The following is a 40,502-nucleotide window of genomic DNA, read 5'->3' on the forward strand; positions in this document are numbered from 1 at the left end:
TCTCGGCGCGGTTCACGCCCTTGAACAGGACGCGCTCGCCGTTGACCAACAACTGCTCGTCGCGGATCTCGATCTCGCGGAACCCGGTGGTCTCGGAAGTGATGTGCGCCGTGCCGCCGGGCGCGGTCAGGGTGAGCACGACGGTGTGCAGGTTCGGCGTCTCGTCGGTCCACTTGGCGGGGTCGTGCACGGGCAGCTCGAACCGGGCGGTGCCCCCCCTGTCGGTGATCTCGACGTCCCGGGCGGCGGACGCGATCTCCTCGCCGCGGGCGTCTCGCAGGCTGAGCGCCAGGCGGTGTGCGCCGGTCGTGCCACCGGGCTTGCGCCCCACCTCGACGTCGGCGGACAGCACGGCGTCGGTGTAGGCGGCGTCCAGGTCGGTGCGCAGGGTGACGTCGCGGACGTGCGTGGCGGGCGCGGAGACCAGGTGGACCGAGCGGAAGATGCCCGAGTACCGCCACTGGTCCACGTCCTCCAGGTAGGAGCCGGCGCTCCAGCGGTGCACCTGCACGGCCACGCGGTTGCGGCCCGGCCGCAGCGCGTCGGTCACGTCGAACTCGGCCGGGGTGTAACCGCCCTGGTCGTAGCCGACGTAGGTGCCGTTGACCCACACGAAGTAGGCCGAGGTGACGCCCTCGAAGCGCAGCACGGTGGTGCGGTCGGCCCAGTCACGGGGGACGTCGAAGTCCTTGGCGTACGCACCGGTCGGGTTGACGTCGCGCGGCACCCGCGGCGGGTCGTCGGGCTGGATCTCGGTGGCGATGTTGCGGAAGATCGGGTGGTCGAGCCCGTCGGTCTGCCACGTGTGCGGCACGGTGACCCGCCGCCAGCCGGACGTGTCGTAGCCGTCGGCGTGGAAACCGGCCGGGACCTCCTCGGGCCGCTTGGCAATCGCGATCCGCCACTCGCCGTCCAGGGAACGCGTGTACGGCGTGCGCTCGTCACCCCGGACGGCCGAGGCCACGTCGGCGTGCGGGGGCAGGAACACGTGGGGCGGTTCCTGGTGCTCGGCGACCATGGCGGGGTTCTCCAAGTAGGTCGCGTACAGGTCGCCGGGGGGAGCCGCGGAAGCGGTGCCGGGGCTGACGCCGACGACAGCACCACCCAGAACCGACAACACCACTGCGAGAACGCGCGAGCGCGCCATGCCGAACCTCCCTCTCTTCTCCCGGCGCCGAGTGGCACCTCCACACGCACCGGATGTGGCCGCTGCGGTGCCCGGTCCCGCTCTGCGCGGGCAGGACCGGACACCGGTGTTCTGACGGAGTCGCGCTACCTCATGTTGGCCACGACGAAGGGCGCGTGGCCGTGCAGGTAGTTGCTCCAGCCCCCGGTGACGGGTGCGCCCGCCCTGAGCAGGTTGGTGGAGTCACTGCCGGTGTGGAGCTTCCAGGCGGTCCAGGAGACGCCGTTGGCGCGCATCCAGTCGATCCATGCCTGTGCCTCGGGCAGGCAGGTCCGGCCGTCGGTGCCACCGTCGGCGTGGCTGGCGCCCCACTCGGTGACGAACAGCGCGAGGCCGGCGCGGATCGCGGTGTTGCCCCTGTCGCGCAGCCAGGAGCCGTGACTGCACGAGTAGAAGTGCAGCGTGTACATGAGGTTGGTGCCCGACACCGGGCTGGCCGCGGCCTGGTCGACGCCCTGGGACCAGTTCGGCGTGCCGAGCACGATGATGTTGTCCGGGTCGGCGGCGCGGATCGCGGAGACCACGGCCTGGTGGTAGGGCTTGACGACGCCGGTCCAGCTGACCTGGAGGGGTTCGTTCCAGGGTTCCCAGATGACGTTGGGCAGGTGGCCGTAGCGGCGGGCCAGGTCGCTGAAGAACGCGACCGCCTGCGACCGCGAGTTCTGCGCCTCGTGGGCGTGGTAGTCCACGATCACGTAGACCCCGGCGGCGACGGCGTTGTTGATGATCGTCTCGACCTGACCGCGTGCCCTGCTCGGGTCGCTGAGGTAGGCCCCGGAGGGTTCGACGCCCATGGCGGCGCGGATGACCTGGAGGTTCCAGTTGTCCCGCATCCACCGCAGCGCCGAGAGGTTCTGGGAGTAGCCGGGGTTCTCCCAGTTGAGCCAGAAGCTGCTCACGCCGCGCAGCTGGACCCGCGCGCCGGTGCGGTCGCACATCGTGGTGCCGCAGACGCGCAGTTGCCCGTGGCGGGCGACGGGGGTGGTGCCCGCGGGTGGGGTCGTGGTGGTCGTGGTCGGGTTCGTCCCGGTGGTGGTCCAGCGCTGGTTGGACGCGCCGGTGCAGGTCCAGAGCACGATCAGGGTGCCGTTGGCGGTCCCGGCGCCGGTGGCGTCGAGGCACAACCCGGACTGCACGCCGCGGATCGTGCCGTCGGTGTTGACGTCCCACTGCTGGCCGGCGCTGCCGTTGCAGTCCCAGATGGTGACCGCGGTACCCGGGGTGGTGCCGCTGCCGGCGGCGTTGAGGCACTTGGCGCCGTACACCTGCAACTGGCGGGAGGAGGTGGTGTTGAAGGTCTGGTTCGCGCCGCCGGTGCAGTCACGCAGGGCGACCTGGGTGCCGTTGGTCTGGGAGGACCCCGGTACCTCGACGCAGCGGCCGGAGCCGACGCCCCTGATCGTGGTGGTGGCGGCCGAGGCCGTGCTGATGACGGTCAGGAAGGTGCCCACGAGCACCGGAACGGCCACGAGGACCGCCAGCAGTGGGCGGATGGGCTTGCGGCGCCGGCTCGCGTCGGTGAGGGCCGGTCGTGCTGGTTCCACTTCTTCTCCCTCGAGGATGAGCAGTCCGGGCCGGCAGGGCTTGGCCCGGTGTCGGTGTGTGAAGGCGGGACGCCGACCCGGCTCAGCGCCGGGACGACCGGTGTGAGAGCGACATGGGCACGCCCGTGTGTCGCAGGGCGCGCATGCGATCTCCTTGATCCACGCGGGGTGACGACAAGACGGCGGCGCACATAGTTAATCACACGATGAAACGAAGTCAATGGTGTGTTGTAGACACCGGATGCCGTCCGGTCGCGTCCGGCTCCTGGCGTTGCCGACCGCAGGCCGGTGCCAGTCCGAACGGTATCGTCGCGTCGTGACGAAGCCCGCCCGCGCTCGTGCCACGCCAACGTGGCCGGACCTGCCCGAAGCAGCCCGTGACGTGCTGCTGGAGGTGCTGATCCACGGGGCCATGCCCCGGGCCGAGATCGCCCCGCGGGTGCGCTTGTCGAGGGCGACCCTCACCCGTGCGGCCAGGGTGCTCGTCGGTCATGGGCTGCTTGTCGAGGGCGGCACCGAGCTGCGTTCCTCCACCGGTCGACCCTCGGAGATCCTGCACGTCCGCGGCGAGGCGCACCGTTTCCTGGGCGTGAAGCTCACCGCCGACCGCCTCTACGCCGTCGTCGCCGACCTGACCGCCACCGTGACCGAGGCGGTCGAGCAGCCGTTGCGCTCCACCGACCCCGCCGAGGTCGTCTCCCTGGTTACCGAGCTCGCGACCGACCGGCCGTGGTTGACCGGGATCGGTGTCACTCTCGGCGGTGTCGTCCGCGACGGCGTCGTCACCAACGCCGGGTTCCTGGGCTGGGAGGGCGTGCCGCTGGCGGAGGCGGTCATTCGAGCGACCGGGCTGCCCGTCGCGGTCGACAACGACGTCCAGGCGTTGACCTCGGCCGAGCACTGGTTCGGCGCGGGTGCGGGTGTGGAGTCGATGGTGGTGATCACCGTCGGCGCGGGCGTCGGCACCGGGTTGGTCATCGACGGCAAACTCGTCCAGGGCGCACACCGCCTGCCTCCTCGTTTCGCCCACCTCCTGGTCGATCCCCGGGGACCGCAGTGCGGCTACGGGCACCGGGGCTGTGCCTCCAGCTACCTGATGAGCCACGTCATCACCCGCCGGATCGACGGCTGCGCCACCCTCGAGGAGGCGGTCGAGAGAGCGCGGGCCGATGACCCCGATGCCCAGAAGGTCTTCGCCGAGGCCGGCTATGCGCTTGGTGTCCTCATCGGGCACGCGGCGAACTTCGTCGACCCGGCCAAGATCCTGCTCACGGGGGACGGTCTGCCCATCTACGAACTCGCTACCAGGCAGGTCCACGACGGCATCGAGGACACCTACGAGGACGATTCCGCTCTGATCGACCTGACCGTGCAACCGTTCGACTTCGGTGAATGGGCACGCGCCGCCGCTGTGCTCGCCATCAAGGCCGCGATCACCGGTGCCGTCTGATCCCACCGCCGGGGGAGCGGCCCGGTGCGGTGGACTACCGGACTCCGGCCGGGGTGGGCCGTCGCTGCTCGACCCCGGCCGGACGCCCGGTCCTGCGTGGACCGTCGATCAGATGGGCCTGACGTCTACCCAGAAGCGCGTGTCGTTGCTCAGGTTGGCCGAGTTGCTGTTGAGCTGGTCCCTGATCCAGTAGACGGCGGTCTTGTAGCCGTTGATGTCGCTGGTGTTGGGGTTGTTGATGCCGGTCTGGCCGTTGCGGTGGCCGCCGAACCAGGTGTTCATGCCGTAGGCGTTCTGGCTCTGGTGCAGGCAGGAGATGTCGGCGGAGAGGTTGCTGTTGAGCGCGGCGCCGTTGTTCCACTGGGCGGTGGTCTGCCCGCGGAAGCGGTCGCACTTGCTGCGCAGCATGTACCAGTTCTGCTTGAAGATGCCGAAGTTCGCGGCGTCGTCGCGCTTGTTGTCGCCGTAGGGGTAGTTGGTGTCCATGCGCTCGGTCTCCAGCATGGCCACCGCCAGGTCGAGCGAGTTCGCCCCGGCGTTGCGGACCTGCTGCTTGCGGCTGCCCAGGCCGCTGATGCTGTACGAGCCGCACCGCATGCCCGAAGGGCAGGCGGCCATGACGACGTCGTCGGGTGTCGAGCAGTAGTCGTCGTTCCCCCACCCGTCGCCGCCCGCATGGTGGTCGGCGCAGTAGGAGGGGGCGTCGAGGACGCTGTTCGCACCGGCCGGGACGGCGAACAGCGTCGCCCCGGCGAACGCCAGCATCGAGGCGACCATGATCGCGGACAGTCTCCGCATGTGCTCTCACTCCTTCGTGAGTCCACTGGTCAGACACGGGGCGGTGTCAGCAGGATGGGATCATTAACCGCTTAAGTCAAGTCCTCTATTCGAGGTACTTCGCTCCAGCTTTAGCTAGCTGTACCGCTTAAGTAGGCATCCTGAAACGTTCGAAGCCGGCAGTGCACGGACAACCGCGCGCGGTGTTCTGATCGCGATGAAATCAACTCTTGACCCAGGGGGGTGCCAGGCTCCATCCTGGGCTCGGACCGGCCCGGTCGAGGGGGTTGGAAGCGCCCCGGCGCTCGAGCGCGCCACCCGCGACGGGCGGTGTCCGTGCTGGGCGTGCCGCCACCCCGGAACGCGCTGCATCTCGGTGGCCGACTGCGCCTCCGGTTCGGCCTGACGACCTCATCCCTCGATGTTCGACTTCCGGCGCGGCGCTTTGGGAGCGCTCCCGGAGGTGTGGACGAAGGAGCAGTGGTGCTCATGACCTCAGTGAGAGTGCGAGCGTTCGCCGCCGTGGCAGCGATCAGCGCGTTGACCGGGGGCCTGGTGGTCGCCGGTGTGGCCTCTGCGGCCCCGGGCTGCAAGGTCGACTACGTGGTGCAGAACAAGTGGCAGGGCGGGTTCACCGGGAACGTCACGATCACCAACCTCGGTGACCCCGTCGACGGTTGGGCGTTGCGGTGGTCCTTCCCCGGCTCGGAGCGCTTCGGCCAAGGCTGGAATGCCACGTTCAGCGCCTCCGGGGCGAGCGTGACCGCGTCCAACGTGGACTGGAACCGCTCGATCCCGACCGGTGGCACGGCGTCGTTCGGGTTCAACGGCACCATGACCGGTGACGCGGTGGGCGTGCCTGCGACGTTCACGTTGAACGGGACGACCTGCACGGGCGGCACCGTCCCCACGACCACGTCCTCCACTTCGACATCCACCACCACGACGACCGGAGGCGGCACGCCCCAGTGTTCGACCAGTCCGGTGAACCCGAACGCGTCCGTGCAGGCGCGCAAGCTGTTGTGCTACGTCCAGTCGCAGTACGGCAACCACATCCTCTCCGGTCAGCAGGAGTCGACGTGGATCGGTGGTCCGGACCACGAGATCAACCACATCCGGAACAACACCGGGAAGTACCCGGCGATCCGGGCGTTGGACTTCGGTGACTCGAAGGACCTGGCTCCGCGTGCCATCGCGTGGTGGAACGCGGGCGGCATCCCGATGATCGGCTACCACATGGGCGCGCCGACCAAGCCGGACACGTACGAGGGCACCCAGATGCAGGTGTCGATCAACGCCGTGCTCACGCCGGGCACGGCCGAGTACCAGTCGTTCATGCAGCGGTTGGACCAGGCCGCCGCGATGTTGCAGCAGTTGGAGAACGCGAACGCGGCGGTGATCTGGCGGCCGTTCCACGAGGCGGGCGGCACGTGGTTCTGGTGGTCGAAGGAGGGCGGCGGCCAGTACAACCGGCTGTGGAACTTCATGTTCAACTACTTCACCCGCACCAAGGGCCTCGACAACCTCGTCTGGTTGCACGGGTACAACGGTCAGCCGCAGGCGTCGTTCTACCCCGGCAAGTCGGTGGTCGACATCGGCGGCGCGGACACCTACGCGGGCAACGGCAACTACGACCCGCTCAACGCGATGTACAACTCCGTGCGCAACATCGTCGGCTCCACGCTGCCGATCGCGCTCCACGAGAACGGGCCGATCCCGGACCCGGACCGGCTCCAGTCCACCGGCACCCGCTGGGTGCTGTTCGGCACCTGGCACGGCAACCACTTGACGGTCAGCAACTCTATCGCCCACCTCCAGAAGGTCTACAACCACAGCTATGTCGTCACCCGGGACGAACTGCCCAACCTCCGGTAGGAAGAACCGAAGCGGACGGGACGCGCAGTTCTGGGCGGTCACACCAGTGTGCGAATCACGGTTGGGGACCGCCGGCGGAGTTCGGCGGTCGCCCAACGTTTCGGCGTCGAGTCATCTGGCCGGTCTGGCTGTCGCCGGTCCAGACGGTCGTGATGAGCGGATCGCTTCGTCGGCTCAGTCACCGGGGCGTGTCGACCGTGGCGGTCTCGACGGTCCAGGCGCGGGCCTGATCGGTGAGGGTGATGCCGAGTCCGGGCCGGTCGGACAGGTGCATGCGGCCGTCGCGGGTTTCCAGGCGTTCGTTGAACAGGGGGTGGAGCCAGTCGAAGTGCTCGACCCAGGGTTCGCGGGGGTAGGCGGCGGCGAGGTGGACGTGGATCTCCATGGCGAAGTGGGGGGCGAGCTGGAGGTGGTGGTGGTCGGCGAGGGTGGCGAGGGTGAGGAACTGGGTGATGCCGCCGACGCGGGGCGCGTCGGGTTGCAGGACGTCCACGGCGCCGGCGCGGATCAGCTCGTAGTGCTCGGCGACGCTGGTGAGCATCTCGCCGGAGGCGACCGCCGTGGTCAGCGACCGCGCCAGCTCCGCGTGCCCCTCGACGTCGTAGGCGTCCAGCGGCTCCTCGATCCAGACCAGGTCGAACTCCTCCAGCGCGCGGCAGACCCGCATGGCGGTGGGCCGGTCCCACTGCTGGTTGGCGTCGACCATCAGCGGCACGCCGTCGCCGAGGTGCTCGCGGACGGCCGCGACGCGGCGCAGGTCCTCTGCCCGGTCCGGCAGGCCCACCTTGATCTTGATGCCGCCGACGCCGGACTCCAGCGTGCGGGTGGCGTTGTCCTTGATCCGCGGGACCGACTCGTGCAGGAAGCCGCCGGAGGTGTCGTAGCAGCGCACGGAGTCGCGGTGCGCGCCGAGCAGCTTGGCCAGCGGCAGGTTCGCGCGCTTGGCCTTGAGGTCCCACAGCGCGACGTCGAACGCGGCCAGCGCCTGGGTGGCGGCGCCGCTGCGGCCGACCGAGGCGCCCGCCCACACCAGCTTGGTCCACAACCGGCCGATGTCATTGGGGTCCTCGCCGATCAGGTCGGGCGCGACCTCGCGGGCGTGGGCGAACTGCGCGGGCCCGCCGGCTCGCTTGGAGTAGGAGAAGCCGACGCCCTCCAGCCCGGCCTCGGTGCGGATCTCGGCGAACAGCAGCGCGACCTCGGTCATGGGCCGCTGCCTGCCGGTGAACACCTTGGCGTCGCTGATCGGCGCTGGCAGCGGCAGGGTCACCGACGACAACGTCACCGAGCTGATCCGGTCCAGCACCGAGGTGGGTGTGGTGGTCGACATGAGGCTCCTGGGTGGGTCGCGGCTGGTTTGGTGATTTTGAGGTCGGGAACCGAGCTCAGGCGTGGGATGCGCCGAGATGCGGTCAGAGTCGGATGGTGCCGGTAATCGTGTCCTTGATGGCGAGTGCGGCCGCGGCGCGTGCCCATTCGTCGAAGTCGAACGGTTGGACGTCGAGATCGATCAGGGTCGGGTCGTCTTCGTAGGTGTTCTCGATTCCATCGTGGACTTGCTCGGAGGCGATCTCGTAGAGGGGGAGGCCGTCGCCGGTGAGCAGGATCTTGTCGGGGTCGAGGAAGTTGGCCGTGTGGCCGATGAGGACGCCGAGTGCATAGCCCGCTTCGGCGAAGATCCGGTTGGCGTCGGGATCGCCGGCTCGCGCGCGTTCGACTGCGTCGTCGTAGGTGGCGCAGTTCCGGAGTTGACGGAGTATGACGTGGCTCATCAGGTAGCTGGAGGCACAGCCGCGGTGGCCGTAACCGCACTGCGGTCCTCTGGGGTCGACGAGGAGGTGGGCGAATCTGCGGGGCAGGCCGTGTGCGCCTCGGACGAGTTTGCCGTCGATGATCAGCCCGGTGCCGACTCCAGCCCCGATGGTGATCACCACCATCGAGTCCACGCCCGCGCCTCCGCCGAACCAGTGCTCGGCGGAGGTCAATGCCTGAACATCGTTGTCGACGGTGACGGGCAGCCCGGTCGCTCGAGTGACCGGTGCCGCGAGAGGCACGTTCTTCCAGGCCGGGAACCCCGCGTCGACGACCACGCCGTCACGAACGACACCACCGAGCGTGACGCCGATCGCAGTCATCCCCGGCAGACCGGCCGCGACCTCGGCGACCTGGGTGGTGACCTGCTTGGGGTGGGTGGAGCGCAGTGGTAGCTCCATGACGTCGGTGACGACGGCGGTCAGGTCGGTGACGGCGGCGTAGAGGTGGTCGGCGGTGAGCTTCACACCCAGGAACCGGTGCGCCTCACCGCGGACGTGCAGCATTTCCGAGGGGCGTCCGGTGGGGGAGCGCAGTTCGGTGCCACCCTCGACCAGCAGTCCTTCATCTACCAGCGTTCTGGCGGCGCGGGTGAGGGTGGGCCGGGACAGGCGTAGGCGGGGTGCGATCTCAGCCCGAGGCATGGGCCCGTGGATCAGTACCTCCAGCAGCACGTCACGTGCGACTTCGGTCAAGTCCGGCCACCTCGGTGTGGCAAGAGTGCGGGTTGGTGGCGTCACGGTGCGACCGTATCTCCAGTAGTCATCCCGGTTGGTGCCTGATGACGTGCGGGCTTCCGTGGTGGCTCGTGCAACGCATGACCTGTCGATTTAGACCCGGGCGTCGTCGGCTTCGACGACCTGGCACTCGTGCAGTGGTCCCGTCCAGCGATGTGACGGCCACCAGGTTCCCGACCGAGCCGACTGCGGGACGGGAGCTGGAGCACGACCGGATCGAGTTGCCGACCACGCTGATGGTGCGGGGCAGTACGGTGTCGCCGCCGGGTGGCCACTCCTGACGGGACGTCCGACGGCGGGAACCGCGATTCCGGATCTCGGCGCCGCGTGTCCGTTGACGGGCGCCGACGCCGTCGCGCGGAGCGCCGGCGCTGAGGGCGCGGCCGCGGATCAGCGGTGCCGGGCACGGGCTCGACGATGAAGGCGCACGAGATCCTCCTTTGGCGTCGCGGTCGTCACCCTGGCTCGACCATGGTCGAGCCAGGGTGACGACCGCGTTGGCGATTCAGGAATGGAGCGACGACCCTCGCCTTCGACGTCGAGATCGCGATGCCGCCTGCGCCGGATGACGCTGGTCCATGTCAGGCGGGAGACCCAGTGGTGACGAGTGTGTGGTCTAGCGGAAGTTGGGCAGTTCGTCGCGGGTGATGACGTAGCTGCTGGCGTAGACCTTCTGGAGGTGGGCGATCGAGTTGTGCTGGGTCAGGAAGTGGGAGTTCCAGGTCATGAACCACAGCCACCGGGTGTTGGTCGACTGCAGGCGGTCGGGGTCGGGGATCGGGCCGTTCTCGTGCAGCGCCACCGGGACCTGTGAGCCGACGGCGTTGCGCGCGGCGTTGTACATCGCGTTCTGGGGGTCGTAGTTGCCGCTGCCGGCATAGGTGTCGGCGCCGCCGATGTCGACGTAGGCCCTGCCGGGGTAGAAGGCGCCGTTGGGGCTGCCGTTGGTGCCGAACATCCAGATCAGGTTGTTCAGGCCCTTGGTCCGGGTCAGGTGGTCGTACATGTAGCGCCAGAGCCGGACGTACTGGGCGCCGCCTTCCTTGCTCCACCAGAACCAGGTGCCGCCAGCCTCGTGGAAGGGCCGCCAGATCACCGCGGCACCGATGTCCTCCAGCCGCTGGAGGTTCGCGGCGGCGGCGTCCATGCGCTGGCGGAAGGAGTTGTTCTCGGCCGTGCCGGGGGTGAGCACGGCGTTGATGGACACGGCCATCTGGCTGCCCTCGTAGGTGTCGGGCTTCGTGGGTGCGCCCATGTGGTAGGCGACCTCGGGGATGCCGCCGGAGTTCCACCACGTGATGGCGCGACCGACGTAATCCGTCGTGGCCTGGTCCATGCCCCGCAGCGCCGGGAGCTTGCCGGTGTTGCGCTGGACGTGGTTCATCTCGTACTCGGGCCCACCGTTCCAGGTGGACTCCTCCTGACCGGCGAGGATGTGGTTGCCGTACTGCGAGTGCAGGTAGCACAGGACTTTGCGCACCGCGGTGTTGGAATTGGGATTGGCCGGGTTGACCGAGCAGACCGGGTCGGGGCCCGGCCCGGCGCCGGCGCGCCACTGCTGGTTGGTCTGGCCGTTGCAGTTCCAGGTGTTGACCAGGGTGCCGTTGGCCGTCGCGGCTCCGACGACGTCCAGGCAGAGCCCGGACTGCACCGCGGTCACCGAACCGTTGGCGTTGAGCCGGAACTTCTGGTTGGACTGCCCGGTGCACTCCCGGATCAACAGCCTCGCACCCGCGGTGATGGAGCCGTTCTCCACGTCCAGACAACGAGTGCCGCTGAAAGTGCGCAGGTCACCGGACGAAGTGAAGTCCCACGACTGGTTGGCCTGGCCGTTGCAGTCCCAGATCCCGACCGCAGAACCGGGAGTGCTGGTGTTGCCCACCACGTCCAAACACCTGTTGGACGCCACGCTGATCAGCGAAGCCGGTGCCGCGACCGCCGGCACGGCGCTCAACGCGGCCAGGCCGGGTGCCATGAGGGCGATCGCCAGCAGCGTTCGCCCGGTTCTTCCCTTGGGGCGCATCGGATCTCCTTTGATCCACGGTGACCGGCCACGGCCGGACACCGGTAGTCGACAGACGAAGGTGGAGGTGCCGCGCAGGCACGGCTGACGGCACCGCACACGCATCCGGTCACGACGAAAGCCCGACGCAGCCGACTCGCCACGCCGCTGCCTTCCGGGGTTCTCGACCGGCGAAGTCCTTGCGGGACGGCCGTAGGCGGGTGCGCCGGACCGATCCAGGGAGTGTTCCTCCGGAACGTAACGCAGCGAGCCGGTCCGGAACAAGAGGTTCTGCTCAACTTGAAACTAACTGTTCGGCGGCGGATGATCAGCCGGTGGTGGATCAGCGGGGTCAGGCTTTGGTCCAGCGCTGGGCGACGCCCCCGTTGCAGTCCCAGATGGCTACCGCGGCGCCGTTGGCGGTGCCGCCACCGACGACGTCGAGGCACTTGGTGTTGTAGACGCGTAGCTCCCCGGCTGACCTCGGTGTTGGTCAGGATCGCCCTGGTCGCGGCGCTCATCGTGCGCAGGTCGTTACCGGCCGGCAGTGGTGCGTTCACCAGGGCCCAGAGGCTGAAGTGGGCGCGGGACTCGGTGTCGGTCAGGCCGTGGCCGACCTCCGGCATGTCGGGGTCGTTCCAGGCTCCGGGGCGGGAGGCGTCGGCGTAGCGGGGCTGGGAGTCCAGGATCCCCATGACCGAGTTCCAGTTGCCCTCGATGTCACCGGTGGTGCGCCAGGAGTTGCCGGTCGCGGCGCCCCACTGGATGACGTTGTCGTCGCCCCAGTTGCAGATCGCGTAGAAGATCTGCCGGCTGGTGCGGGTCAGCGCGTCCCGCATGGCGGTGTGGCGGTCCTGGGCGGTGCGACCCAGGTGGTTGCGCCGGACTGGCCGATGCCGGCACGACCGGCACGGCGGTGGCGGCGAGCACCGCCGCCACCGCGGCGCGCAGCAATTTCTTCACGGGATCTCCTTGTCGGCTCCGACAGTGCCGTGACAGCGGTCCGCGCCGGTGCGCCACGGGACTCGCGCACCGGCTCGGACCGCCGCCGGCGGGCTCGGAGTGAGGTAAGCGCAACGTCACGACGAGGTCGCATTGAGGGGAGGTAGTTGAGAGTTCAGTTGATTTCAGACTGGTACTAACCCCTTGATTCGGCCGGAAGTGTTGCGATACGTTGCGCAAGCACCACGCCGGACAGCCGAGAGTCGCTGTACGACCGGTCATCGCCGTGCACGGAGTCGGACGCGATCGCTCCTCGTCCGTCTCCGGCTCCACTCCACCCACCGTGTCGACGACGACACGCGCACCCTGGAGGCTCACGTGGAGATCAACCGTCGCAAAGTCCTGGAGTTGGGGGCGACCGGAATCGGAGTGGCCGGCTTGTCCGCGCTGGGTGTGAGCGCGCTGGGTGTGCCCGCAGCCGTCGCCGCGCCCGCGGGTCCCGCCACCGAGACCCTGCTGCTGACCGGTTCCGACGCGGACAACACCGTCCCCTGGGACTTCCAGGTGACCGAAGGGCGCAACGCCGGGGTGTGGCGCACGATCCCGACACCGTCGAACTGGGAGTGCCACGGCTTCGGCACCTACCAGTGGGGCTGGAACCTCCGCCCCAACGAGAAAGGGCTCTACCGGCGTCGTTTCACCCCGTCCTCGACGTGGTCGGGCAGGCGGATCTTCGTGGTGTTCGAGGGCTCGATGACCGACACCGAGGTGCGGATCAACGGCACCCTGGCCGGTCCGGTCCACCAGGGCGGCTTCTACCGGTTCCGCTACGACGTCACGTCGTTGGTGCGTTTGGGGCAGGAGAACCTGCTGGAAGTGACGGTCAGCCGGGACTCGGCGAACAACTCGGTCAACGACGCCGAGCGCCGCGGCGACTACTGGAACTTCAGCGGCATCTACCGGCCGGTCTCGTTGCAGGCGTTCCCCGCCTCGCGGATCGACCGGGTCGCGATCGACGCCAAGCACACCGGCGCTTTCCGGATGGACGTGCACCTGGCCGGCGTGGGCGCGGCCGGCCGGGTGGTCGGCCAGCTCCGGCGGCTCGACGGCACCGCGGTCGGCGGCCCGTTCTCGGTCGCGGTCGGGTCGGGTGCGACGACGGCGACGCTGACGACCTCGGTGTCCTCGCCGCAGACGTGGACCGCGGAGGCTCCGAACCTGTACTTGGTCGACGTGCAGCTCACCACCGGTGACGGCACACCCCTGCACGGGACGACCGAGCGGTTCGGGTTCCGCACGATCGAGGTGCGCGCCGGGGACGGTGTGTACGTCAACGGGTCGAAGGTGATCCTGAAGGGCACGAACCGGCACACGTTCTGGCCGACCCTGGGTCGCGCGTCCAGCCCGCGCATGGCCCGGATGGACATCCTGCTGATGAAGGAGATGAACAACAACGCGGTGCGGATGTCGCACTACCCGCCGGACACGTTCTTCCTGGACCTGTGCGACGAGCTGGGCCTGTACGTGATCGACGAGTTGGCCGGCTGGCAGAAGCGCTACGACGAGAACGTGGGCGCCCCACTGGTGGCCTCGATGGTCACGCGGGACGTCAACCACCCGTCCATCATCATGTGGGCCAACGGCAACGAGGGCGGCTGGAACACCGCGCTGGACGACGACTACGCCCGCTACGACCCGCAGCGACGCCCGGTGATCCACCCGTGGGCCACGTTCGGCGGTCTCAACACCGACCACTACGAGACCTACGACAGCACCCGGAACATCCTCAACGGCTCGGCGATCCACCTGCCGACCGAGTTCCTGCACGCGTTGTACGACGGCGGGGCCGGAGCCGGCCTGAACGACTACTGGGCGCTGCTGGGCGCGGGCACTCGGCGAGCGGGTGGTTTCATCTGGGCGTTCGTGGACGAAGGGCTCCGCCGTGATGACCGGGGCGGCGCGATCGACACCACCGGCAACTCCGGCCCCGACGGCATCCTCGGCCCGTTCCGCGAGAAGGAAGCTTCCTTCTACACCATCCGCGACATCTGGTCCCCCGTGCAGCTCGGCAACCCCGGCTACTACACCACCACGTTCCCCACAGGCTTCGACGGCCGGGTCAACGTCGTCAACCGCTACGACCACACCAACCTGCAGGGCTGCCGGTTCAGCTGGCAGCTGCTCAGGCAGGCCGCGCCGGGCACGTCGAGCACCGCGCCGACCGTGATCGCGCAGGGTGCCGTCGCCGGTCCGAACACCGCGCCCGGAGCCACCGGCTCGGTCGCCCTCGGTCTACCCGGCACGTGGGCCGACGCCGACACGTTGCGAATCGACGTCCTGGACCCCACCGGCCGCACGATCGGCACCTGGAGCTGGCGGATCAAGAAGGCGGTCGACTTCGCGCGGCGCATCGTGATCCCCGCGTCGGGCACCACGTCCGTCACGGAGGACAGCACCAGCGTGACCATGACCGCGAACGGCACGGCGATCACCATCTCCAAGTCGTCCGGCAGGCTGTCCCGCGTCAACCGCAACGGGACGACCGTGTCGCTCACCAACGGCCCGGTCATGGCGGTGGGCTCGGCGGCTCTGATCGGCATCTCGCACTTCCGCGACGGCACCGGCCACGTCGTGCAGGCCACGTACAGCGGGGACCTGAACCAGGTGCGCTGGCGCCTGGACTCCAACGGGTGGCTGCGCCTGGAGTACCGCTACACCCGCACCGGGCCGCACGACTTCCTCGGCGTGAACCTCGACTACCCCGAGAACCGGGTGCTGGGCATGACGTGGCTGGGTGACGGGCCGTACCGGGTGTGGAAGAACCGGATGCGAGGCGTGCACCACGGCGTGTGGACCAAGGACTACAACCGCACCGCCACCGGCGCGAGCGCCTGGCAGTACCCGGAGTTCAAGGGCTACCACGCCCACACCTACTGGGCCGCCCTGCGCACCACCGAAGGCACCATCACCCTGGTGTCCGAGCAGGAGAACCTGTTCCTGCGCCTGTTCACCCCCGACGTCGGCTCCAGCCCGATGAGCGCCACCGCTCCGTTCCCCGGCGGTGGGATCTCCCTGCTCGACGCCATCCCGGCGATCGGCAACAAGTTCCACACGGCCGACACCCTCGGCCCGGAAGGACAACGGACCACGGCCACCGGCCAGTACAACCGGACCGTCCACTTCCGCTTCACCGCCTGACCCCGGCGCACCGGCCGGTCGGCAGGAACGCCACCACGCCTCTGCCGACCAGGCTGCAACTCGAAACCCCCTGTCGCTCGTCTTCACCCCTTCGCATTGATCAAAGGAGATCGAATGCGCACCCTACGACGCACGGGCAGAGCCCTGCTCGCCCTTGCGCTTTCCCTACCGGCGCTCACCCTCGTCGCAGGTCCGGCCACCGCCGCGCCCGCTCCGCTGGTCGGCGTGGCCTCGAACCGCTGCCTGGACGTGGTCGGTGCGTCGAACGCCGACGGCGCGCTGGTGGACATCTGGGACTGCAACGGCCAGTCGAACCAGGGCTGGGAGTTCACCGCGGCCGGTGAGCTGCGCGTCTTCTCCGGCGGCCGGTGCCTGAACGTGCCGAACGGCTCCACCGCGCCCGGTACCCGTCTGGCGATCTGGGCCTGCACCGGCGGCGCGAACCAGAAGTTCCGGCTGAACTCCAACGGCAGCATCACCGCCACCCAGTCCGGCCTGTGCCTGGACGTGGCCAACCAGGCCACCGCCAACGGCACCGCGGTCACCCTCTGGAACTGCAACGGCCAGACCAACCAGCAGTGGCGCACCGGCACGGGCCCCGGGCCGAGCCCGACGTGCTCGGTGAACCCGGTCAACCCGAACGCCACCGCGCAGGCCCGCAAGCTGCTGTGCTACGTCTACTCGCAGTACGGCAACCACATCCTGTCGGGTCAGCAGGAGTCGACCTGGATCGGCGGCCCGGACTACGAGATCAACCACATCCGCAACAACACCGGCAAGTACCCGGCGATCCGGGCGCTGGACTACGGCGACTCCAAGGACTACGCCTCGCGCGCCATCGCCTGGTGGAACGCGGGCGGCATCCCCATGGTCGGCTACCACATGGGCGCCCCCACGCATCCCGACACCTACGAGGGCACCCAGCAGACGGTGTCCATCAACGCGGTCCTGACGCCGGGCACGGCCCAGTACAACTCGTTCATCCAGCGGCTCGACGGCGCGGCGGCCTCGTTGCAGCAATTGGAGAACGCGGGCGCGGCAGTCATCTGGCGGCCGTTCCACGAGGCGGGCGGCACGTGGTTCTGGTGGAGCAAGGAGGGTGGCGCGCAGTACAACCGCCTCTGGAACTTCATGTACAACTACTTCACCAACACCAAGGGTCTGAACAACCTGATCTGGCTGCACGGCTACAACGGTCAGCCGCAGGCGTCGTTCTACCCCGGCAAGTCGGTGGTCGACATCGGCGGCGCGGACACCTACGCGGGCAACGGCAACTACGACCCGCTCAACGCGATGTACAACTCGGTGCGCAACATCGTCGGCTCGACCATTCCGATCGCGCTGCACGAGAACGGCCCCATCCCGGACCCGGACCGGCTCCAGTCCACCGGCACGCGGTGGGTGCTGTTCGGCACCTGGCACGGCAACCACCTGACCCAGGGCAACTCGATCAGCCACCTGCAGAAGGTCTACAACCACAGCTACGTCGTCACCCGAGACGAACTGCCCAACCTGAGGTAGCCCCACGACCGGCCGGCGTCGCCCGTGATCCCTACGGGCGACACCGGCCGGTCGTGCGACTCGTCGGCTCTGATCCGCTGTAGCACGGCCCGATGGACGTTGCTCATTGGCCGTCCGTCGAAGGGAAACGAATGTCGCGAAAGATGTCGGAGGTCTTCGTCCTCGCAGTGCTGTTGCTGGCCGGGTGTGGTGCACCCACCGCGGGCCCGGCCTCGACGTACACCTCGGTGCCGGACAAGCCCTCCTCCCCGGTGAAGCTGAACGTGCTGGACGTCGCCGGGAACCTCCAGTTGACGCAGGGCATGATCGACGAGTTCGTCACCGCGCACCCGGACGTGGTGAGCGAGGTGAACTACTCCAAGGCGACCGCGCCCGACATGCCGGGCAAGCTCAAGGCCGAGCAGAACGCGGGCCGGTCGCAGACCCACCTGGTGCTGACCGGGACGGACGGGCTGGCGGCGGTGATCGGCCAAGGACTGGCCGCTCCGCTGTTGCCCGACCACGAGGCGAGGTTCGTCGGGTTGAAGGACAACTACCTGCCGCCCGCTGCGGCGATGCAGGACCTGTCACAAGGGCAGGGGATCGTCGTCACCTACTACCCGGCGGGGCCGCTGCTGGAGTACGACGCGGCGAAGGTGCCGAACCCGCCGAACACCGCGGACGAGCTGTTGGCCTGGGCGAAGGCCAACCCCGGGAAGTTCCAGTACGCCGTGCCCGCGAACTCCGGTCCCGGCCGCACGTTGCTGATGGGCCTGCCCTACATCCTGGGCGACTCCGACCCGAAGGACCCGGAGAACGGCTGGGCGAAGACCTGGGCCTACCTCGCCGAACTCGGCCAGTACGTGGACGACTACCCGTCCGGCACGACCGAGACGATGAAGAACCTGGCCGACGGCAGCGCGAACCTGGTAGCCACCACCACCGGCTGGGACATCAACCCGCGGGTGCTGGGCACCGTGCCCGAGAGCGCGCGGGTCACCACTCCGGCGGGTTTCCACTGGGTGACCGACGCGCACTACGCGGTCGTACCCAAGGGCGTGTCGCAGGACGTCATGGCGGCGAACCTGGCCCTGATCAAGTCGATGCTGGACCCGAAGCAACAGGCCAAGGCCTACGACAAGGGCTACTTCTACCCCGGCCCGGCAAGTGAGGTTCACCCCGAACGGTGGACAGGGGCTTACGAGGTTCAGGTAGCTGCTCGGAGTGACGATTCGTAGTCGTCAGGACTGATCATCCCGAGCGCGGAGTGCCGCCGGACACTGCGCCCGGTGTCACCGACCGGTGTTCACGCAGCAGCCGCGGCAGGCGCCGTGCCAACGCGTGGAGCACTGCGCTACCGGCCGAGTCCGGTCGCGGGTGGGGAGGAGACCGGGTACAGCAGTCGTGACGCCACGCCGCACGATCGCGCCCCGGTGACGCGCGATCACAGCGGCCCAGTGCGGAGTTCGGGCACTCCTCAGGCCCTGCGGCGCGGGGTCGAGCGACCGGCTGACCGGATCTCCACCGATCGGTTGATGTCCTCCGCCGTCGCGCCTGACACCGTTGCGGACATGTGGCGATCACTGGGGGTACTGCTTGTCGTGTTGGGACTCGTGGCGGGGGCGGTACCGGCCGCCGCGACGGCGGGAAACGCGGTGCGGACCGAATCCGGTCCGGTGCGCGGCTCCACCACCGGCGACCTCCGTGTCCACCAGGGAATCCCGTTCGCCGCGCCGCCGGTCGATGAGCTGCGCTGGCACGCACCCGTGGCACCGCGGCCGTGGCGCGGGGTGCGGGACGCGACGCGGCCGGGCAACCGGTGCCCGCAGGCCGCGCTGCCCGGCAGGCCGGCGAGTGACGCCGAGGACTGCCTGTACCTCAACGTGACCGCGAGGAAGCAGGCGCGGAAGTCCCCGGTGCTCGTGTGGGTGCACGGCGGCGGGCTGCTCTCCGGCGCGGGCAGCGACTTCGACCCGGCCCGGCTCGCCGCGCGTGGCGACCTGGTCGTGGTGACCGTGAACTACCGGCTGGGCAACCTCGGCTTCATGAGCTTCCCCGGGCTCGCCGACGGTGGCGCGTTCGGCATCGAGGACCAGCAGGCCGCTCTGCGGTGGGTCAAGCGCAACATCGCCGCGTTCGGTGGCGACCCGCGCAACGTGACCGTCGCCGGCGAGTCGGGTGGCGCGCACTCGGTGTGCGCGTTGCTCGCGTCGCCCCGCTCGGCCGGGTTGTTCCAGCGCGCCATCGGGCAGAGCACACCGTGTGTGTCGGACGCGTTCGCGGGCGCGGAATTCCGGCCCCTGCTCGACGTGCCCTACTTCGTGCCGCACGAGTGGCAGCAGGGGCACGGGCAGAACGTCGCGGCCCGGTTCGGGTGCACGACGCTGGCGTGCCTGCGGGACGTGCCGGTGGCGGACCTGCTCACCGCGCCCGTGTTCCCCCTGCCCGCGTACGGCAACGCGGTGCTACCGGAGGACCCGGTCGTCGCCGTGCCCGCCGGGCGGTTCCAGCACGTGCCGTTCCTGGCCGGCGTCACCCGCGACGAAGGCACGCTGTTCGCGCCGTCGATGTTCCCGGACCTGACTGATGAGGGCTACCGGCAGGCGCTGTCCGTCCACTTCGGGCCGAAGGCGGACGCCGTGGCCGCGCGGTACCCGGTCGCCGAGCACGGGACACCGCTGCAGGCCATCGCCGCGCTCATGAGCGACCTGGACTGGGCCTGGGCCCAGCACGCCGCCGACCGGGCGTTCGCGGCCGAGGTGCCGGTGTACGCGTACGAGTTCCTCGACCGGACCGCCCCTGCGATCGTCGAGTTCCCCGCCGGGGTGGAGCCGCTCGCGTCGCACGCCGCCGAACTGAAGTTCCTGTTCGACTTCCCGTACGACGACCGGCCACTGACCTCCGCGCAGCGCGCGCTCGGCGACCGGATGATCGACTACTGGGCCCGTTTCGCGACGACCGGCGACCCTAACCGGCCGGGCCTCCCGCGGTGGCACCCGGTGGACTCGGCCGCGGCCACACCGTTCGTGCAGGGCCTCGACGTCGACCGGATCGGGCCGGTCGACCGTGCCGCCCTGCACAACTTCGAGTTCTGGGACGCGCTGGCGGCACAGCGGTAGGGGCGGTCACGGCGGTTCCGGGAGCTTCGGGTGTTTCTTCATCGGCAGCGGTTCCAGCAGGTCGCCGTGCTCCCCGACGCGGGACGGCACGGTCTTCGCCGCGGGCGTCAGGTGGTGGCGGGTGGGTGCGCCGGTGTGGCGTGCACCCGGTCCAGGAGGCCGGGGAGGACGTCGACCCATCTGGTCGAGCAACCTGTGCCGCTCGAGAAGTCATCGTTGCTGGTCAAGCGGCGTCTTTGTACTCGTTGATGAGCCCACCCAGGATGCGGGTGCGCAGCAGTCTGTGGGGGTCGAGGTCGTGCACTGCGGCGGGGTGTTGTTGGGCTTCGGGTGGTAGTTGGTCGCGAGCTTGGTGGGGTCGGTGTCGGTTGTAGTGGTCTTCGTAGGTCGTGAGGACCCGTTGCGCGTGGGCTTCTCCCGTGATGAGGATGTGGTCGAGGAGTTCGCGTCGGATGGTGTCGATGACCCGTTCGCAGTGGGCGTTCATCCGGGGCGCCTGCGGCGCGTTCTTGATCACGCGTATGTCGTCGGCCTGGAAGACGGCGTCGAACGCCTGGCCGTACTTGCCGTCGCGGTCGCGGAGCAGAAAGCGCAGGGGCTTCGTCCGGTGCCCGAGGTCGGCGGCGAGGTTCCTGGCCTGCTGCGTCGTCCATTCCCGTGTCGGGTGGGTGGTGACGCCGGTGATGCGCAGGCGCCTGGTGCGGTGTTCGAGGAACGCCAACGCGTAGAGGCGTTTGCCGAGCACGGTGTCGAGGTGGAGGAAGTCCGCCGCGATGATGCCGTCGGCCTGGGCGGTGAGGAACTCCCGCCAGGTCGGGCCGCGGCAGCGCGGCGCGGGGTCGACGCCCGCGGCGTGCAGGATCTGCCAGACCGTCGAAGGAGCGATTCGATGCCCGAGTCTGGCCAGTTCGCCTTGGATCCGTCGGTGTCCCCACCGTGGGTTCTCTTCGGCGAGCCGCAGTATGAGTGCTCTGATCGCAGCTCGGGTCGGTGGACGTCCGATTTGTCGACGTGCGGTGTAGTCCCACCGCCCAGCGATGAGTCTGCGGTGCCAGGCGAGCAGGGTGCCGGGCGTGACCGGGAAGACCTCCTGCCATCGCCGACGATCCACCAGCCCGGAGAGGGCGGCGAACCAGAACCGATCCGCGGGCTCGTAACGGACCGGGCCCGCGAGTTGCCGGCGAAGGACTGCGTTCTCGTGCCGCAGCACGAGCAGTTCGGCGTCCTTCGCCGCCTCGCTGCGCAGCAGCACCGACGGGACGGACAGCAGCTTCCGAGTCACCTCGTACAGCAGGGACAGGATCACTAGAGCATGCTCTCAGGCGAGTGTCATCCCTGGTCTACCAGCGACGACGACTTTTCGGGCGGCACAGGTTCGATCCGCGTTCCCTACTGGGGCAAGTGGCACGGCCTCGCGCCCGGTCGGCAGGTGGTCAACCGCTCCTACGTCCGCATCCGGGCACTTGGCGAACGCGCTGTCTCCATCCCCGAACTTGGCGGCTACCGCACGGACTCGGCTGCTCCACCACCCGCATCACCAGCCTGACCCGTGCCGTTCTCGCGCTCGACCTCGCCGCCAGCTGAGGTCGGGAAGAGCTCAGTGCTGTCATGGGTGCTGACAAGCTGGTCGAACGTGGTGGTGATCTGTTCCCAGTGGAAGGTGGCCAGGCCATCGGGTGATCGGGTTGTCACCTGGTCGGGGTCCATGAACACCGCTTGCATGGTGGTCAGCGTTGTCACGCCGGCGGTGTAGGCCGGGTGGTCGCGTAGCGGTTGTTTGACGCAGGGGACGACCAGGATCGGTACGTCGGTGGCGAGCAGTTCGTTGAGCAGGCCCAGGGCGAGGTTGTCGCTGATGCCGTGGGCCCACTTGTTGATGGTGTTGAAGGTGGCCGGGGCGACGAGCACGGCGTTGGCGCGGGGGAGCGGGTCGTGTTGTCCGGGGAGACCGGGGCGGGTCCTGATCGGTGCGCCTGTTCGGTCGGCCAGGTCGTCGAAGTCCCGCCACGAGGCGGCCGTGGGCGTGGCGATCACGCACACCCGCCAGCCGTCGACGTGGAGTGCGCTGATCAGCTGGTCGATGCCGAACAGGGGTGGTGCGGCTGTGACGATCAGGTAGACCGTGCGGGTGGTGTGGCTCATGTGAGAACACCGATCCGCTGTGCCAGGCTGCGCAGGCCGGGCGTCTTCCTGTGCTGCTCGCGTGCCATGAGTTCCCGCACGAGGGTGCGTCCGGGCTGGTGGGTGCGCAGCAACTGCGGGGCGACGCGTTCGGTCTCCAGCAAGTGGATCACCGCCAGGGGGTCCTCGCCGAGTTGCGCTTGCGCCCACGCGTTGTCCAGGTGGAACCGTCCCTGTCGACCGTGCAGGCCCGGCGGCAGGGAGGTGACGTCCACGTGCTCGGCTTCGGTGAGCACCCGGTGCGGATCGCCTGTCGTCACTGCTGCGGATACCCGGTGGATCCGGACGTTGGTCGGTCCGAACGCGCTGAAGCCGATGTTGCCGTCGCGTCCCAGCCGGGTCGCGAGTCGCCCGGCCTGCTCCAGTCGTTGGTGGGTCTCCCCGATGTCACCCCTGCGCGCGGCGACGACGGCGCCGATGAGCAACAGCGCACCACGCCACGTGCACCCGTGCGGATCGTCCGCGCGGATCCCCTCGGCAACCTCCATCGCGTGGTGCTCCGCTTCGTCGGCGGCGTCCAGGCGCAACAGGGCGCAGGTCAACTGATAAGCGGCGGAGGCCTGCCCGAAGACGTCGTCGGCGGCCTGGGCGGCGGTGCGGGCTCGTTCGGCGGCCTCGTAGGCGGCGATGCCGTCACCGATTTTCGTGGCCACCTTCGCCGCCACGACCGCGGCCTGGCACTGCAGGCTCAAGGCCTGGTGACGTCGACTGCCGCTGCTGTCGGCGACGATCGAGTCGACGGTCTCCAGCACGCCGGGCAGCGCGTCGACGACTTCGTCGTAGCGGGCGGCCTGATAGGTGCGGTGCAGCCTCTCCACGAGCGCTTGGGCGTAGCGCACAACCCCGGGACCGGAAGTCGCGGTGGACATTCCTCCGGGAAAAGGGCGTTGCTTTGCCGCAACGCCGCCGGGCCCTTCGACATACCCTTGCTCCGGGACTGGAAGAGACCGGCGACGCAGTTTTTCCTGTTCGTTCTTCCCCTGATCCCGCAGCGTGGTCAGCGCACCCCCGGCGCCCAGGGCGTGGTCGATGGCCCTGACGATCTCGGCCGAGGGGAGGTTGTGGTCGGCTCGTTCGGCGTGGGAGACGTATTGCCTGGTGTAGCCGATCTTCCTGGCCAGTTGTGGCTGGCTGAGGCCGGCTTTGGTGCGGAGGCGGCGGATCTCGTGGGCGAGTCGGGTGCCGGCCGGTTCCCTGTCGGGGTGTTCGTCGTCGCTCATGTCGCCTCCGACTGCGCTGGGGGCAAATAAGGGGCAAATGTCATGTGTCGGCGGTTTGCGTTGTTCCCTGATCGTACCCGGTCTGGTTCAAATGCGTGCGTGTCGATTCCGGTGGGGTGGCGAAAAGGGCGTGCGGTTGCTTGACGGCACGAGCGGACGGAGTCGCGGCCGGAGGTGGTGGAGTACCGGAGGTGCGGTCGCCCGACCGTGCCACGGATCCGAACGGAGAGGCGTCCGGTCCGCCGCTCGATGAAGTGTCCGGTCCCCACCGGCTTGTGAAGAACCGATGCCGAGTTTCGGCTGTGTACGGGAGGTTTGTGATCGGTGAGTACGAAAGAAGCGGCCGTCGAGGTCGGGGATGCCCGGATCAGCGATGCGTTCAGTCGGGAGTTGGGCGCGACGCTGCGTCAGATCCGCAAGGACTCGGAGGTGAGGTTCGGTGACCTGACCGAGGTGCTGGGGTGGTCGCCGGGGAAGCTGTCGAAGCTGGAGCGGGGCACGCGCGGCACCGGCGACAGGGACATCTTCCTGCTGCTGGGGCACCTCAAGGCGGACAAGTACCAGTGCGCCCGGGTGGAGGAGATCCTGGCGACTGCCGACCGCGGTGGGTTCGTGCGTCGTCACCGGCGCGGCGGTGTCGCGCCCTGCCTGCTCGTGCACGAGCAGACGGCCCAGGTGGTGACCGTCTATGAGCCGTTCACGGTGCCCGCCACGACCCAGACGTGGGAGTACGCCTTCGGGCTCACCGGAAGCGAGGAGTTGGCGGCACTGCGGGCGGAGCGCGCCGGGCAGGCCAGGGCGCGGGCGACCTCGTCCCTGCGGCAACGCTGGGTCTACTACCTCCACGAACTCGCCCTGCGCACGGTCGTGGGCGGCCCGGAGGTGATGCGCGACCAGCTGTTGGACCTGGTCCTGCTGTCCAATACCTACAACACCGTCGTCCGGATCGTTCCCCTGGCGGTTCCGGTGGATGACGATCTGCAACGACCGGGGGCGTTCATGGGCATGGGCTCGGGTGCCAAACCGGTGGTCGTCGTGGAAGGAGACACCGCCACCGCCTTCCACGACGACACCACGGTCCTGGACGCCTTCCACGCCAAGATGCGCAAACTCGACAAGGTGGCGTTGAACGCCGACGGCTCCCGGGCGGTCCTCGCTCACTGGGCCGACGCGTACGACCGACTGCCCCACCGGGATGCCGTTGAACCGCAGTGGTGACACCCCTCGTTCGGCCGGCCTTCGCCGAGGTAGTCCAGCGGGCCTGCGTTGACGGGCCGGAAGGTGGAGGCGTTGGTGGTGTGGGTCTTGCCGAACATCCCAGGCCGCGCGTGGTGGGGTCGGCGGCGACGCGAACGGCGGCCGGCAGGTCAGCGGGGCCGTCCGGGCCGGTCAGGATCGGGTTGCGCATCCCGCCGGTCACCACGACCGGCTGTGCGAAGCTGTGGCGCAGGTCGAGGAAGCAGGAGGTTTCCTTGATCGTGTCGGTGTCCTGGGTGGCGACCACGCTCCCGTGCCGGTATCCGATGGAAGTCCACGACCTCGACCTCATCGCGCTGTCCAGGCCGAACCGGAACAGCGTCACGGCCGAGGTTCTAGCTGTGGCCGATCTTCACCGTGGCGACGTCGGTCCACTCGTAGGCTCGCCGGTCGCGGTTGAGATCGATCAGCGAGACCGAGGTGACGGTGACCTGGGCGGTATGGGGGTCGTGGCCGTTGAGGGCTTCGGCGACGGGTTCGGCGGGGCCCGCGGTGTTGCAGTAGCCGAGGCTGACGTGGGCGCGGAACCCGGTTTCGGGCTCGGGCACGTTGTCCGGTCCCCACACGTCGCCGATGGCGGCGCGAATGGCCGACCGCAGCCCCGCTATGGGTTCCAGTGGGCGGGCGGGCATCTGGATGGTCTCGGGATCGACGTGGGCGAGGCCGAGGGTGACGGTGAAGGGCTCCAGCTCGGCGCAGCGCTTGCGGGCGGCATTGACGATGTCGTCCACGTCGTGGCGGTCGACCTCGTCGGTGAAGCCGATGCCCTGCAGAGTCAGGTGCAGCCAGCGCGCCGGGACGGGATCGAGCTGAGGCAGGCGGTCCAGGACGGGGGCGTAGTCGGACACCAGCCGTTGGGCGCCGGGTTGGTCGGCGAACGTGACGTGCCAGGTGTAGAAGGACCGGCCGACGCGCCAGCCGGGCCGCCACCACCAGTGGTCACGCATGGGTTCGAACTCGGTCACGCGGTCAACTCCCTGCTCACGGTGTCCCTGCGGAAATCGGCGACAGCGCCCCGGATGCTCCTGCCTGCCGGATCGGCTGACCAACCGGCCTGAACGACCAATGTGTCGACCTCGGCCACCCTGTGCACCAGCGGGCGCACGCGGCTGTCCACCGGGGTGTCCAACACCGGTCGTAGCGCCTGCTCGGCCGCACGCAAGTCGCCCAGCACCAAGTGCGCCTTGACCTGCTGGAGCCGGGCCATGCGCTCCGAGCCGCGGTTGCGGCGTTCGTCCGAGGTCGCTTCGAATTGCGCCACTGCCCGATCGGCCAGGGCCAGTGCGCCCTCGGCCCGGCCCAAGGCCAGTTCGGTGTCCGACCACAACGACCCGGCCCGGTCCACCGAGCACGCCAACGGCCCGGCCAGCTCCTCGACCGCACGGTCGGAGGTCTCCGCAACCCGCTGGGCCCGCCGCAGCGCGTCCTCGGCCGCTTCGGCGTCACCACCGCGGGCCAGATCCAGAGCCAGGGCGCTGGACAGGAACAGCTCGGCGGTGCCCGTGCCGGTGTAGTTGAGGCCGTCGGCGGCGTAGTGGGCAGCGGTGGAGTAGTCGGCCTGCCAGAACGAGGCGGTGTGCTGGGTGGCGCGCACCCAAGCGCGCAGCAGGTTGTGGTCAGCGCGTTCCGCGCACATCCACGCGGCTCGGGAGTGGTCCTCGGCGGCGTCGGCGCGGCCCAGGTCCACCGAGATCCACGACAGCAGCGTCAACGCCCACCCCGCGGCGGCGTACAGCTCTCGGGTGTGGCGCGGGTCCTGATGCCCGGACAGCAGGACGAACGCCCGATCCCGCAACGCCTTGGTGCGCGCGAACAGCGGCAACGTGGGTACCTTGAGGTACGAGTGGGCGATGCGTCGGACCTCGGTGTGCATCTGCTCCACGGTCAACTCGCCGACGTTGGTGGCCTCCGCCCACGTCAGGAACCGGGAAGACTCCTCGGCCGCGCTCATCAGCAACTCCTCCACGTTGCTCGGCTGAACTGCCGGCATCGTCGATGCGATCGTAGTGGCGGAAGGTGAACACGTTTCAGCACCGCAAAAATTTTCACCATCGATCGGTGCACTCGATGTCCGCTCCACCCGATCGGGCTCGGTCCACTCGCCACGTCGCTGAGGTGATGTGTTCAACCCGAGGTTGTTGAGCGGTCCGGCCGTGTGAAAACCGGTCGCGTCGCACATGGCCGTGTCATGTGTGGATGCCTTGAACGCCGTCGGTTGCCCTGGGGTTCGCCTTGCAGTCGATTGCGTACGCAGTTCTTGTTGCTCGATCACGCTCTTTTCTCGCAGCTTGACCAGAGTGCCACCCGCGTTGAGGGCATTGTCGATCGCTTTGATCAAGTCGGCTGAGGGGAGGTTGTGGTCGACGCGTTCGGCGAGGGAGACGTATTGCCTGGTGTAGCCGATCTTGCTGGCCAGTTGTGGCTGGCTGAGCCCGGCTTTCTTGCGAAGGCGACGGATTTCGTGGGCGAGTCGGGTATGGGCCGGTTCGGCTGTGTCGGAGTGTTCGTCGTCGCTCATGTCGCCTCCGGCTGCGCTAGGGGGCAAATGGGGGGCAAATGTCGTGTGTCGGTGGTTTGCGCTGTTCCGTGATCGTACCGGGTCTGGTTGAAATGCGTGTACACGGATTTCGGCGGGTTGGAAGGGGTGACCGGTGGGCGCTGACCATGTCGGGACAGGCGGCCGTTCGGGTGTGGGGTTGCTGAGCGAGGCAGGGCGGGTCGGGTTGCGGCCGGAGTTGCGGGAGGTGGTGGAGTACCGGAAGTCGGGGTTGAGCCTGAACTGGATCGTCGGGTGTCCGTTGGACTGCGGGTACTGCGTGCGGCACCTGTTCGGGAACTTCGGGATGAAGGTGCCTCGGGCGTTGACGACCGATGAGGAGGCGGTCGAGGCGTTGGTGTCTCACAGGTTCTTCCGGCCGCATGTGACGCCGGTGCAGTTGCTCAACCGGGCGACGGATCCGATGCTGCCGGCGGTGAAGCCGCACCTGTTGCGGGTGCTGGGCATGCTGGATGAGCGTGGGTTGACCAACCACGTTCTGGTGATCACCCGGTGGCGGATCGAGCCGGAGGACTGTGCCGCGCTCGATGCGTTGCGCAACCTGCGGGTGACGATGTTGGTCACTCATTCGGGTATCGAGGATGACCGGGTCGAGCCGGTGGATTCGGGGATCGCGGCGGAGTCGTTGCGCACGGCGTTTGTTCATGCGGAGCGGTTTCGGGTGGTGTTGTACTGGCGGCCGATCGTGCCGGGCCTCAACGACTCGGACGCGCACCTGGCGCGGGGGTTGGAGTTGAGTCGGTTCGCGCACGCGGCGGTGTTCACCGGCCTGTTCTACCGGGATGAGATCCGGGACTACTACCGCTCCCACGGCCTACCGGAACCGTACGAGGACCAGGCGCGGCGCAAGATCTTCCCGGAGGTGTTGGAGGCGCGGATCCTCGCGGCTGCGGCGGGGCGTCCGCCGGGGGGTGCGGTGTTGTTCCGCAAGACCTCTTGCGCGGTGGCCTATGCGCACGGCACGGCGGATTACAACGGGCATGTCGGGATTCGGGAGTTGTGCGACATCTGCCCGGTCTCCCAGTTGGCCCGGTGCGAGAACGCGTGGAGTGTGCCGGATCCCGGCGTGGTGGCGGCCATGGTGAAAGAGGTGGGCGGCAGGCTGGTGGGGATCACCGGGCGGGCGGTGGTCGTGGAGGGGTTGGACGAGCAGCGCCGGTACTTCCTGCAGCACGGGTTGGGGTTCCAGGTGCACGACGCGTCCAAGCCGCATCACCCGCACCGTCACGGCCGCGCCGATCTGGGCTGGCCCGTCATTCCGGAGGCGTCATGACCATCCCGCAGACCACCGCCCTGCCGGCTGTCCTGGAGGGTCGCCCGCTGGTGGTGGTCGACGTCGAGGGCAATGGCGGGCAGCCGCCTCGGATCGTCGAGATCGCGGTGCTGCCGGTTGACGGCCCGGTGACCGGGCAGGAGCTGCGGACCTGGCTGGTGCGCCCGGCCGAGCCGATCACCGGCCACGCGCGCCGTGTGCACGGCATCGACAACCGGGACGTGGACGGCAAACCGCCATGGCCGCAGGTGGCCGGTGAGGTGGCGCCGCTGCTGAAGGGGCGGACGTTGCTGGCGCACAACGCGGCCACCGAGTACCGGGTGCTGGGCGCGCACCTGCCGAAGTGGCGGCCGCCGATGGTGCTCGACACCCTCCGCCTCGCCCGACACCTCTGGCCCGGCCTTCCCGGCTACAGCCTGGGCGAACTGGTCGCTCACGCCCGCCTGGACGTCGGCGGGACCACCGAGCAGCGTCCGCACCGCGCCGGCTACGACGCGTGGTGCACGTGGCTGCTCTTGCTCGCCCTGCTCGACGACAGCGGTCTGGACTGGGACGGCCTGGTGCGCACGGCGGCACTGAAGGACTTCCAGCCCTCGGAGGAACCGGGGGAGGGGTTGTGGTGATCGGTGAGGTGGAGAAGCCGGTCGTGGTGGCCGTGACGGGAACGCACTCCACCGGCAAGAGCACCTTCCTGGCCCGGTTGGCCCACGAGCTGCGCCGAGCCCAGGCGCAGGTGTGCACGGTGGCGGACCTGGGGGAACAGGCACAGCGCATCGGGTTGCCGATCCTGCACAACCACACCTGGCTGTCCACCCAGTGGATCATCGTCAAAGGGATCAGCGACGAGCTCAGCGCCTGGGCGCACGCCGACGTGGTGCTGGTCGACCGCCCGGTGGCCGACGCGTTGGGCTACTACCGTGCCGCCCTGGCCTGCCGGGGTGAGCAGGCCGACCCGGCGGTGGCGGCGAGGCTGGAACGGCTGGTCCGCGACCACAGCGTCTACTACGACCTGCTCTACCGCACCACCCTGGACCCCCACATCCCCCTGGGGGAAGACAAGACGCGCGACGCCGACGCCGAGTTCCGGCACCTGGCCGACCACCACGTGGCCCAGGTGCTCCACGACCTGGAGCTGCCGCATCGGCTGCTGCCCGCCGACGGACACGACCAGGCCTTGGAGGACACGCTGGGTTTCGTCCTCGACAAGCTCGCCGGCACCGATGGTGATCGCCGATGACCGAGACGATCGAGCAGCTCACTGCACGGCTCGACGCGGCGCGCGAGGCGATCGAACACCAGCGGCTCGACGAGGCCGCGATCCTGTTGACCCGGGCGTGGCAGGCCGTGCCACAAGGGGTGACGGTGAGGCGGATCGGCGGCTTGTCCGCACTGACCCAGCAGCTGACTGCTCACACTCCCATCTCACCCGAGATCGCCGCGGTCTTCCGGCACGCGAGCGTGTTCTACGCCCGTGACGGCCACTACCGGCCGGCCCACCGTATGGGCGTCCACGAGTTGGCGGTGTGGCGCAACCGGGCCGCCGGTGAGGCCTCGCTGCACGAGGAGACCTTCGCCGGTTACCGGGAGGCCCTGGATGCGCTGGCCCGCATCGACCGCACGGTGGGCCGGCTGCACCACGTGGTCAACGGCTTGGATGAGCTGCTGGAGCTGCAAGGCCTGCACCGGGAGTTGGCGGTGGACGCGTACTCGGCGTGGACGCTGCGCGAGTTGGGCGCGGTCATGCTCGAAGCCGGCCGCGCGGACACCGCGATCACTCGGTACCTGTCACGTGCCGACGCCTCCTACACCCGGTTGGGTCAGAGCAGCGCGATGGCACGGGACCACGCGGTGTGCTCGGTGCTGTCCGGGCTGGCCCACCGCCACCTGGACCAGACCGCCAAGGCCGACCGGTCCTTCAACCGCGCCCTGGCCCTGCTCCTGCCCCTCGACACCGACGCCGCCGCCGAGGTACGAGCCCTCGCCGACACCTCGACGACCGTGGCACTGCCCACGTTGACCGCACTGCCGCTGGCCGAGTTCGGCCTGCCCGCATGGCCGCCCCCTGCCACCGCCATCCGACCCGCCCGCCGACCGCGGCCCGTGCACACCCCGGGACAGCCTGTGCACATCACCGAGACCACCTCCGACTCGGGCACTGACCAGACCGCCGACAAGAAGCCCGGAAAGTCTTTCGATCGGGTGAGCACCGCCCGCAGCAGGGAGTTGGGGGAGGAGCTGCGGCGGGTGCGCAAGGAAGCCGGGCTGGCTTCTCCCAAGGTCAGCGATGACCTGGGGTGGTCGCTGGGCAAGTTGTCGAAGTTGGAGAAAGGAACTCGGGGCACCAGCCTGTGGGAGATCGGCACCCTGGTCGGTCACTGCGGTGCCGACAAGGCGACCCGCGACCGCGTCCTGGCCCTGGCCGCCGAACCCGACACGGGTGCCTTCCTGCGCCTGCACCACATCCCACCCGACCTGCTCACCGCGCTGAACATCCACGAGAACACCGCCCGTGCGATCACCGCCTACCAGCCGCTCACCGTCCCAGCCCTGGCCCAGATCGAGGACTACACGCGTGCCCTGACCGACGACCAGGATCTGGTTCAAGCCCGCATGGACCGTCAGGAGGTCCTGTACCACCACACCAAACCCGGCGTCGTGCTCTACCTGCACGAGGCGGCACTGCGGCTGGTGGTCGGCGGCCCGGCGGTGATGCGCGACCAGCTGCTGCACCTGGCCCTGATGGGCGGCTGGTCCCACGTCACCGTGCGACTGATCCCCTTGACCGTGCCCGCCCACCCGGTCCTGGTCCACCCTGCCACCCTGCTGGACCTGCCCGAGCCCCTGCGGCCGGTGGCCTACACCGAAACCGACACCGCCACCGTCTTCCACGACGACCCCGACGTGGTGGCCGGCTACCGGGCCAAGATGCGCCACCTGCACACCCTGGCCCTGCCCGCCGACCGCTCCCGCGAGGTGTTCTCCCGCTATGCCGACGAGTACGACAGGCAGGCCGGCTGATGGCCCTGCGCCCGTTCCGGTGGCAGCCGCACGACCACCAACGCCACGCCGTCGCCGAAGACGCCCTCGCCTACCAGGACACCACGACCCTGTGCGGGAAAGCACTGACCATCCCGGCCACGCACCTCGGCAAGGAAGAGTGGTGCTGGCCCACCTGTCCTGGGTGCGACACCGCCTGGCGCCTGCATGAAGGCATCCCGCTGTTCCCCCGCCAACGCACCGCCACTTCGCCATCGACCGTTCGAGGACGGGTGGGACAGACCACCGCCGTGGAGACAGGCAACGATGACGCACACCATCGCACTGCGTACCGCCGAGTTCGCCAAACTTGTCAGGCTGGCCGGGTTCAGGTCCGACTACGAGCTGGCCAGGGCGATGGGCCTTAACCGCTCCACCGTCACCAGGGTGCGGGAGGGCTTGCTGCAACCCGGGCCGGCGTTCATCGCCGGCAGCCTGATCGTCCTGAACCCACTCGAATTCAAGGACCTGTTCAAGATAGTCGAACGGCCCGGCAAGAAATAGGGCCGGCCACTTCCAGGGCATCGTGGGGGCCGGACCGGTGATCTATACCGGTCCGGCCCCCACGATGTCCTGGTTCAGACCGGCGGTTGGGACAGGGCACAGATCCGGCTGCCGTCCGAGGCGGTCAGCAGCCTGGGCAGGGTCTGGACGTAGTAGGCGTTGTTGATGTGTTCGCGCGGGTAGAACCGCACCGTGCCCCAGGGCTCGACGCACCGGTGGTGGCCGCCCTGGGCGGTGTCGACCTGGATCAGGATGAACGCGGCGGTGCAGTGGACGTAGAGGGCGGATGCCCCGCCGTGCTGGTTGGTGTCGACGTGCTGGAAGCCGCAGCTCCTGGGCGCTGGTGAAGGCTGGGCGGAGGCTTGGGGCGGAAGCGGGTCGAGGAAGCCCGCGAGCACGGTCACGGTGGTGACCAGTGCGCGGCGCACGCCGGTTTTCTGCAGGAACGTGATGATCATGATGGTCACTCCCGATGAATAGGGTGATCACCAGCGTCCGGTTGGGGACGGCTTCTTCGCTATGTTTTCGGGTATTCGAATAGGGATGAATACGAGAGCCTCAAGCGTGGATATCGCCGAGGTAGACGGTTCCGCCGGCTGCGGTGGTCTGCTGCCGGAGGTGGTGGTTGGACTCCAGCGCGGTTTGCAGGGCCGGCGTGTCGTGGGGTGGTGTGGAGCGCAGGACGGAGAACAGGAAGGCGATCGGCGTGTCGGGGAGTCGGAACTGCGGTGTGTGGATGCGTGAGCGCGGCACCGGGTAGATCAGGACCACACCGGCTTGGCCGATGCCAGCGGGCGTGAGCGTGGCGAGAGCTTCGGTGAGGACCTGTTCGGCGGCGTGGTCGGGCAGGAGCAGGTTGAGCCAGGGATGAGGGCCCTGCCAGAGGCCGAGGGTGCGCAGCAGCTTCACGTCTGTGGCCATGCGGTTCTGGAAGCCGTGGTAGGTGGAGTCGCTGATCTCCAGGGTGTCGCGGTGGTCGACGAGTCCGGCGAGCAGCCGTTGCTGTTCGGGGGTGGTGGGCGGCGTGAAGTAGGCGACGGCGTCGATGCGGTGGGTCCACGTTCCGTCGGGCTCCGGTTTGGCCTGGCCTTGCAGGTGGTGGAAGCGGCCCTCGGTCATCAGGGTGCGCTGGTCGGTGAGGAAGGTGCCCAGGTCGTCGTAGTGCAGGCGGAACCGGCGGGCGTGGGTGTGGGCGGGGACCAGGCGCAGGGTGGCCCGCGTGATCACGCCTTGGCGGCCGCGTCCGGCGCGCAGCGCGTCGAACAACCCGGGGTTGGCTTCGGGTGAGCAGGTGACCACGGCTCCGGCGGGGGTGACGGCGTCGAGTTCGACGACGTTGTCGGTTTGCAGGCCGTGCCGGTGGGTGGCGCCGCTGATGCCGCCGACCGAGAGCGTGCCGCCCACGGACAAGTCCATGTAGTCGGTCAGCACCGGGGGAGTGGTTCCGAGTGGCAGGGTCGCCTCCAGCACCTGGCTCCACCGCGCACCGGCTTCGACCATGACGCGGTCTCCTGCGATGTGGTGCACGGTGTTGAAGCCGCGCAGGTCCAGCACGATTCCATCGGGAGCTTGGGCTTGACCGGCGGTGGAGTGCCCTTCGGCCCGGGGGACCACCGGGATGTCGTGTTCGCCGGCGAAGCGCAACAGGGTGCTGATGTCGTCCACGGAGTCGGGGCGGACCACGCCGAGCGGACGGGGCAGGGTGGTGGTGCGCCCGAAGTCGTCCGTGGCCCAGGCGAGCACGTCCTCCTCGTCGCTGAACGTTCCACTCGGAATGGGGAACGCCATCACTCCGGGCACCTCACCCGGGACGGGACGGCGGCCGGCCGGGTCGAAGTGCCGGGGCACGGGCGTCCTCCTCAGGTTCGGCATTCCCGGCAGGCCACCGGCGCGGACTCGGCGTCCAGCTCGACCAGTCGGGCGCGGATGCCGCGGGCTCGGGCGTCGCCCAGAGCCTCGAACAGTTGTACCGTCTCGGTCCACGCCGAGCGTGCTTCGTCGTCGTGGCCGAGCTCGTGGTGGACGTCGCCGAGCTTGCCCTGGAGCGCGGCCCGGCCCCACAGGTCGACCGCCGCGTTGCCGGCGGCCAGTGCCCGTTCGAGGTAGGTGACGGTGCCGGGCAGGTCGCCCAGGTCGCGGTGGACGTCGCCGAGCTTGTCCAGGGCGCAGCTCTCGGACTGGCGGTCGCCCAGCTCGTGCAGGACGGTGACGGCTTGGGTCAGTCCGTCGAGCGCGAGGTCGTGCTCGCCCACCGCGCGGTGGACGTCGGCGATGTAGGACTTCGCGATGGCCCACGCCCAGCGCTCACCGAGCTGCTCGAAAGCGGTCTGGGCGAGCCGGTAGTGCTCGGCCGCCTCCCGGTGCCGGCCGCGTGCCTGGCGCACCCGGCCGAGCCCGATGTGGGACCACCCCTGTCCGCTGTGGTCGTCCAGGCGCCGCCGGATCTCCAGCTCTTCGCCGAAGCACCGCATCGCCTCGTCGAACCGGCGCTGATCGAGGTGGCCGTTGCCCATGTTGTTGAGGATCCACGCCTGCGCGGGCAGGTCGTCGTGGTGTCGTGCCCGGTCCAGGCTCGCGTGGAGCGGGGTCATCCACGTGCTCCACGGATTGCGCCGGTACAGGTAACCGGTCAGCACCAGCGGCAGGCCGAACGCGACGCCGTGCAGGCCCAGCGAGGTCGCCTGCATGGTCGCCGCGGCCAGGTTGACCAACTCGACCTCGCACCACCGCGCCGCATCACTGGCGGTGGCGAAATCCGCAAGCGCATTCCCGGGATCGACCACGACCGGCTGAACAAGCGAGCGGTGGGGAGACCGGACGCGACCGGCCGCTGTGGCCGTGCGCAGGTACCACTCCAACAGGCGACGCCTGGCCGTGGCGGCCTGCTCCGGCTCCGTCGCGAACGCCTGTTCGTTGGCGTAGTCCCGCAGCAGGTCGTGGAAGCGGAAGCGGCGTTGCCCCGCTTCTTGCAGCAGGTGCCCGCGCACCAGCGTGTCGAGCAGGCGAACGGTCCTGACGGGCTCGAAAACATGCTGGTCGGGCTGACGTGATCGGCTATCGGAGTCATTCGTGACCCGGTGGTGACGAAGTGTATTGCGGGAAGGTGCAAGGCTGTGAATCTGAACATTTTGGTCGGCGGTCACCGGAGCACGACTGATGATCGATTGCATTTTCCGCTGGCTACCCAGTCGCCTGGAGGCCACGATGCTAACCGGCGGTGTGTGGAAGACCGCACCGGGTCACCGGTCGCTCGTCGGTCGCGATGGGCGCTGTGGCGGTCGCCGTGGTCCGGGCCGGCGGCCTCTGCCGGCCCGGACCACGGCGGTGATCGTCAGTGGTCGTTGTCGAGTGGCTAGGTCGGTGTGTTGAGGGCCAGCGGGTGTGGTTCGCCGGTCAGTGCGTGTGCCGCTCGAAAAGTCGTCGTCGCTGGTGGAGCGGGGTGTCACCGTGTTGAGATCATGTCCGGGTGATCTTGTCCCTGCTGTACAAGGTGACCCGGAGGTTGCTGTCCGTTCCGGCGGTCCTGTTGCGCGGCGAGGCGGCGAAGGAAGCCGAGTTGCTTGTGCTGCGCCACGAGAACGCGGTACTCCGTCGGCAAGTCACAGGCCCGGTCCGCTACGAGCCCGCGGATCGGTTCTGGTTCGCGGCCCTGTCCGGGCTGGTGGATCGTCGACGTTGGTCAGAGGTCTTCCCGGTCACGCCGGGCACCCTGCTCGCCTGGCACCGCAGATTTGTGGCTCGTCGGTGGGACTACTCCGCGCGTCGACGTACCGGACGCCCACCGACACGAGTCGCGACCAAGTCGCTCGTGCTGCGGCTCGCCAAGGAGAACCCCCGATGGGGTCACCGGCGGATCCAGGGCGAACTGGCCCGCCTCGGCCACCACATCGCACCCTCGACCGTCTGGCGGATTCCGCATGACGCGGGCATCGACCCGGCACCACGCCGCTGCGGCCCGACCTGGCGGGAGTTCCTCACCGCCGAGGCCGACAGCATCATCGCGGCGGACTTCCTCCACCTCGACACCGTGCTCGGTCGAAAGGCTCTACGCGCTGGTGTTCCTCGAACACGGCACCAGACGCCTGCACATCACCGGCGTCACCGCCCACCCGACACAGGCATGGACCGCGCAGCAAGCCAGGAACCTCGCCGCCGACCTCGACACGCGCATGGAATCTCTGCGCTTCCTACTACGCGACCGCGGCCGCGACGGCAAGTACGGCCAGACCTTCGACACCGTCTTCCACGCCGACGATCTCCACGTGATCAAAAGCGCACCGCAGGCGCCCCGGATGAACGCCTACTGCGAACGGGTCATCGGCACCATCAGACGCGAACTCCTCGACCACATCCTGATCACCGGCGAGAGCCACGCACGGCATGCCCTCAAGACCTACGAAGACCACTACAACCGACACCGACCCCACCAAGCCCGCGACCAACTACCACCCGAGACCCAGCAGCAACCTCCGCCAGTCCACGACCTCGACACCCACAGACTGCTTCGCACCCGCATCCTCGGCGGACTCATCAACGAATACAGACACGCCGCCTGACCAGCAGCGATGACTTTTCGAGCGGCACAGGGTCGCTGCAGCTGAGCATCGTGCACACCCCGCTGTCCGTTCCCACCTCGGTGGCCGACGGCCTGCTCGACTCGTGGGTGGGTCTGCTCGACCACATCGCCGCGTGCCGCAGTGGGAAGGTGTCCGATCTCGCGGCCCACGCGGGTGCTCGACGGCCGGTCGGATGACCGGCCGTCGAGCCGTCCTATCGCGTCGACCAGTCGACCTGGAGGTTTCCCTTGGCCGCGAGCACGTCCTCCCACCACGCTCGATTGTCCACGTACCACCGCACAGTCTCGGCGAGGCCGGACTCGAACTCGCGCTCCGGTCGCCAGCCCAGCTCCTGCTCCAGCTTCGACGGATCGATCAAGTACCGGCGATCGTGGTTGGGTCGGTCCGCGACGTGCTCGATCCACTCGGCGGGGTCGAGGTCCAGGTGCCGCAACACGACGTGCACGATCTCCAGGTTGGAGATCTCGTGCCGAGCGCTGATGTCGAAGATGGGCAGCAGCGCAGGGTTGGTGGCCGCTTCCGCCGGGATCGGGCCGAGATCGGCGTGCAGCACGGTGTGGATGGCCGCGCAGTGATCCGTCACGTGCAGCCAGTCGCGCATCTGGAGGCCGTCGCCGTAAACGGGCACCTTCCGACCGCGCAGCACGTTGGTGATCATCAGGGGGATCAGCTTCTCGGGCAGCTGGTAGGGTCCGTAGTTGTTGGCGCAGTGCGTCATCCGGATGTTCATGTCCGGATAGGTCTGCATGTACGCGCGGACGAGTTGGTCGCCGGCGGCCTTCGCCGCGCTGTAGGGCGTCTTGGCGTTCAGCGAGCTGGCTTCGTTGAACGAGTCCTGGCCCGGCGGGAGTTCGCCGTAGACCTCGATCGTCGACACGTGCAGGTGCGAGCGCACGCCCACCTGCCTGCTGCACTCCAACAACGCTTGCGCGCCCGAGACGTTGGAGTGGACGAACGACGTCGGGTCCAGGATCGCCCGGTCATTGTGACTTTCGGCGGCGAAGTTCACCACGTAGTCGGGCATGATCTCGCGGTACAACGCGACCATCTGGTCGAAATCGGCGACATCGGCCCGGAGGAATTCAACCCGGTCTGCGACCGGATCGAGGTTCGGTAGATTCGAGGCAAACCCGAGGTAGTCGACCGCGACGATGCGCGCATCCGGTTCGAGGTCGACCAGGTAATGCACGTAGTTCGCCCCGATAAAACCGGCGGCCCCGGTGACTAGATAGGTGGTCATGACGGCGATGGTACTACAGGGGAGGGGGCGGTTCGGCTCGATGTCGGTCGGTGGAAAGGCAATTCGCGGGCGGCCCGTGAGCGAAGTCCTGCAAAAGGTCGGAATGAAGAGGAGACATGCGCGACACGACATCGCGGTGAACGCGCCGGGCTCGTCCGTGGCAATGTCGTCAACGGGGCACCCATGACGACGGACTCCGGCGGGCCGGTGGCGCGCATCGACGAACTTTCGCGGGCGGGCGACGTCGTCCACCTGCTCTTCGAACTCGATCCAGGCGCGGCCGAGCACCGCGCCGCGGAGCTGGCCCGGCTCGAACTGGCCCAGGACAGCCGGGGCGGCGCCGTCCGGTACCTCGTGGCGCGCGGCGAGGGTGGCGTGCCGGTCGGACTGTTGCCGTTCTACTCGGCATGCTTCCCGTACGACACCGCCGTGATGCCCCCGACCCTGTTCGAGTCGACGGCTCCACCGCGCGACGGGGAACCGTTCGGTCTGGTCGGCTCCCCGGGAGGCGTCGTCAACCAACTGGTGATCGCGGCTCACGTCGATGAGCAGGATGCGACGCGGACGTCACGCGACCTGGTCGACCACGCGGGCCGGTCGGATATCTCCCCACCTGGTCGGTTCCTCCTGATCCCCAACTTGACCGGGAAGCAGGCAGTGCGCCTCGGTGGTCGGGTGGCGGACGCCGCGGGGGTGGAACGCAAGCAGCAGGCCGTCCTGCCCGTGGTGTGGTCGTCTTTCGACGACTACATCTCCTGGTTGCCGCCCCAGCGGCGGGGTGTAGTCCGCCGGGAGCGCCGGAAGTTCCTGGGCGCCCCGATCACCGTGCGCGAGGAGCTGGTGATCGACATGGCAGACGAGTTGGCGCCGCTGCTCGCGCAGACCGAGCGGCACCACGGCCGGGACGTGTCGGTCGAGCAGATGGAGTTCTACCTCGTCTCGATCGCCCTGCACCACGGGGACGGCTGCGTCGCATTTGTCGCGTACCGGTACGGGCGGCCGGTTGCATTCTCCCTGGTGCTCGGCCGCGGAAAGGAGTGGGACATGCGTGCCTGGGGATGCGACTACGACGTCCCACGCGAGGAGAGGCTCTATTTCAACATGGCGTTCTACGAACCCATCACGCGCGCAATCGACCGCGGTGTCGAACTGCTGGACTTCGGCACGGGATCGTTGGAGGCGAAAGTCCTTCGCGGCTGTGAGACACGGGAACTCCGGACGGTCCTGATCGACCGACGACACGTTTCGGCTGGAATCGGGAACCGAGGGTGAGCCGGAAAGGCGGGGTGGAGCAGTGAATTCGCGGCAGATCGACGGTGGTCCGGTGGCGGCTGACGTGGAAGCGGCATTGGTGTCGGCGGTGATCGCGGTCTGGACGGACGTTCTCGGCGTCAGCGGAGTAACGCGTGACGACGCGTTCTATGAACTCTGCGACGACATCAGGAAAGCAGGGCGGGTCGTGGCGCTGCTGCGCCAGTGGCTCGGCGCGGACCTCACGCTGCGGGATCTCCTCGAAGAGGCCACCCCGAGCGGCTTGGCGGTGCTGCTCTCCGGTCGAGGCGTTGTCGCGCCGCGACGACTGCCGACGAGCCCGCTGGTTCCGTCGCGCGCATCGGCGGACGCGGAGGCGAACTGGCGTGATGTCTGGGAGACCACGTACCGGTATGCGAGCACCACCGGCGACCACGCCCTCGACACCTCGGGCTGGTTCGACAACCACACGCTGGCGCCGGTCCCCCAAGCGCACATGGCGGAGTGGGTCGACACGACGGTGCAGCGGCTGGCATCCCTGCCCCACCGCAGGGTCCTGGACGTGGGGGTGCGGCACGGGCATGATCCTCTTCCGCCTGGCGCACTCGAGCGAACGCTACGTCGGCGCGGATTTCTCGGCCGAGGTCGTCGACCGGGTTCGGCGGCGGGTGGACTCGTCGCCGGAGTGGACCGGTGTGGAGGTCGTCCACTGCGCCGCTCCGGACGTGGCCGACGTGGTCGAAGGGCCGTTCGACCTCGTCGTGATCAACTCCGTGATCCAGTGCTTCCCGAGTACCGACTACCTCGCGGACGTCCTGAACAGCGCTGCGAGCCTGATCGCGCCAGGCGGCTCCATCTTCCTCGGCGACATTAGGAACGGCGATCTCGCCGGTGCGTTCCACGCCGAACTGGTCGTGGACGAGCGTGGGTCCGGAATGGACGTGGAGGAGTTCGCGCACCGGGTCGAGCAGTCGATCGCGGCCGATGACCAGTTGCAGTTGGGGCCTAGTAGGACTTTGTTAGGTGGTGTTGACCTGCGGTTTTGTGGGTGGTGTTGTGGCCTGGACCGGTTGTCGGCAGGTGTGGCAGGTGCCGGTCCAGGCGGTGAGTAATCGTTGTAGGTGGCGCAGGACGGCGTAGAGGGTCATGCCTGCGCAGGGGCTTTTAGGGTGCGGCGCAGCTGGGTGCAGACGGCCTGGGCGAGGGAGGCGAGGGTGACGTGGCGGTGCCAGCCGAGCCAGGAGCGGCCTTCGAAGTGGTCCAG

31 protein-coding genes and 3 pseudogenes are annotated in these 40,502 nt (G+C 68.8%); 16 read left to right on the top strand and 18 right to left on the bottom strand.

The features are described 5' to 3' along the window. Together ABD223_RS41085 and ABD223_RS41090 are read right to left on the bottom strand one after the other, a co-directional pair. The coding region (locus tag ABD223_RS41085; RefSeq protein WP_344043336.1) for a sugar-binding domain-containing protein at positions 1-1,147 on the bottom strand (1,147 nt) is incomplete at its 3' end. Positions 1,148-1,272: 125 nt separating this feature from the next. Then, complete coding sequence (locus tag ABD223_RS41090) at positions 1,273-2,730, bottom strand: cellulase family glycosylhydrolase (protein WP_344043338.1); 1,458 nt, start codon at positions 2,728-2,730, stop codon at positions 1,273-1,275. Positions 2,731-3,046: 316 nt separating this feature from the next. Between ABD223_RS41090 and ABD223_RS41095 the strand changes: the two genes are divergently transcribed. After that, complete coding sequence (locus ABD223_RS41095; protein ID WP_344043340.1) at positions 3,047-4,180, top strand: ROK family protein; 1,134 nt, start codon at positions 3,047-3,049, stop codon at positions 4,178-4,180. Between the two features lie 108 nt (positions 4,181-4,288). Here the strand turns inward: ABD223_RS41095 and ABD223_RS41100 are convergent, their stop codons facing one another. After that, a complete protein-coding gene (locus tag ABD223_RS41100; RefSeq protein WP_344043342.1) occupies positions 4,289-4,978 on the bottom strand; it encodes a lysozyme family protein in 690 nt (229 codons plus the stop codon). Positions 4,979-5,446: 468 nt separating this feature from the next. On the opposite strand from ABD223_RS41100, the gene ABD223_RS41105 reads away from it, so the two are divergent. Continuing rightward, entirely contained in the window at positions 5,447-6,832 is a 1,386-nt protein-coding gene (locus ABD223_RS41105) for a glycosyl hydrolase (protein WP_344043344.1), read from the top strand. 178 nt (positions 6,833-7,010) lie between these two features. On the opposite strand, the gene ABD223_RS41110 is transcribed toward ABD223_RS41105, so the two are convergent. The 5 genes and pseudogenes from ABD223_RS41110 to ABD223_RS43815 form a co-directional block, all read right to left on the bottom strand. Continuing rightward, positions 7,011-8,162, bottom strand: a complete 1,152-nt coding sequence (locus ABD223_RS41110; protein ID WP_344043346.1) for an L-talarate/galactarate dehydratase — start codon at positions 8,160-8,162, stop codon at positions 7,011-7,013. An 82-nt stretch (positions 8,163-8,244) separates the two neighbouring features. Continuing rightward, positions 8,245-9,339, bottom strand: coding sequence for an ROK family protein (locus ABD223_RS41115; RefSeq protein WP_344043348.1), 1,095 nt, complete (start codon positions 9,337-9,339; stop codon positions 8,245-8,247). A gap of 658 nt (positions 9,340-9,997) precedes the next feature. Continuing rightward, a complete protein-coding gene (locus ABD223_RS41120; RefSeq protein ID WP_344043350.1) occupies positions 9,998-11,404 on the bottom strand; it encodes a glycosyl hydrolase in 1,407 nt (468 codons plus the stop codon). A 331-nt stretch (positions 11,405-11,735) separates the two neighbouring features. Beyond that, positions 11,736-11,849 (bottom strand): annotated as a pseudogene (locus tag ABD223_RS43810) (RICIN domain-containing protein); the annotation flags it as partial. 73 nt (positions 11,850-11,922) lie between these two features. After that, positions 11,923-12,222, bottom strand: a pseudogene (locus ABD223_RS43815) (alpha-amylase family protein); the annotation flags it as partial. Positions 12,223-12,703: 481 nt separating this feature from the next. On the opposite strand from ABD223_RS43815, the gene ABD223_RS41130 reads away from it, so the two are divergent. The 4 genes from ABD223_RS41130 (at position 12,704) to ABD223_RS41145 (ending at position 20,142) form a co-directional block, all read left to right on the top strand. Beyond that, entirely contained in the window at positions 12,704-15,523 is a 2,820-nt protein-coding gene (locus ABD223_RS41130) for a glycoside hydrolase family 2 protein (protein ID WP_344043354.1), read from the top strand. 114 nt (positions 15,524-15,637) lie between these two features. Further along, the gene (locus tag ABD223_RS41135) at positions 15,638-17,044 is read left to right on the top strand and encodes a glycosyl hydrolase (RefSeq protein ID WP_344043356.1); all 1,407 of its coding nucleotides are present in this window, start codon (positions 15,638-15,640) and stop codon (positions 17,042-17,044) included. A gap of 131 nt (positions 17,045-17,175) precedes the next feature. Continuing rightward, complete coding sequence (locus tag ABD223_RS41140; protein WP_344043358.1) at positions 17,176-18,261, top strand: extracellular solute-binding protein; 1,086 nt, start codon at positions 17,176-17,178, stop codon at positions 18,259-18,261. Between the two features lie 417 nt (positions 18,262-18,678). Further along, complete coding sequence (locus ABD223_RS41145; protein ID WP_344043360.1) at positions 18,679-20,142, top strand: carboxylesterase/lipase family protein; 1,464 nt, start codon at positions 18,679-18,681, stop codon at positions 20,140-20,142. A 223-nt stretch (positions 20,143-20,365) separates the two neighbouring features. On the opposite strand, the gene ABD223_RS41150 is transcribed toward ABD223_RS41145, so the two are convergent. From ABD223_RS41150 to ABD223_RS41160, 3 genes are all read right to left on the bottom strand, one after another. Continuing rightward, a complete protein-coding gene (locus ABD223_RS41150) occupies positions 20,366-21,394 on the bottom strand; it encodes an integrase core domain-containing protein (RefSeq protein WP_344043362.1) in 1,029 nt (342 codons plus the stop codon). 248 nt (positions 21,395-21,642) lie between these two features. Beyond that, the gene (locus ABD223_RS41155; RefSeq protein ID WP_344043364.1) at positions 21,643-22,284 is read right to left on the bottom strand and encodes a flavoprotein; all 642 of its coding nucleotides are present in this window, start codon (positions 22,282-22,284) and stop codon (positions 21,643-21,645) included. Then, positions 22,281-23,543 (bottom strand): helix-turn-helix transcriptional regulator, encoded by a 1,263-nt coding sequence (locus tag ABD223_RS41160; RefSeq protein WP_344043366.1) that lies wholly within the window; start codon positions 23,541-23,543, stop codon positions 22,281-22,283. Before ABD223_RS41160 ends, ABD223_RS41155 begins: the two co-directional genes overlap by 4 nt. A gap of 324 nt (positions 23,544-23,867) precedes the next feature. On the opposite strand from ABD223_RS41160, the gene ABD223_RS41165 reads away from it, so the two are divergent. Further along, the gene (locus ABD223_RS41165; protein WP_344043368.1) at positions 23,868-24,761 is read left to right on the top strand and encodes a helix-turn-helix domain-containing protein; all 894 of its coding nucleotides are present in this window, start codon (positions 23,868-23,870) and stop codon (positions 24,759-24,761) included. A gap of 109 nt (positions 24,762-24,870) precedes the next feature. Here the strand turns inward: ABD223_RS41165 and ABD223_RS41170 are convergent. The 3 genes and pseudogenes from ABD223_RS41170 to ABD223_RS41180 all read right to left on the bottom strand — a co-directional run. After that, positions 24,871-25,092: pseudogene (locus ABD223_RS41170) on the bottom strand (asparaginase domain-containing protein); the annotation flags it as partial. 43 nt (positions 25,093-25,135) lie between these two features. Next, complete coding sequence (locus tag ABD223_RS41175) at positions 25,136-25,765, bottom strand: 2'-5' RNA ligase family protein (protein WP_344043370.1); 630 nt, start codon at positions 25,763-25,765, stop codon at positions 25,136-25,138. Next, on the bottom strand, positions 25,762-27,318 hold the full coding sequence (locus tag ABD223_RS41180; protein WP_344043372.1) for a helix-turn-helix domain-containing protein: 1,557 nt from the start codon (positions 27,316-27,318) through the stop codon (positions 25,762-25,764). The genes ABD223_RS41175 and ABD223_RS41180 overlap by 4 nt, the downstream gene beginning before the upstream one ends. Before the next feature lie 172 nt (positions 27,319-27,490). Between ABD223_RS41180 and ABD223_RS41185 the strand changes: the two genes are divergently transcribed. The 6 genes from ABD223_RS41185 to ABD223_RS41210 are packed head-to-tail and all read left to right on the top strand — an operon-like array spanning position 27,491 to position 32,170. Then, positions 27,491-28,630 (top strand): radical SAM protein, encoded by a 1,140-nt coding sequence (locus tag ABD223_RS41185; RefSeq protein WP_380648094.1) that lies wholly within the window; start codon positions 27,491-27,493, stop codon positions 28,628-28,630. Continuing rightward, positions 28,627-29,253 (top strand): 3'-5' exonuclease, encoded by a 627-nt coding sequence (locus tag ABD223_RS41190; protein WP_344043376.1) that lies wholly within the window; start codon positions 28,627-28,629, stop codon positions 29,251-29,253. The genes ABD223_RS41185 and ABD223_RS41190 overlap by 4 nt, the downstream gene beginning before the upstream one ends. Continuing rightward, positions 29,247-29,867: an AAA family ATPase gene (locus tag ABD223_RS41195; RefSeq protein WP_344043378.1), complete on the top strand. Its 621-nt coding sequence runs from the start codon at positions 29,247-29,249 to the stop codon at positions 29,865-29,867. The genes ABD223_RS41190 and ABD223_RS41195 overlap by 7 nt, the downstream gene beginning before the upstream one ends. Next, a complete protein-coding gene (locus tag ABD223_RS41200) occupies positions 29,864-31,648 on the top strand; it encodes a helix-turn-helix domain-containing protein (RefSeq protein ID WP_344043380.1) in 1,785 nt (594 codons plus the stop codon). The genes ABD223_RS41195 and ABD223_RS41200 overlap by 4 nt, the downstream gene beginning before the upstream one ends. Then, positions 31,648-32,034 (top strand): HC3 family zinc finger protein, encoded by a 387-nt coding sequence (locus tag ABD223_RS41205; protein WP_344043382.1) that lies wholly within the window; start codon positions 31,648-31,650, stop codon positions 32,032-32,034. The genes ABD223_RS41200 and ABD223_RS41205 overlap by 1 nt, the downstream gene beginning before the upstream one ends. After that, positions 31,934-32,170, top strand: a complete 237-nt coding sequence (locus ABD223_RS41210; RefSeq protein WP_344043384.1) for a transcriptional regulator — start codon at positions 31,934-31,936, stop codon at positions 32,168-32,170. Before ABD223_RS41205 ends, ABD223_RS41210 begins: the two co-directional genes overlap by 101 nt. 74 nt (positions 32,171-32,244) lie before the next feature. Here ABD223_RS41210 and ABD223_RS41215 read toward each other — a convergent pair whose 3' ends face one another. The 3 genes from ABD223_RS41215 to ABD223_RS41225 form a co-directional block, all read right to left on the bottom strand. After that, complete coding sequence (locus ABD223_RS41215; RefSeq protein ID WP_344043386.1) at positions 32,245-32,628, bottom strand: DUF6355 family natural product biosynthesis protein; 384 nt, start codon at positions 32,626-32,628, stop codon at positions 32,245-32,247. A 100-nt stretch (positions 32,629-32,728) separates the two neighbouring features. Continuing rightward, complete coding sequence (locus ABD223_RS41220) at positions 32,729-33,958, bottom strand: FAD-binding protein (RefSeq protein ID WP_344043388.1); 1,230 nt, start codon at positions 33,956-33,958, stop codon at positions 32,729-32,731. Positions 33,959-34,029: 71 nt separating this feature from the next. Further along, a complete protein-coding gene (locus ABD223_RS41225) occupies positions 34,030-35,340 on the bottom strand; it encodes a tetratricopeptide repeat protein (protein WP_344043390.1) in 1,311 nt (436 codons plus the stop codon). 885 nt (positions 35,341-36,225) lie between these two features. On the opposite strand from ABD223_RS41225, the gene ABD223_RS41230 reads away from it, so the two are divergent. Beyond that, positions 36,226-36,726, top strand: coding sequence for an integrase core domain-containing protein (locus ABD223_RS41230; RefSeq protein ID WP_344043392.1), 501 nt, complete (start codon positions 36,226-36,228; stop codon positions 36,724-36,726). A gap of 214 nt (positions 36,727-36,940) precedes the next feature. Here the strand turns inward: ABD223_RS41230 and rfbB are convergent, their stop codons facing one another. Further along, positions 36,941-38,239 (bottom strand): dTDP-glucose 4,6-dehydratase, encoded by a 1,299-nt coding sequence (gene rfbB / locus ABD223_RS41235; RefSeq protein ID WP_344043394.1) that lies wholly within the window; start codon positions 38,237-38,239, stop codon positions 36,941-36,943. On the opposite strand from rfbB, the gene ABD223_RS41240 reads away from it, so the two are divergent. Together ABD223_RS41240 and ABD223_RS41245 are read left to right on the top strand one after the other, a co-directional pair. Then, positions 38,195-39,259, top strand: coding sequence for a GNAT family N-acetyltransferase (locus tag ABD223_RS41240; RefSeq protein WP_344043396.1), 1,065 nt, complete (start codon positions 38,195-38,197; stop codon positions 39,257-39,259). The two genes, rfbB and ABD223_RS41240, sit on opposite strands and share 45 nt — an antisense overlap. A gap of 392 nt (positions 39,260-39,651) precedes the next feature. Further along, positions 39,652-40,350 (top strand): class I SAM-dependent methyltransferase, encoded by a 699-nt coding sequence (locus ABD223_RS41245; RefSeq protein WP_344043398.1) that lies wholly within the window; start codon positions 39,652-39,654, stop codon positions 40,348-40,350. Positions 40,351-40,502: the final 152 nt, after the last annotated feature.

The organism is Saccharothrix xinjiangensis (genome assembly GCF_039527585.1).
Taxonomy (GTDB): domain Bacteria; phylum Actinomycetota; class Actinomycetes; order Mycobacteriales; family Pseudonocardiaceae; genus Actinosynnema; species Actinosynnema xinjiangensis.

Excerpts from the sequence above, each read along its gene's own strand:
- ABD223_RS41100 (WP_344043342.1), bottom strand. The coding sequence starts at position 4,978 with ATGCGGAGACTGTCCGCGATCATGGTCGCCTCGATGCTGGCGTTCGCC.
- ABD223_RS41105 (WP_344043344.1), top strand. The coding sequence starts at position 5,447 with ATGACCTCAGTGAGAGTGCGAGCGTTCGCCGCCGTGGCAGCGATCAGC.
- ABD223_RS41110 (WP_344043346.1), bottom strand. The coding sequence starts at position 8,162 with ATGTCGACCACCACACCCACCTCGGTGCTGGACCGGATCAGCTCGGTG.
- ABD223_RS41120 (WP_344043350.1), bottom strand. The coding sequence starts at position 11,404 with ATGCGCCCCAAGGGAAGAACCGGGCGAACGCTGCTGGCGATCGCCCTC.
- ABD223_RS41135 (WP_344043356.1), top strand. The coding sequence starts at position 15,638 with ATGCGCACCCTACGACGCACGGGCAGAGCCCTGCTCGCCCTTGCGCTT.
- ABD223_RS41140 (WP_344043358.1), top strand. The coding sequence starts at position 17,176 with ATGTCGCGAAAGATGTCGGAGGTCTTCGTCCTCGCAGTGCTGTTGCTG.
- ABD223_RS41155 (WP_344043364.1), bottom strand. The coding sequence starts at position 22,284 with ATGAGCCACACCACCCGCACGGTCTACCTGATCGTCACAGCCGCACCA.
- ABD223_RS41160 (WP_344043366.1), bottom strand. The coding sequence starts at position 23,543 with ATGAGCGACGACGAACACCCCGACAGGGAACCGGCCGGCACCCGACTC.
- ABD223_RS41180 (WP_344043372.1), bottom strand. The coding sequence starts at position 27,318 with ATGAGCGACGACGAACACTCCGACACAGCCGAACCGGCCCATACCCGA.
- ABD223_RS41190 (WP_344043376.1), top strand. The coding sequence starts at position 28,627 with ATGACCATCCCGCAGACCACCGCCCTGCCGGCTGTCCTGGAGGGTCGC.
- ABD223_RS41200 (WP_344043380.1), top strand. The coding sequence starts at position 29,864 with ATGACCGAGACGATCGAGCAGCTCACTGCACGGCTCGACGCGGCGCGC.
- ABD223_RS41205 (WP_344043382.1), top strand. The coding sequence starts at position 31,648 with ATGGCCCTGCGCCCGTTCCGGTGGCAGCCGCACGACCACCAACGCCAC.
- ABD223_RS41210 (WP_344043384.1), top strand. The coding sequence starts at position 31,934 with ATGACGCACACCATCGCACTGCGTACCGCCGAGTTCGCCAAACTTGTC.
- ABD223_RS41215 (WP_344043386.1), bottom strand. The coding sequence starts at position 32,628 with ATGATCATCACGTTCCTGCAGAAAACCGGCGTGCGCCGCGCACTGGTC.
- ABD223_RS41220 (WP_344043388.1), bottom strand. The coding sequence starts at position 33,958 with ATGGCGTTCCCCATTCCGAGTGGAACGTTCAGCGACGAGGAGGACGTG.
- ABD223_RS41225 (WP_344043390.1), bottom strand. The coding sequence starts at position 35,340 with ATGCAATCGATCATCAGTCGTGCTCCGGTGACCGCCGACCAAAATGTT.
- ABD223_RS41245 (WP_344043398.1), top strand. The coding sequence starts at position 39,652 with ATGCGAGCACCACCGGCGACCACGCCCTCGACACCTCGGGCTGGTTCG.